This is a genomic window from Burkholderia sp. AU44665 (genome assembly GCF_030504405.1).
Taxonomy (GTDB): domain Bacteria; phylum Pseudomonadota; class Gammaproteobacteria; order Burkholderiales; family Burkholderiaceae; genus Burkholderia; species Burkholderia semiarida.
Genome location: NZ_JAUJRI010000014.1, coordinates 1 through 57,671 on the forward strand (window position 1 = coordinate 1; position 57,671 = coordinate 57,671).

The 57,671-nt window shown below is 61.4% G+C and carries 44 protein-coding genes and 1 pseudogene (1 of these 45 running past the window's edge); 26 read left to right on the plus strand and 19 right to left on the minus strand.

Going from position 1 to position 57,671, the window contains the following annotated elements; translation table 11 throughout:
- Positions 1-129: 129 nt before the first annotated feature.
- A pseudogene (locus QZM15_RS24070) lies at positions 130-998 on the minus strand (IS3 family transposase); the annotation flags it as partial.
- Positions 999-1,648: 650 nt separating this feature from the next.
- Here QZM15_RS24070 and QZM15_RS24075 point away from each other — a divergent pair.
- From QZM15_RS24075 to QZM15_RS24090, 4 genes are all read left to right on the plus strand, one after another.
- Positions 1,649-1,942 carry a hypothetical protein gene (locus QZM15_RS24075; RefSeq protein WP_302107383.1) on the plus strand — a complete coding sequence of 98 codons (294 nt, stop codon included), beginning with the start codon at positions 1,649-1,651 and terminating at the stop codon, positions 1,940-1,942.
- A 407-nt stretch (positions 1,943-2,349) separates the two neighbouring features.
- Positions 2,350-3,261, plus strand: coding sequence for a hypothetical protein (locus QZM15_RS24080; protein ID WP_302107384.1), 912 nt, complete (start codon positions 2,350-2,352; stop codon positions 3,259-3,261).
- A gap of 84 nt (positions 3,262-3,345) precedes the next feature.
- Positions 3,346-4,338, plus strand: a complete 993-nt coding sequence (locus QZM15_RS24085; protein WP_302107385.1) for a DUF6602 domain-containing protein — start codon at positions 3,346-3,348, stop codon at positions 4,336-4,338.
- A gap of 553 nt (positions 4,339-4,891) precedes the next feature.
- A protein-coding gene (locus tag QZM15_RS24090) for an IS3 family transposase (protein ID WP_155720390.1) occupies positions 4,892-6,033 on the plus strand; the annotation gives its coding sequence in 2 pieces (ribosomal slippage) (positions 4,892-5,144 and positions 5,144-6,033; 1,143 coding nt in all).
- 358 nt (positions 6,034-6,391) lie between these two features.
- On the opposite strand, the gene QZM15_RS24095 is transcribed toward QZM15_RS24090, so the two are convergent.
- The 3 genes from QZM15_RS24095 to QZM15_RS24105 form a co-directional block, all read right to left on the minus strand.
- Positions 6,392-7,633: an amidohydrolase family protein gene (locus QZM15_RS24095; protein ID WP_226288517.1), complete on the minus strand. Its 1,242-nt coding sequence runs from the start codon at positions 7,631-7,633 to the stop codon at positions 6,392-6,394.
- Positions 7,634-7,645: 12 nt separating this feature from the next.
- Complete coding sequence (locus QZM15_RS24100; protein WP_059575287.1) at positions 7,646-8,962, minus strand: MFS transporter; 1,317 nt, start codon at positions 8,960-8,962, stop codon at positions 7,646-7,648.
- Between the two features lie 140 nt (positions 8,963-9,102).
- On the minus strand, positions 9,103-10,014 hold the full coding sequence (locus QZM15_RS24105; protein ID WP_302107386.1) for a LysR substrate-binding domain-containing protein: 912 nt from the start codon (positions 10,012-10,014) through the stop codon (positions 9,103-9,105).
- Positions 10,015-10,203: 189 nt separating this feature from the next.
- Between QZM15_RS24105 and QZM15_RS24110 the strand changes: the two genes are divergently transcribed.
- The 6 genes from QZM15_RS24110 to QZM15_RS24135 all read left to right on the plus strand — a co-directional run bounded on the left by QZM15_RS24110 (position 10,204) and on the right by QZM15_RS24135 (position 17,430).
- A complete protein-coding gene (locus QZM15_RS24110) occupies positions 10,204-10,614 on the plus strand; it encodes a TIGR02594 family protein (RefSeq protein ID WP_302107436.1) in 411 nt (136 codons plus the stop codon).
- 258 nt (positions 10,615-10,872) lie between these two features.
- Entirely contained in the window at positions 10,873-13,395 is a 2,523-nt protein-coding gene (locus QZM15_RS24115) for a type VI secretion system Vgr family protein (RefSeq protein WP_302107387.1), read from the plus strand.
- A 15-nt stretch (positions 13,396-13,410) separates the two neighbouring features.
- Positions 13,411-14,037 carry a DUF3304 domain-containing protein gene (locus QZM15_RS24120; RefSeq protein ID WP_302107388.1) on the plus strand — a complete coding sequence of 209 codons (627 nt, stop codon included), beginning with the start codon at positions 13,411-13,413 and terminating at the stop codon, positions 14,035-14,037.
- Positions 14,034-16,214, plus strand: coding sequence for a DUF2235 domain-containing protein (locus QZM15_RS24125; protein ID WP_302107389.1), 2,181 nt, complete (start codon positions 14,034-14,036; stop codon positions 16,212-16,214). Before QZM15_RS24120 ends, QZM15_RS24125 begins: the two co-directional genes overlap by 4 nt.
- Before the next feature lie 36 nt (positions 16,215-16,250).
- Positions 16,251-17,138, plus strand: coding sequence for a DUF4123 domain-containing protein (locus QZM15_RS24130; protein WP_302107390.1), 888 nt, complete (start codon positions 16,251-16,253; stop codon positions 17,136-17,138).
- 10 nt (positions 17,139-17,148) lie between these two features.
- Positions 17,149-17,430: a PAAR domain-containing protein gene (locus QZM15_RS24135; RefSeq protein ID WP_081103904.1), complete on the plus strand. Its 282-nt coding sequence runs from the start codon at positions 17,149-17,151 to the stop codon at positions 17,428-17,430.
- 500 nt (positions 17,431-17,930) lie between these two features.
- Here QZM15_RS24135 and QZM15_RS24140 read toward each other — a convergent pair whose 3' ends face one another.
- From QZM15_RS24140 to QZM15_RS24165, 6 genes are all read right to left on the minus strand, one after another.
- The gene (locus QZM15_RS24140; RefSeq protein ID WP_302107391.1) at positions 17,931-19,190 is read right to left on the minus strand and encodes an IS256 family transposase; all 1,260 of its coding nucleotides are present in this window, start codon (positions 19,188-19,190) and stop codon (positions 17,931-17,933) included.
- Between the two features lie 173 nt (positions 19,191-19,363).
- The gene (locus QZM15_RS24145; RefSeq protein ID WP_302107437.1) at positions 19,364-20,806 is read right to left on the minus strand and encodes an efflux transporter outer membrane subunit; all 1,443 of its coding nucleotides are present in this window, start codon (positions 20,804-20,806) and stop codon (positions 19,364-19,366) included.
- A gap of 17 nt (positions 20,807-20,823) precedes the next feature.
- Positions 20,824-22,398: a DHA2 family efflux MFS transporter permease subunit gene (locus tag QZM15_RS24150; protein WP_059575295.1), complete on the minus strand. Its 1,575-nt coding sequence runs from the start codon at positions 22,396-22,398 to the stop codon at positions 20,824-20,826.
- A gap of 13 nt (positions 22,399-22,411) precedes the next feature.
- Positions 22,412-23,506: an HlyD family secretion protein gene (locus QZM15_RS24155; RefSeq protein ID WP_302107392.1), complete on the minus strand. Its 1,095-nt coding sequence runs from the start codon at positions 23,504-23,506 to the stop codon at positions 22,412-22,414.
- A 64-nt stretch (positions 23,507-23,570) separates the two neighbouring features.
- Positions 23,571-24,002 (minus strand): MarR family winged helix-turn-helix transcriptional regulator, encoded by a 432-nt coding sequence (locus QZM15_RS24160; RefSeq protein ID WP_059575300.1) that lies wholly within the window; start codon positions 24,000-24,002, stop codon positions 23,571-23,573.
- 107 nt (positions 24,003-24,109) lie between these two features.
- A complete protein-coding gene (locus QZM15_RS24165) occupies positions 24,110-25,030 on the minus strand; it encodes a LysR family transcriptional regulator (RefSeq protein WP_059575302.1) in 921 nt (306 codons plus the stop codon).
- A gap of 92 nt (positions 25,031-25,122) precedes the next feature.
- On the opposite strand from QZM15_RS24165, the gene QZM15_RS24170 reads away from it, so the two are divergent.
- From QZM15_RS24170 to QZM15_RS24180, 3 genes are all read left to right on the plus strand, one after another.
- Positions 25,123-25,551: a MarR family winged helix-turn-helix transcriptional regulator gene (locus QZM15_RS24170; RefSeq protein ID WP_060967826.1), complete on the plus strand. Its 429-nt coding sequence runs from the start codon at positions 25,123-25,125 to the stop codon at positions 25,549-25,551.
- 177 nt (positions 25,552-25,728) lie between these two features.
- Positions 25,729-26,976, plus strand: coding sequence for an aconitase X (locus QZM15_RS24175; protein ID WP_302107393.1), 1,248 nt, complete (start codon positions 25,729-25,731; stop codon positions 26,974-26,976).
- Entirely contained in the window at positions 26,969-27,418 is a 450-nt protein-coding gene (locus QZM15_RS24180) for a DUF126 domain-containing protein (RefSeq protein ID WP_302107394.1), read from the plus strand. The genes QZM15_RS24175 and QZM15_RS24180 overlap by 8 nt, the downstream gene beginning before the upstream one ends.
- A 112-nt stretch (positions 27,419-27,530) precedes the next feature.
- Here the strand turns inward: QZM15_RS24180 and QZM15_RS24185 are convergent, their stop codons facing one another.
- A complete protein-coding gene (locus tag QZM15_RS24185; RefSeq protein WP_302107395.1) occupies positions 27,531-28,607 on the minus strand; it encodes an AraC family transcriptional regulator in 1,077 nt (358 codons plus the stop codon).
- A gap of 75 nt (positions 28,608-28,682) precedes the next feature.
- On the opposite strand from QZM15_RS24185, the gene QZM15_RS24190 reads away from it, so the two are divergent.
- Positions 28,683-30,716 (plus strand): NADPH-dependent 2,4-dienoyl-CoA reductase, encoded by a 2,034-nt coding sequence (locus QZM15_RS24190; protein WP_302107396.1) that lies wholly within the window; start codon positions 28,683-28,685, stop codon positions 30,714-30,716.
- Positions 30,717-30,896: 180 nt separating this feature from the next.
- Here the strand turns inward: QZM15_RS24190 and QZM15_RS24195 are convergent, their stop codons facing one another.
- Both QZM15_RS24195 and QZM15_RS24200 read right to left on the minus strand, forming a co-directional pair.
- Positions 30,897-31,301, minus strand: a complete 405-nt coding sequence (locus tag QZM15_RS24195) for a DUF2471 family protein (RefSeq protein ID WP_059575323.1) — start codon at positions 31,299-31,301, stop codon at positions 30,897-30,899.
- A gap of 137 nt (positions 31,302-31,438) precedes the next feature.
- Positions 31,439-32,332 (minus strand): LysR family transcriptional regulator, encoded by an 894-nt coding sequence (locus QZM15_RS24200; protein ID WP_302107397.1) that lies wholly within the window; start codon positions 32,330-32,332, stop codon positions 31,439-31,441.
- Between the two features lie 86 nt (positions 32,333-32,418).
- On the opposite strand from QZM15_RS24200, the gene QZM15_RS24205 reads away from it, so the two are divergent.
- Complete coding sequence (locus QZM15_RS24205) at positions 32,419-33,204, plus strand: NAD(P)H-dependent oxidoreductase (protein ID WP_124860777.1); 786 nt, start codon at positions 32,419-32,421, stop codon at positions 33,202-33,204.
- A 10-nt stretch (positions 33,205-33,214) separates the two neighbouring features.
- On the opposite strand, the gene tssE is transcribed toward QZM15_RS24205, so the two are convergent.
- The 6 genes from tssE to tssK form a co-directional block, all read right to left on the minus strand.
- Positions 33,215-33,637 (minus strand): type VI secretion system baseplate subunit TssE, encoded by a 423-nt coding sequence (gene tssE, locus QZM15_RS24210; RefSeq protein ID WP_059575349.1) that lies wholly within the window; start codon positions 33,635-33,637, stop codon positions 33,215-33,217.
- On the minus strand, positions 33,634-36,360 hold the full coding sequence (gene tssH / locus QZM15_RS24215; protein WP_302107398.1) for a type VI secretion system ATPase TssH: 2,727 nt from the start codon (positions 36,358-36,360) through the stop codon (positions 33,634-33,636). Before tssH ends, tssE begins: the two co-directional genes overlap by 4 nt.
- Positions 36,361-36,467: 107 nt before the next feature.
- A complete protein-coding gene (locus QZM15_RS24220) occupies positions 36,468-36,953 on the minus strand; it encodes an Hcp family type VI secretion system effector (RefSeq protein ID WP_059575329.1) in 486 nt (161 codons plus the stop codon).
- A 96-nt stretch (positions 36,954-37,049) separates the two neighbouring features.
- Complete coding sequence (locus QZM15_RS24225; protein ID WP_302107399.1) at positions 37,050-38,801, minus strand: OmpA family protein; 1,752 nt, start codon at positions 38,799-38,801, stop codon at positions 37,050-37,052.
- 23 nt (positions 38,802-38,824) lie between these two features.
- Entirely contained in the window at positions 38,825-39,580 is a 756-nt protein-coding gene (locus tag QZM15_RS24230; protein ID WP_302107400.1) for a DotU family type IV/VI secretion system protein, read from the minus strand.
- Positions 39,580-40,929: a type VI secretion system baseplate subunit TssK gene (tssK, locus tag QZM15_RS24235; RefSeq protein ID WP_302107401.1), complete on the minus strand. Its 1,350-nt coding sequence runs from the start codon at positions 40,927-40,929 to the stop codon at positions 39,580-39,582. The genes QZM15_RS24230 and tssK overlap by 1 nt, the downstream gene beginning before the upstream one ends.
- A gap of 562 nt (positions 40,930-41,491) precedes the next feature.
- Here tssK and tssB point away from each other — a divergent pair.
- The 11 genes from tssB to tssA all read left to right on the plus strand — a co-directional run.
- On the plus strand, positions 41,492-42,004 hold the full coding sequence (tssB, locus tag QZM15_RS24240) for a type VI secretion system contractile sheath small subunit (protein WP_302107402.1): 513 nt from the start codon (positions 41,492-41,494) through the stop codon (positions 42,002-42,004).
- Positions 42,005-42,077: 73 nt separating this feature from the next.
- The gene (tssC, locus tag QZM15_RS24245) at positions 42,078-43,628 is read left to right on the plus strand and encodes a type VI secretion system contractile sheath large subunit (RefSeq protein WP_099317182.1); all 1,551 of its coding nucleotides are present in this window, start codon (positions 42,078-42,080) and stop codon (positions 43,626-43,628) included.
- A 79-nt stretch (positions 43,629-43,707) separates the two neighbouring features.
- Positions 43,708-46,047 carry a type VI secretion system Vgr family protein gene (locus tag QZM15_RS24250; protein ID WP_302107403.1) on the plus strand — a complete coding sequence of 780 codons (2,340 nt, stop codon included), beginning with the start codon at positions 43,708-43,710 and terminating at the stop codon, positions 46,045-46,047.
- A gap of 8 nt (positions 46,048-46,055) precedes the next feature.
- Positions 46,056-48,692 carry a glycoside hydrolase family 19 protein gene (locus tag QZM15_RS24255; protein WP_302107404.1) on the plus strand — a complete coding sequence of 879 codons (2,637 nt, stop codon included), beginning with the start codon at positions 46,056-46,058 and terminating at the stop codon, positions 48,690-48,692.
- A complete protein-coding gene (locus QZM15_RS24260; protein WP_302107405.1) occupies positions 48,689-49,186 on the plus strand; it encodes a hypothetical protein in 498 nt (165 codons plus the stop codon). Before QZM15_RS24255 ends, QZM15_RS24260 begins: the two co-directional genes overlap by 4 nt.
- 112 nt (positions 49,187-49,298) lie before the next feature.
- Positions 49,299-49,826, plus strand: a complete 528-nt coding sequence (locus QZM15_RS24265; protein ID WP_302107406.1) for a hypothetical protein — start codon at positions 49,299-49,301, stop codon at positions 49,824-49,826.
- 626 nt (positions 49,827-50,452) lie between these two features.
- Complete coding sequence (locus QZM15_RS24270) at positions 50,453-50,953, plus strand: hypothetical protein (RefSeq protein WP_302107407.1); 501 nt, start codon at positions 50,453-50,455, stop codon at positions 50,951-50,953.
- 825 nt (positions 50,954-51,778) lie between these two features.
- Positions 51,779-52,036, plus strand: coding sequence for a PAAR domain-containing protein (locus QZM15_RS24275; RefSeq protein WP_081059113.1), 258 nt, complete (start codon positions 51,779-51,781; stop codon positions 52,034-52,036).
- Positions 52,037-52,039: 3 nt separating this feature from the next.
- Positions 52,040-53,278 carry a hypothetical protein gene (locus tag QZM15_RS24280; RefSeq protein WP_302107408.1) on the plus strand — a complete coding sequence of 413 codons (1,239 nt, stop codon included), beginning with the start codon at positions 52,040-52,042 and terminating at the stop codon, positions 53,276-53,278.
- Positions 53,275-57,087 (plus strand): ImcF-related family protein, encoded by a 3,813-nt coding sequence (locus tag QZM15_RS24285; RefSeq protein ID WP_302107409.1) that lies wholly within the window; start codon positions 53,275-53,277, stop codon positions 57,085-57,087. The genes QZM15_RS24280 and QZM15_RS24285 overlap by 4 nt, the downstream gene beginning before the upstream one ends.
- A gap of 8 nt (positions 57,088-57,095) precedes the next feature.
- Positions 57,096-57,671, plus strand: partial view of a type VI secretion system protein TssA gene (gene tssA / locus QZM15_RS24290; protein ID WP_302107438.1) — the 5' portion only. The gene runs 1,008 nt beyond the window's last position; only the first 576 of its 1,584 coding nucleotides appear in the window; its start codon is at positions 57,096-57,098; its stop codon lies beyond the right edge, outside the window.

Below are 57,671 nucleotides of genomic sequence, written 5' to 3' on the forward strand. Positions count from 1 at the left end.
ATCAACTCCGGGTCCAGATTCAAGCCCTTGCCCGGTTCAATCGTCACTTCTTCCTTGCGTTTGCGTGGCATAAAGTGGCTCCTTGGTCGCCAGTTTATGCCTCACACACAAAGATTCGGATAGGCTCAAGCGCTGTTCGACGGCGGCCAGCATCACGTCGCGCACCATATCACCGCTATGCCCGCCGGTCGTCGCTGCCCAGCTAATCGCCTCGCGGTCGCAGCAGTCCAGCGCAAACGTCACGCGCAGCGGCGTACCATCGTCGCACCGGAACTCGAAGCCATCGGAGCACCAGCGGGTGTTGCTGCGGTCCACGGCAACGCGACCGTCATGTCGCCGCTTGTCTCGCCGCACGCCAGGGCGGCGCAGCAGCAACTGATGCTCCCGCATGACCCGATACACGCGCTTGGCGTTGATGCACGGCGCACCGGTCTGCTCCCGACTGCGGCGCAGCAGCGCCCAGACACGCCGGTAGCCGTAGGTCGGCAGATGCGCCACCTGGGCCTGAATCTCCTCGACCAGCCCGGCATCATCGGTCATGCGGGCACGGCGACCATCGCGCCAGTCAGACGAGCGAGTTCGCTTCACCGCCACGGCAGAGCGCGCCACGCCGAGAACTTCGCAGACCGTCTTCATCGGTCGTCCCCCGGCAGCAAGGGCGAGCGCGCAATCAGGTTTTTTGAACGGCCCCATTCCACGGCTTCTTTCAGGATTTCGACCTCCAGCGTCTTCTTCCCGAGTAGCCGTTGCAGTTCCTTGATTTCCTTGATGGCGGCGGCCAGCTCAGATGCCGGCACAACGGTTTCGCCTGCCTTCACCGCCGCCAGACTGCCTTCCTGGTATTGCTTGCGCCAGCCGAACACCTGGTTGGCATTGACGCCGTGCCGACGTGCAACGGCCGACACCGACGCTCCCGGCTCCAATGTTTCCTGCACGATGGCGATTTTTTCTTGCGCCGTGCGCCGACGACGGCGCTCCGGCTCGGTCAGAATTTCGATGCTTTCCACGTAATGACTAGGCTTACTGATAGGCACAAGACTATCCCTTATTTTAAGAGAGTCCTCGTGTCCTCAGATACGTGGGGCCGCTCCAGGGATCACGGTGGCCGTTTTTGTTTATAGGCCCCGAATGTGACAGCGTTTGTAGAAAGGAAACGTATTTCCACATTTGAGGTTTGGAGGGTTGCAGCGGGAGCGAAGAAGGCTGGTGTGGGGATCAAGTCCGCGGATGATGTTGCCGTTATCCTAGAGAACGAGACCGTTATACAGATGTGTTCGATGATGATGTGGTGGCCTATCGACTTGCTCAACTGCTAGTGAAGCAGGAACCGGCTGATATGGTGGTGAAGGCAGTGCTGCTCGGTGAAAGTTGGGATCGGATGGTGAAGACACTGAATGCGTGTACGGTGGCGGTTAGACAACGAGGGCAGTTTATATCGTCTGGAGGGGCATGGGCGTTCCGGATATCGCGGTTTGCGGCGCCGGGGCGTTGGTCGAGGAGAAGCGTCAGTATTGTTCCGTGAAGTATTTGCCCACGCAGCAGAGCTATCCGTACCCTGGCGCCGGAGGTGCAAGCGATTGTAGAAGAGGTTGTCCGCTAGCGTGCCTTCGACGTCAAGAGATTCGTCGATTGATAAGGAGGGGAATGTATGGAAATGCTGATATTGGAAGCGATAAAAAATAAGAAAATGATAGAGTTTGTTTATCAAAATCTCGTGAGAATCGGCGAACCTCATGTTTATGGCGTTACAAATGGAGTTAAGCAACTTCTCGTCTATCAGACGGGGGGGCGTAGTAGTAACGGAGGACTCCCGGACTGGCGGCGCTTCGATCTTGCACAGATGTCACGACTTGTCGCTCTCGCTCAAACATTTCCGGGGCGACGCTATGTCCCTTCTGGAAGGCACAGCTCTTGGGACTTGCGGATAGCTATCGTTGACTAAGCTCGGCGCGGTTATTAATGGTCGATGCACATTGGAACCTGCCGGTAAGGTCGTATCGAACCCCCAGACAACAGCGGGCGTGCGTTGCAGGGCGTGGTCGGCCGGCGTTCTGCCAGAAGCCGTCGTTCACACGCGGCAACGCTCGGACGCGCAATAGTCGTTTACTCCGCGATCACCGACCCCCCCGATCGTGGAGGACGGGCGTTCAGTCGTCGGCGAACCACGGTCTTACCGCTTTGATCTCATTAAACAAATGACCGAGCCGCGTCGGTATATTCTTGTTGGCCCGCGTCGGAAGAAGCCCAGTCGGGATTCGATGCGTTCGCGTTGACGGTGTTTATTCTCAATTTTTCTCCAGTTGCCTCAGCAATATAGACTGTAGGCCGCTATACATTGACACACTGCTGATGGACATCATGGTAAGTACCACAACCTGTTTTCTTTGTCGCGAGCGGCCTGCCATTGAAAACAGCCACATCTTGCCGAAGTTGATTGTGCGCGCCATCTGCGAGGATTTGGGAGTCCGTGGACTCCGAGAAATGTCCGCACCGCGGTTGCGCGTGGAGCGGACAACAGTGGTGCCGTTGCCCTGCAGCAAATGTGAGGCGCAATTCCAGTGTTACGAAAACGATTTTGCTCGCTCGCATCTGCGTCCTTACTTCATGGACGACCGGATCGTGATCAAACACGATGCACGGCTGCTGGCGTTTGCGATATCCGTCCTCTGGCGAGTACTGGTCCACACTCTGAATCGAGGGGTGCCGCCGGAGTGGATGCCTTGTCTAGCCCGGACGGCGCGAGCGTGGCGCGCTCACCTGCGCGGCGACGCACTCGAACTTGGAGAGCACAAGTGCTATCTGTTTCTCGATCGTGAGTTCAGCGAGGAGCAGATCAAATTATCACGCTACTTGAATCACGTGGACCTACGCTTTACGATCGAACAGGGAGTGACATCTGTCACCAACTTCATTGGCGTTCCTTATCGAAATGTCGTATATGCGAAGCTTGGCCCCTTCATTTTCGTGGGCACAGTGCAGGATGTTTTTCACGGAAAGATCGACCATCTGATTGCATCATGGCACGAAATTTCCTCGCATGTTCACGACAGCCATGTGGTGAACGACGGCGTTCAACTCCCGGATGAAATCGCTGCTATGATAGACAAATCAGCGTCGCGCTGGCAATTTTCCGAGGATGACATGCAGCCGAAGCGACGCGCGCAATTGTTGACGGGATTTTCGGCGCTGGCACCCAATTCTCCGTTAAAACGGCTCCTTGAAAAGGACAAAGTCTTGTTTCTTGGGTCGAATGGTGTGTAGGAATATGATAAACAGTTGTCATTGATCTTATTTTCGATCTTTCGCTAAATCAATACCTTCAAACAGACATCAGACAGCGTGCCCATGGACGCCCAAAGCCTGCAGAATTTCCTGAATGGCGGGGACGATATGCTCACGACAGCAGTAGACCTTTTTCGTGGCCTAGTGCCAGCCCCGGATAGGGACGCGTCCGTGCATTCGGGTGAAGAAGGACGCTTCATCGAAATGGTGCTGGCAGAATATTTGCGCGAGAAACTGCCGACTGGCATAGGCATCGGTGGCGGCTTTGTTGTTGATGTACATGGCAAGTGGGTTTCGAAGCAGATCGACATCATTCTGTATGATAGTGTTAAGTTTGCGCCTTTGTTGCGCTATGGGGATGCGGTAATCGTGCCGCTTGAGTCGGTAATTGGGGTTATTTCCGTAAAGCGCAAGTTGTACGATGCTCAGCTTCCGGGTGAACTGGACTCCCTGTCGGCGATCGGTGCGCGGGCCAGCGGCATGAGTTTCCCTAAGCCCATGCTGGCGCTTGTCGCTTTCGATTGCGAAAAGAGTGATCCGAAGTCTGCAGCCGAGGCGGCGTTTGCTGCAATCAAGTCGAGCTTTGCGCCGAAAACTGATATTCGCGGCGATACACATCTTCATTCTTGGAACGAACTGATCGACTACGTCATCGTATTCGACAAGTTTATCCTGCGCACGCAAGGGAGGTCGCGCCGTGATAATCCCGAGCGCAAGAAGAAAGATGAGGCTGAGAGAAAACCGTTGCAGTGCAGTTACATCTGGGGTGGCAACAACATGACGACCAAGAACGCTTACATCCAGCATCTGTTGAGTGGTATACATCGCGCCTGGTATGACGAGGACCGCGGCAATCGCGTGACCCGCGATCTATTGGCGTTTCCGACGTCGGGCATGAACAAGCTTGGCGCGATTCACGTTTGTGCGTTTTGCCGGCCATATGCATGGGCGAACTTCAAGCCCGCAGTGGTCGCTTCAGCGCCGGCTGCGACGATTCCTGCCTCACCCAGAAAAACGCGGCAAGCGAAGGCAGATGATAATGGCATCGAGCGCTGAGTTACCGATAGATGCTGCAGCCATTCATAAAAAAGCAAGCACAAAAAAGCTGCGCGGTCCCATATCGGGGTCCCAGGCCGATTGACTTCGAAATCCCTCTTGTTTCGTTGCGAAACTTCTTGTTGCGCCGTAGCACCATGTATGTTGCACCGAAGGATTGATTCCGAACCATCGGCCCCCTCAACTATAGAGCGCACCATAGCAGAGGCTTTGTCAAGTTGATGGGGCGAGGCCAGCACAATAGCGCGAGAGCTCACACCCCAAAAATCGCGTGACGATCAAGTAGGGATTGAACTTCCTGGGTACGTTGAATTATTCTCACTCCATATCAACGGGGCGTGCAATTTATTTAAAATTAGATGGATATAAATCACGTAAAACGAAATTGACCTACCCTAGAATTTTCGGACCAGTTGAAACTTGAGAGAATGGCTTCCAACGGAGAAAGGGAAGTCATGAAGAAGAGTCGGTTTGACCCTGACCCAAGAAATAGTCCGGTTCAAAAGTAGAGAAATTCGGCATGATGTGTCCAAGCGGACACGAAGGCTATGCCATGAAGACAAGCAAGTTTACGGAAGAGCAGATCGCATTTGCACTGAAGCAAGCCGAGTTGGGGACGAAGGTCGAAGAGATCTGCCGCAAGCTCGGAATAAGCGAGGCGACTTTCTACAACTGGAAGAAGAAATTCGGAGGTCTGGGACCTTCTGAGTTGCGCCGCTTGCGCCAGCTCGAAGAGGAAAACGCGAAGTTGAAGCGGCTCGTAGCAGACCTGAGCCTGGACAAGGCCATGCTGCAGGACGTACTCGCAAAAAAGCTCTGAAGCCTTCCCGTCGGCGCATGTTGATCGATGAGTTGCGTGATCGCTATCGAACCAGCTTGACGAAGACATGCGCGTTGTTTGGCATGTCTCGTTCGCTGTATCGGTATCAGTCGGTTGCGCGCGATTCGTCGGCGCTGCTCATGCGTATCAAGGAAATCACCGCCACGCGCGTGCACTACGGGTATCGACGCGTTCATGTGGTCCTGCGACGGGAAGGCTGGCGAGATAATTGCAAGCGCGTCTACAGGCTGTATCGTGCGGAGGGCCTGTCACTGCGGCATAAGCGACCACGACGTAACAAATCGGCTCGGCTGCGACAGCCCAAGCACATCGTGACCGCGATCAACGAAATCTGGAGCATGGATTTCGTTGCAGATGCCCTGTTCGATGGGCGACGCCTTCGGACTCTGACCGTCGTCGACAACTACACACGGGAATGTTTGGCCATCGAGGTCGGACAAAGTCTGAAGGGAGAGCATGTGGTCAAAGCGCTGATGCGTATTACTGCAACACGTGGGCACCCCGCCACGATCAAGGTCGACAATGGCAGCGAGTTCATCTCGAAGGCAATGGATCGCTGGGCCTACGAACATGGCGTTGAATTGGATTTCAGTCGGCCGGGCACGCCCACTGACAATGCCAAGGTCGAAAGCTTCAACGGGCGTTTCCGGCAGGAATGTCTGAACGCACATTGGTTCTTGTCATTGGCCGACGCGCAGAGCAAAATCGACGACTGGCGCACGTACTATAACGAGGTGCGCCCCCACTCTGCATTGCAGTGGATGACGCCCGCCGAATTCGCCCGTCAGGCAAGGGAATCCGCCTCGCCTGACAACTCAACCAAGCCGGAAATCTCCACTTCCGACCGGGACTAATTCTGGTTCAGGGTCACTTCGGATTCAAGCCTGGCGACCGCGTATACCTGGACACCAACTACGTGACCCGGCAGATCACGATCACGCCGGACTACAGCCAGTTGGCGTTGCGAGAGCAGTCGTACCACGATCCTGACCGGGGACCGTCGCCGCTATAACGTCTGCAAGGGCCGCTTGATGCGGCTCTAGCGACTGGGACGCAAGCGTTTCCCGAATGCGCTTGACCGCCGGGGCGACACCGCCCCGGCCATTGTCGCGAACGCCGCGACTCACACCGATAGCCATCGTCAACAACTGTCACGACCACAAGGCCAGTGAGGCCACACCGCGCCTGCCGAAATAGCCAAATGGCCTCAAATCAACGCCCGCCAACCCGCCGCTTCACAACCGCCCCCCGCTGCAACACATACTCGACCCGCGCGCCTTCATCGGCCACGACTCCGATATCCTCGAGCGGATTCCCATCCAGCACGACGAGATCGGCGATCGCCCCCACGGCAACCACCCCAAGCTGCCCGGTCATATTCACAATCTCCGCCGCCACCGTCGTCGCCGACCTGAGCGCTTCCAGATTCCCAAGCACCTCCGCCCGAATCCGGAACTCGCCGGACTGAAACGCGTGCATCTCGCCGAGCAGGTCCGACCCGAACCCCATCTTCACGCCGGCCTTTGCATAGATCTCGAGCGATTCGCGTCCTTTCTGCTGCACGGAAGCCACCTTCGCGATGGAGTCCGCCGGCATCCCGAACTCCGCTCCATGTTTCGCAAGCGCGTCATAAGTCACAAGCGTCGGCACTACAAACGCCCCACGCTCATGCATGAGCGTCGCAGCCGCTTCATCCACGAGATTCCCATGCTCGATCGTCCGCACGCCGCATCGCACGGCCCGCGCAATTGCCCGCCCCGTATACGCATGCGCCATCACATACGTATTCGCGGCCTCGGCCTCGTCGACGATCGCCCGAATCTCGTCCTCCGAATACTGCGTGTTCGCGATCGGATCGGTCGGCGAAGCCACGCCGCCTGACGCCATGATCTTGATCTGCGTCGCGCCTTTCTGAATCTCCTCGCGCACGGCGAGCCGCACGCCTTCAACACCATCGACGACCCGCGCAATCGCCCCCGTCCTGAAACAGCAGGAGCAGGGCTCCAGCACATCGCCGCGCGGCCGGAAATCCCCATGCCCGCCGGTCTGCGACAACGCCTTCCCCGACGGAAAAATCCGCGGCCCCGGAATCAGCCCCGTCTCGACTGCCTGCATCAGGCTCCAATCCGCGCCTCCCGCATCCCGCACACTGGTGAACCCACGCGACAACATCGCATCGAGAATCGGCAGCGACCGAATCGCCGCGAGAATATTCGGCTGCGTCGCATTCGCGCCCAGGTTCGCATTCGACGCCAGCACATGCACATGGCAATCGATGAACCCGGGCATCACGGTCTTGCCGCGCACGTCGATCACCTGCGCATTCGGCAAATCCACCGGCCGATCGGTGACTTCGACGATCCGCTCGCCTTCGATCACGACATGATGATGTTCGAGCAACACGCCTCGTTCGAGGTCGAGCACGTTGCCGCCTTGAAGTACGGTAATGGTCATGGGAAAAAATCCTTATCGAGTCGCGGAAGCCGCACGCTTCGCATCCTTCACGAAGCGCGTGCCGACGAAGCTGACGGCCGCCGCGAGCATCACGTAGAACGCCGGCGCCATGTTGCTGCCGGTGCGGGCGATGAGCCACGTGATCAGGAACGGCGCGAACCCGCCGAAGATCGTCACCGCGAAGTTGTACGCAACGGACAACCCGGTCGACAGCACCTTGGTCGGAAACAGCTCCGCGAACGCCGCGAGGATCGGCCCCGTATAGGTCGCGATCAGCACGCCGAACACGGCCTGGAACACGATCAGCGACGCGAACCCGGGCGCATGGTTGATCCACGAGAACATCGGCCACGCGAGCACGAGGATCGCGAGCGCCGAGCCGGACAGGAACACGCGCCGTCCCCACGCGTCGGCGAGTCGCCCGACGATCGGCGAGCAGCACATGATCATCAGCCCGCCGACCATGCCGGCCGTGAAGCCGGTCGATTGCGGCAGATGCAGCGTGCGCACGGAATAGGTCGGCATGTAGAACAGCAGCACGTAGGTGCAGACGGTCCACAGGATGACCATCGAGAAACTCGCGAACGTCTCGCGCGGATACGTGTGCAGCACTTCCTTCAGTGGCGAGCTTTCCTTCGCCTGCGATTCGACAGCGCTGAACGCGGGCGTCTCGTCGATATGGCTGCGAATGAAGTAGCCGACCGGCCCGACGATGATCCCGAGCAGGAACGGCAGCCGCCAGCCCCAGCTATGCAGCGCCTGCGTGTCGAGCGACGTCGTGACGAACGTGCCGGTCGCCGCACCGAGCAGCACCGCGAAGCCGATGCTCGACTGGATCCAGCTCGAGTAATACGCGCGCTTCTCCGGCGGCGCATATTCGGTGAGGAACGCGGTGGCGCCGCCCATCTCGCCGCCGGCCGAGAAGCCTTGCAGCAGCCGCGCGACGACGATCATCAGCGGCGCGGCGATGCCGGCCTGTTCGTAAGTCGGCGCGATCCCGATCAACGCGGTGCCGGCCGCCATCAGCAGGATCGTGAGCGACAGCGCGGCCTTGCGTCCGACCTTGTCGGCATAGACGCCGAGCACGATGCCGCCCACCGGCCGCATGAAGAAGCCCACGCCGAACGTCGCGACGGTGAGCAGTACGGATGTCAGTTCGTTGCCGGTCGGGAAGAACAGCTTCGCGATGATCACCGCGAAGAAGCTGTAGACGGTGAAGTCGAACCATTCGAGGCCGTTGCCGATGACGGTCGCGACGATGGCGCGGCGGCGCTGTTGCACCGCCGCATCGACGGAAGGCGCGGCGCGCGGGGAAAGCGTTCCTTGCATGGTCTCTTCCTTGGTCAGAAGACGGGACGGCTGCCCCGCGTGAATCCCATACTAAGGAGAGCGGGATTTTTTTCTGAAACGAAAGATTCGCATGCACGCATGCGCTATACGCATGCGTCGTGCTCGGGCGTTCGGGGCATTCAGGCCCCGGTCTGCTTCTCCGCCTGTTCGAACAGCCAGCGCGTGAACAGGCGGGCGGCCTGGTTCTGAGCGCGGTCGTTCGGCGAGATCACGTAATAGCCGCCGCCGTGGCTTGCGGACGCCGCCGTCACGCGCACGAGCAGCCCGGCTTCGATGCATGCGTCGATCATGTAGCGCCAGCCGAGCGACACGCCCTGGCCGAGAATCGTCATCTGCACGATCTGCGGATAGGAGTTGATCGTGATGTCCTGCGGCTGCGCCTTCTGCCGGTCGACGTCGTTCATGTCGAACCATTCGGACCACGACATCCATTGCCGCTGGCCGTCTTCGAGGCGCAGCAGCGTTTCGTTCGCGAGGTCGGCCGGGTCGAGCGTGCGGCCGGCCAGATAGCCGGGCGCGCAGACGGGGAACACTTCTTCGTCGAACAGCCGGCGTGCGGTGTATTCGGCCGGCGCCTGCTGGCGCACGTAGTAGACACCGACGTCGAATTCCGCGGGCGACATCGATGCAAGACTATCGCGCACGATCAGGCGCAGCTTGATGTTGGGATACGTGGCGCGAAAGTTCGGTAGCCGCGGCGTGAGCCACAGCAGCGCGACGCCGGATGAGCACGCGATCGTCAGTTCGAGATCGCCGTACGGCTTCATCACGTCGTGCGTGGCTTGCGCACATTGCGTGAGCAGATGGTGGACTTGGGCCGCGTATTGTTCGCCGGCGATCGTCAGCCGCAGCGAACGGTGTTCGCGAACGAACAGCGAGCGGCCGAGGAATTCCTCGAGCTGCTGGATCTGGCGGCTGATCGCGCTTTGGGTCAGGTGCAGTTCGGCGGCGGCTTTCGTGAAACTCGCGTGCCGCACGGCGGCTTCGAACGCGACGAGGCACTGAAGAGGCGGCAGGGGCGTGATGCGCATGGCGGGCAGGGAGTCGAGGGCCTGCCTCCATGATACGGGTGGAGGCGACGGAAATCGTAATCTGTGAAGAGCGTCGTGGATTCGCTTTATTCGTGCGAAGATTGAGCGAAACAACACCGACACGTTCCCGAGAACGACGTGACCCTATCAAACCCTGAGAGCAAAGTGAAAGCCGCCCACCCACCCTGGATGCTCGTCGCGTTGGCCGAACGCGGCATTCGCCGACATCCGCCGGGCAGCATCAACGCACGCATCGTCGAATACAACAACCAGACGAACCTGGTCGGCTACGACGACAAGATTTCCTGGTGCTCGTCGTTCGTGAACTGGTGCATGGCGCACGCCGGATTCCGCGGCACCGGCTCCGCGCTCGCACGCTCGTGGCTGGAATGGGGAAAACCGCTGGAGCGTCCGGTGTACGGCTGCATCGCGATCCTGACGCGTGACGACCCGACGAGCTGGAAAGGGCACGTCGGTTTCTACCTGCGTCACGACGATAAGCACGTCCACTTGTTCGGCGGCAACCAGCTGGAAGAAGTTCGCGAACTCGCGTACCCGCTGAACGAAGTGATCGGCTACCGCTGGCCGGCCACCGAATGACTCGCAGCGGCAAACACACGAGAAATCCAAAATGCGGCCGTTCCCGCCATTGCTAATCAGTCGGACACACTGCACTGACCCACCTCGAGCTCCGTCGGCGAGTGCCCTCACGATGTAAGGCACTCACGCATGTACGCAGCTCAAATCCATGCGCTGGAGTTCACCGTGCTGGCGATGCATTTGACTGTAGAATCGCGCCAGAGAGCTTGTGTCATACTACTGACAATAAAGTAAGCAAAAAGTAATAAAAGGATGGAAATGGATGCGCAAGACATCGTGAGGGCGATGCAGGGCGGATTGCTTCAGCAAGATCGGCTGCTGAAACTCGACACTCCCTTTGGGGAAAATGTATTGCTACCCCAGCGCACTGTGGGCTGGTCTCGGATCGGCCGGCATTTCGACTTTGCGGTCGACGTCCTGTCGACACGAAGCGATCTCAAGCTGAAAGACCTGATCGGTCAATCCGTTACCCTCTGGATTCAGCAGACAGATCGGTCCTATCAGCCGCGAAACGGTTACGTCTATGCCGCCCGAAGACTGGGATCAGAGGGCGGACTGACCGGTTACCAGATCAGCTTTGCGTCATGGATGCATTTTCTGAAATTTCGCCGCGATCAGCGTATCTGGCAGGACAAGCCTGTTGATGAGATCCTCCGGGATGTATTCAACGCACATCCGCAGGCGAAAGGCCGATTTGAATTTGCGTTGTCCAGGCCGCTTCCGTCGAGGTCGTACTGTACTCAATACGAAGATGATTGGAATTTCGTCCATCGGTTGATGGAAGAGGAAGGACTGTTCAGCATCTGGAAGCAGGCCGATGATGGTAACTCCCATACCCTGACTATCACGGATCACCTAGATACGTGTGAGCCCCTCGCCGCGCGGTCGGTTCAGTTCTCTCGATACGGTAGTAATAGCGAGGTTGACGCGCTGGTTCACTGGTCCTGCTTGCGAAGCCTCCATAGCGCGGCCCTGACCACTCGCACATTCGACTATAAGTATCCGTCGCCGCTTGCGAATCCGAAGGGCACCAATATCCCGACCGTGTCACATCAGTTGCCGGAGCAGTTGGAGGTGTATGAGTATACGGGCCCCTATACGTATCTTGACCAAGAGCGCGGCGATCATCTCACCAAGGTACGCATGGAGGAGTGGGAGTCACGCGAAAAGCGGTTCTACGGCACGGGGGCGCTGCGCGGTATCGACGCTGGGCGGTGGTTCGAGCTCGTTGGCCATCCGGAGCATGATCGGGAGTCGAGCGAGCGCAGCCAATTCGCAGTCGTCGAAGTGATATGGCTGATCGAGAACAACCTGCCGGGATCGAATCATCACGGAGCCCTTCCTCACAGCTTGAATGGGCGCTTGGCTAAAGCGAAAGCTACCTTCGACGGGCAACCGACCTCTGGGGTCACTCATTTCGATGGGTCTGAAGGTTTCTTTTTGGTTGAAATCGAGGCACAACGTAAATCGGTGCCCTTCCGTAGCCCGTACGAACACCATAAACCCGTCATGCAGATGCAGACGGCGACAGTTGTCGGTCCGCAAGGTCGTCGTATTTATACGGATGAGTTGGGCCGAGTAAAAGTTCAGTTCCATTGGGATCGGATCGGTCGGCGTGATGAGCGCAGTTCCTGTTGGGTCCGCGTGAGTCATCCTTGGGCAGGCGAGGGGTTTGGGATGATCCATGTTCCTCGAATCGGCGACGAAGTCGTAGTGTCGTTTTTGGACGGGGCACCGGACCGCCCGCTCATTACAGGTCGGGTGTCGAACGGAAATAACTTCGTGCAGTGGAAACTGCCAGATAACCAGGCGTTATCGGGGCTGCGTTCCAGAGATCTCGAGGGAACGCAGGCGAATCAAGTTGTAGCCGACGACACACCAGGAAAACTGCAGGTTCAAGTGTCAAGCGACTACGAGCAGTCACGCCTCGTAGTTGGCTACAACACACGCATTGACGGCAATGCGGGGCGAAACGGAGCTCGCGGCACTGGCTGGGAGTTGGCAACGGATTCCTGGGGTGTGTTGCGCGCGAACCGTGGCATGCTAGTGACGACCGAGACGCGGGCGGGCGCAACGGCCGCCGCGAAAGATATGAGCGAGACCGTTGACCGTCTTGGAAAGGCTCAGCAACTACATGATGCGCTGACGAAGATCGCGCAGCAGAGCGAAGCGCAGGATGCGGATGGCCATCAGGCTGACATCGTCAATACCATTGCGGCACAGAACGAGCAGATTCGTGGCACGGGTGCCGGCAGCAACAACGAGTTTCCGGAGTTGTCGGAGCCGCATCTGGTGATTGACGGCAAGGCGGGTATCGAAATCACCACGCCAGCGACCGTGCATGTGGCGTCTCAGCAGGCCGCGATCACAACAGAAGGTCATATTGGTATTGCGAGTGGCCGCAGCCTTTTCGCGACGGTGCGAGACACGCTTCGTTTGTTTGCGCAGACTGGCCCAATGCATCTTGTCTCGGCTGCGGGCGACATCGTATTGAACGCGCTGACGAAGTCAATCGTGGCGCGAGCACAGAAGCAGATTCTGCTGGAAAGCGAGGAGATTCTGCTGCGTGCCCACAAATTCCGGGTCGAGGTAAACGGCAGCTTCCTGAATATGGATGCGAGCGGCGTGGTGAGCGGTACGACAGGCAAATTTACCGCGTACGCAGCTTCTCATGATTTGCCAGGCCCGAAGGATCAGATGGTCGATTTATCTCCGAAGAAGATCTGTGTGGAATGCATGCTTAAGGCAGCCCGGGGCGGAGCGGCCTTGGTGCCCCGTTAATCCGTAGACTTATCCATGATGACAGACCGACTTTCCCATTTCGGGCGACGTGCGATCCAGGCCGTCGCCTTTGCTGCCGTTTTTGGCCTCGGGGCATGCGATAAGCATCCCGGCGCTATGGCACAGCCGCTTGATCTGTCGAGCCTGCCGAAGCACTACGATACGCTGGGTGTTGGCGCCTCGACTCTGAACTACTCCCCTTGGTACATCCATAAGTGGGGATTTGAAGGGCCGAAGGGATCGGGGGTAAGCGGTGGTGGCCCCAACGTATTACCTGCTGAAGCAGACAATAAGCCGTACGGTGGTGGCGGTGATATGTGCTGCAGCGACATCCCCTCTGTATGGCAGCCGGACCTGAAGCTGACGGTGCGCTGGCTGGTTGACAAGAAGCAGGACGGAAAGACGCCAGGGTACTGGTACAAGGCGGAAAACGTTCGGATCCCGAAATATGGGAAGGTTATGGGTGGGCTTTGGGCGGTCTTCTTGCCGGGTGATCGGGTTCGTATCATGGTTGCTGACGGCCAGAAAGGTGACTTGAACGACCCGGGCATACGTCCTCCAGACACCGATCCGTACATCGCGCATGGGATTTTGGATGAAGAGTGGAATCGGATGTACCGGGATGGAGGGAGTGCGCAATGAGCCTCAAATGGGCGGATCCGATGCCTCAGGGTGGGCGTATAGCGGGCAGTATCACGGCGTTGAGAAAGGGGCGTGCGCTGGTGTGCGATGCTCTAATGTCTTGCCCTCAGACACTTCATATCACACTGTTCTTTGATGGTACGAACAATAACGACGAACAGACAAATCCTTTCCGGGATTCACTTGTTCGCACACATTCCAATGTTGCGCGGCTGTACAACGCGGCACTGGACCGATCAGAAGAGGGGATATTTCGCTTCTATATTGCAGGTGTGGGTACACCATTCAAGAGTATTGGTGAGCAGACGTACTCGACTTCCGGCAAGTCAATGGCATCCGGTTTTGGCAGTCGCTGCGTGTGGGGCTACACGAGAGTACTGAATGCTATATATCGGGCTATTGCTACGGACAAGACCCGAAATCTGATTCCGGATAGCGACGTCCAAAGAGTTTGCACGGAAGTGGCCGATGGTCACAAACTCCCGCTGGTTGGCTACACCGATCGATTGGGTCTCGCTCACAAGCAGGCGATCGACGAGGGGCGATATCCGCAGACGGTCAAGCAGATCTGGATCAACGTAATTGGTTTTTCGCGGGGGGCGGCATGCGCACGCGTATTCGTCAACAAGCTGATCAATGAATGGGCACGGGACGGGCGGATTGGATACCAGACTGGAAAATATGCGCTGAATTACAAGGTCAACTTCGTTGGTCTTTTCGATACAGTTGCCTCCGTAGGCCCCCCCGATTCGACTCGTGCGACCGTGGACTTTGGCACATTTGATGGGCACTTCGCGTTCGCTAACGACGGTCGGCTTGATATTCCTAAGGATGTCCGATTCTGTTACCACGCGTTTTCGGTGCACGAGCAGCGTATGAGTTTTCCGCTTGATTCAATCCGCAACGGGGGCAGCTACGGCAGCGGGATTCGTGACGAGGTGGCCTATCCGGGGGTCCATTCGGACGTGGGGGGCGGCTATGCGCCATGCGAACAGGGTAAAGGAGGGGTTGCAGCGAAAGCTGGGGACGACAGCTACAAACTTAGCCAGATTCCGCTGCACGATATGTATCTGAAGGCCGCCTCGTATGGTGTGCCGCTGATGGATAGCGATACGATAACTAAACGTGCCGATCTGGTTGCCGACTTTGCTCTCGACCAGTCGGTGATCGATGCATTTAACGCGTGGCGCAAGACCGTCGAGAATGTCAACAGTGTGGAAGATGCGCTGAAGGTCGGATTGGGCCAGATGTTGGCGTGGCGGACGCTGCGCGCAGACATTGGTAATCCGCAGCGCTATGTTACGGGACAGTCGTTCTTCAAGCGCGCGCACGAAGACAAGATGACGCCGCATAAGGTGCAGCAGGGGGTTTCAAAGGCGTCGGAAAATGATCCGACTATGAGTAAGCTGAGGTCGCAATCTCAGTTGCTCCAGGCGAACGCCTTGTCAATGGGAGCGGGATATGCGTCATACATGAGCACGCAAAAGGGGCAGGTGACGGCGCTGAACGAAGCCATGGACCGGCGCAACGAGCAGCTATGCGGTGCAATTGCTCATCCTGGTGTCGCTAACCCGAAACCTGCCCGTCCTGGAGAGGGGCCACTCGATGTTGTGACCAACGATCAGACCGACCTTCGGCAGGGCGCGGAGGAAATGCGGCTGCTTCTCGGGTACCTGTATCCGGACCAGTGCGAGCGGTGGAAAGTAAAGCGCACGGATCATCGTCCAATAGTGACTCGCGGGGGCGACGTGATCAAGGTGCCACCGACATTTGTCGTCGAACATGATCAGCCCGGGAGTGATTCCCCGTGCGTTACGCTGGCGTATAGCGGAATACTGCTCAACACGGTCTGGTCGACGCTTGTGCAAAATTACCGCGTAGAGGACGACGTTATGGCTGCGCCATTACCTGGCGTGGAGTCGTTCCTACGCCAGCATACGTCTCCCGACGCCGTGAACAAGTTGCCTGCAGGAGCCATCACTCTATTTGATGACTACGTGCACGATAGCCGCTGCTGGTTCCGGGTGCCGTATTTTCACGAGTACGCGCCAGGTGGGTATGGTTTCCCGCGAGTCGTGTTTGTTGGCGGAGATAAGCGCAAGGCATATCTCGGCCTTGCGTCAAACGCTTCGCAGCTCGACTTGGGTAATGGCAGGACCCAAGCCGGGTGGGCCTGAGGCGAGTGGGAAGCAAGCCGATAAACAGGATTCCAGATGGAACTACAAGCTACATCCTCGCAAACTCGCCTGATGGGGTTGGTCGACGCGGCGGTATGTCCGCCGAAAGTGGTGCCTTTGCTGCAGCATGCTGGCGTACCGTTTCTCTCTGTTTTCGCTGGTCTGCCTGAAGAGGAACTCGGACCAGCTTCACTATTTTTGGTGTCGATCGATGACACCGAGGCGGACTGGTTTGTAGAGCTCGATCAGCTCGATCGCCAGAGTCCATGCCTGTCCTTGATCTCTAGCAGGGTGGAGATGGATGCACTGGTCACGCATCTGCAAGCATTCTTGTTTGCGGATATTGGCGACAACATGACCGCGATGGTGCGGTTCTTTGATCCGCGTAACACAACGGCGGTGTTGAACACGTGGGGTGAGCAGATTCGCGCCATGTTCATGAGCCCTATCGAGCAATGGATGTACCGGGGGCGTCACAGGGAGTGGCAGCACATTCGGAACGAATCGATGGCGAGCGCGAGGATCTGCCGTTCCGTCATGGTTCAGCTCGAGCCGTCGGACGTCAATGCCCTCATGGCGCACACGGAGCCCGACGAGATTCTGGCTGCACTGATCGATTCCGGCGATGTCGACGGAGAGCGTACCTACCTTGACCGCTTCGAGGATTTCATTCCTCGCTACCTCCGTGCGGTGCAGTGGGGGATCCGCGAGCCGGGGGACCGCCTTTCTTTCTGCCAGCACACCTATATGTATGGACAGGATTTCGATCGGAATCGGTTCGTTCATGATTTACTGATTCAGCGTCAGCAGTCTGATGAGTCGTTTAGTGTCGCTATCACTCGCGTCCCGGCAAATGTATGGGCCGAGATTGAGCGGATGGGCACGCATGACGCAGGGAGCGCTTCGCAGTCGGTTACGTTATAGGGAGCATGTTATGGCATTGCAGATGATCGTGGTCGGCGATGCGACCTCACATGGTGGGCGAGTGATCACCGGATCGGAAACACATCGCATCGATGGCAAAAATATTGCGCGGTTGCACGATCTGGTGGACTGTCCGGAAAAATATCCGGACGGACGACCACATGGAGTTAACAAGATAATCGAGGCGCATCCGACGGTAACGATCGATGGTCAACGCGTTGCGTTGCACGGCCATCATACCGAGTGTGGGTGCACGTTAATTGGCAGTTTGACTGCTCGTGTGGGCGACTAGAGGTGTCCGCGCAAAATCGGACAGCGGAATAAGTGGAGCGGTCGGGCCTTGAGCCAACGATAATTCTGGCAAAGGAACGGCAAAAGGACGAAGAGAACCCGGCGGACGTGGTCGGCGGCGTTCAATGCGAAGATTGCTGGCAGCGGGCAAAGGCGAGCGGACACTTGCCGAATTGGCACAGCAGTTCGATGTGCATCCGAGCCAGATCACGGAATGGAAGCGGTAGTTACAGGAACGCGCGGCCGCCGTGTTCGGTACGACCGGGGCGCCCTCGAGCGAGCCCCGTGGGCCCGGGCATCCAGTGCACGCGGACGTGCTCGCGGAGGCCGTGCTGGGCCGGAACATCCGGCTGTCGCCATGCCCGGCCGCTCCATCGGCGAGTATGTCAAGCTGTACAACCGGAAACGGCCTCATTCGAGCTTGGCGGATCAGAGGCCAGATGAGGCTACTTCGCGACGCTGGGAGGTATCCGGAATTTAGTGTGTGAGGCGGGTTGAGATTCAGACTCCAATGTTGAATCGTTCTGGGTAAAGCAGTGCGAACTGAGTCATGGCGCTCTTCCAATCGTGCCGGGAACCCGTCCACTTGGCTACGACGTTGCGCAGCGCCAGCCAGATCAGCTTGAGCGCGGCCTCGTCCGACGGGAAGTGGCCGCGCGCCTTAATGATCTTCCGAAGCTGCATGTGCAGCGACTCGATCGCGTTGGTCGTATATACAATTTTCCGGATGTCGGGCGCGAAGGCGTAAAACGGAATCACCTGATCCCAGGCCCGGCGCCAGAGCGCGGCAATCGGTGGGTATTTCGTCCCCCACGGGCTCGTATCGAACGCATCCAGCGCCACGGCGGCCGCTTCGGCCGACGGTGCCCGATAGACCTCCTTGAGCGCCGCTGCGACGGATTTCCGGTCTTTCCAGCTGGCGAAGTCCAGCGAGTTCCGGATCAGATGCACGATGCAGGTCTGGACCGTCGTTTCCGGGAACACCGTGTTGATCGCTTCCGGGAAGCCCTTCAGTCCGTCGACCACGGCAATCAGGATATCCTGCACGCCACGCAGCTTCAGGTCGTTCACCACCCGCAGCCAGAACTTGGCCCCCTCGGTCTGCTCGATCCAGAGGCCCAGCACGTCACGTGTGCCGTCGCGGCGAACACCCAGCGCCAGGTAGATCGCCTTGTTGCGGACCACGCCTTCGTCCCGGATCTTGACGCGCAAGGCGTCGAAGAACACCACCGGGTACATCGGCTCGAGCGGCCGCTGTTGCCACTCGCGCACTTCGTCGATCACCGCGTCAGTGACGGTACTGATGAAGTCCGGCGATACCTCGATGCCGTACATCTCCTGCAGGAAGCCCTGAATCTCCTGCACGCTCATGCCGCGTGCGTACATCGCGATGATCTTGTCGTCGAAGCCGGTGAAACGTCGCTCGCCCTTGGCGATCAGCACCGGATCGAAGGTGCCTTCGCGATCGCGCGGAATCTCGACGTCGAGCAGGTCGTCGTCGGTCGCGATGCGCTTGCGGCTGGTGCCGTTGCGATGGTTCGTGCGGCCGGCCGGCTTGGCTTCGCCCTTCTCGTAGCCGAGGTGGTGGGTCAACTCGCCACCCAGCGCACGCTCGAAGATCGCCTTCTTGAGCGCAGCGAGCTGCTCGTTGATCGTCGCCCGATCCAGCGTTCCGGGCACCAGTTGCTTGATCAGTTCCGGGTCCAGGTTCAAGCCCTTGCCCGGTTCTACGGTCGCTTCTTCCTTACGTTTGCGTGGCATAACGTGGCTCCTTGGCCATCAGTTTATGCCTCACACACAAAGGTTCGGATAGGCTCCGACGCTGCCTGCGATCAAATTGGCAGTATGGCTGCTTCCGACGTTCCACTTAAAAATCTAAGCGTACTGTCCGAACAAGCGAGGCCGCCTCCATCCGCCCGATATCCCATTGATCGTCAGTTCTTCGCCACAGCCTCCGTTTCCGTCTGCGTCCCACCCGCCGCATCATTCCGGCTCCACCCACCCCCCAGCGACCGATACAACGCAACCGCTGCAAGCGCGTGCTCGCGCTTGACCTGATTGAGCGAATCCGAATCGCGCAGATACACCTCCTGCGCCGACAGCACATCCAGAAAATCCGTCGCACCGCCCTTATAAAGCTGATTCGCCAGCCCAAGCGCTTTATCGGAAGCCGCCAATGCACTATCGAGTCGCCGCGTCGCCTCATCGGAACTGACGAGATTGGCGCGCGCATCCTCGACTTCCCGCAACGCTTGCAGCATCGTTTGTCGTAACCCGAGTTCCGACTCGCGCATCCGGCTTTCGCTCTGCGAGATATCGGCGGTAATTCGTCCCGCGTTGAAGATCGGACTCGTCGCACTCAACGCCGCGCTGAACAGGTTATCGGTCAACGTCGGCAACCCGAGATACGAAGCCGCGAGAATCCCGTCCGTCAGGTTCAACGAAAACTTCGGATACCGTTCGGCCTTCGCCACGCCGACTTGTGCCGCACGCCGCTCGACTTGAGCATAGGCAGTCAGCACATCCGGCCGCCGCAACAACGCTTGCGAAGGCAACGTCCCCGGCGCGCCAGCCGGCGGCGCGGGAATCTCGCCAGCCTGCGCCAGCACGAGCCGATCGACCGATTCCGGCGTGCGCCCGGAATACACGGCAATCAGATTGAGTTGATGCGAAATCTGCGCCTGCGTCGGCGGAATCCGGGCTTCGAGTGCATCGAGCTGGTTCTGCGCCCGCGTCACGTCGAGTTCCGTCGACAGCCCGAACGCCTGCCGCTTGCGCGTGAGTTCGAGCGCATGCTGGCGGATTTTCGCGTTGTCCTGCAGGATCTTCAATTCTTGCTGCGCCCAGCGCAGATCGACATACGCGGATGCCGCATCGGCCGCGAGCGCGAGCCGCATCGCATCTTCCGCATGCTTTTGGCCGACCAACTCCGCTTGAGCAGCAAGCAGATCGAGCCGCTCTCCGCCGAACACATCGGGCGACCAGCTCAGCGCGAGCCCGGCGCCGGCCTGCCGCACGTAACCGAGCGGCGGCGGCGTGTTTTGCCGCGCGTCGGCCGCATGCGCGGTCGCGTCGAGTTCGGGCAGCAGCACCGCGCGTTTCTGAACGGTCAGCGCCTGCGCCTGCTTCACGCGTTCGGCCGCGGCTTGCAGATCGAGATTGCCGTCGAGCACCGCGGCGATCAGCTTGTCCAGCACGGGATCGTGGAATTGCGCCCACCAAGCGGCGGCGTCGATATCCGCGCGCGGCACATTGGTATCCCAACCATCAGGCGCGAGCGTTCGCACCGAATCCTGAAGCGCCGGATGCTGCGCGGGCTGCACCGCACACCCGGCGGCGAATGCGCTGACGGCCAGCGCGACGAGTAACTTCTTCATGATGATGATCCTTGGCCTCAGTGCGCGTCCGGCGGCGGCGCGTTCAACGTAATGGGTTTGGAAAACACGACGGCAAGCAGCGCGACGACGAAGCACAGCGACAGCGCGTAGTACGCATCCGCATAAGTCAGCGTCAGCGCTTCTCGGTAGATCAGCCGATGCAGGTTCGCGAGTCCGGCCTGCGCGGTATTCAGCGTATTGCCGGCCACCGATCCCCAGTACGCGGCCTGGCGGTCGAGCAGTGACGCGATCTGCGGTTCGCCGGCGCTCACGTGCTCGTTCAGCCGCAGATAGTGAAAATTCAGCCGGTCGTTCAGCATCGTCGCGCTCACCGCGATACCGATCGCGCCGCCGAGGTTACGCATCAGGTTGAACAGGCCGCTCGCCGATTTCAGCCGCGACTGCGGCAGCGAGCCGAGCGCCATCGTCACGATCGGCGGCACGCTGAATTGCTGGCCGATGCCGCGCAGCGCCTGCGGCAGCAGCAGTTCCCGCCAGCCCCAGTCGTGCGTGATCGGCGTATACAGGTAGCAGCCGAGGCCGAAACAGATCAACCCGAACACGAGCAGCGCACGCATGCTGAAGTAGCGCGCGGCGAACGCATACGCGCACAACGCGATCAACTGGAACGCGCCGACCGACAGCAGCGCGATGCCGATCTGCAACGAGCTGAACGCACGCACCTGCGCGAGAAACAGCGGCGTCAGGAACACGGTCACGAAAATCCCGATGCCGGTCACGAACGACAGCAGGCTGCCGATCCCGAAGTTGCGCACGGCGAGCGCGCGCAGGTCGACGATCGGATCTTTCGCGGTCAGCGCATGCACGATGAACAGGAAGCCGCATATGCCGGCGATCCACGCGCAGATCACGATCGCGTCGTCGCCGAACCAGTTCTTGCGCGGGCCTTCCTCGAGCACGTATTCGAGGCAGCCGAGGAAGCCGGACATCAACGCGATGCCGAGATAGTCGCCGCGCTTGATCAGGCTGAGATCGGGCGCGTCGATATGCACGTAGCGCGGCACGAGCACGGCTACCGCGATGCCCGGCACGAGGTTCAGGTAGAACAGCCAGTGCCACGACCATTGGTCGGTGATCCAGCCGCCGATCACGGGGCCGATCGCCGGCGCGAGCGACGCGAGCGCGCCGATGGTCGTCGACGCGATCAGCCGCTGCTTGCCGGGGAACAGCACGAACGCGGTGGTAAACACGGTCGGGATCATCGCGGCGCCGAGCGCGCCCTGCATGCCGCGAAACAGGATCATCGAGTTGATGTCCCACGCGAGCCCGCACAGCATGCTGGTGATCGTGAAGCCGACGGCCGACGCGGCGAACAGCCAGCGCGTCGACATCACCTTCGACAGCCAGCCCGACATCGGGATCACGATGATCTCGGCGATCAGGTAGGCCGTCTGCACCCACGACAATTCGTCCTGGCTCGCGGACAGCCCGCCGCCGATGTCGCGCAGCGACGACGCGACGATCTGGATGTCGAGCGTCGCCATGAAGAAGCCGACGCACATCAGCGCGAATGCGAACACGCGCTGCCTGGTCGGTTGTGACGCGGGGTCGCCGGAAAACGCGGTGGTCATCGTCGGCTCCCGCTCAGTTCTTGTGGTCGGTATGCACGGTCACGACCGCGGACAGCCCGGGGCGCAGCACCTGCTCGATGCCCGGCTGCGGATCGAGATGCACGCGCACGGGCACGCGCTGGACGATCTTCGTGAAGTTGCCGGTCGCGTTCTCGGGCGGCAGCACGCTGAAGGTCGCGCCGGTCGCGGGCGCGAGGCTGTCGACGCGGCCGTGCAGGCGCGTGCTCGACGCATCGAGCGCGACGTCGACGCGATCGCCCGCGCGCATCTTGCGTAGCTGGTCTTCCTTGAAGTTCGCATCGATCCACAGGCCGGAGGCCGGTACGACCGTCAGCAGCGGCACGCCGACGTTCGCGAGCATCCCGACGCGGCCGGTGCGGTTGCCGACGTAGCCGTCGACCGGCGAGCGGATCGTCGTGTATTCGACGTTGAGCGCCGCGACGCGCTGCGCGGCGAGCGCGGTCTTCACGCGGGCCCGCGCATCGGCGAGTTGCGCGCCGAGCACGTCGAGTTGGCGCTTCGATGCGAGCAGCGCGGCGTCGCTGCGTTCGACGGCCGCGCCGGCCTTCGAGTAATCGGCGTCCGCGCGCTCGACGATCTGGTTCGATACGGCGTCCGACTTCACGAGTTCGCGATAGCGCACGCGATCGGATGCCGCGCGCGTCAACTCGGCCGACGACGCATTCTTGTCTGCCGCGTGCTGACCGATCACCGCGAATTGCAGCTGCTGCTTCGCTTCGAGTTCGGTCACGGCGGAGCGCGCGCTGTCGACTTCTGCGCTGGCCTGAGCGAGCTTCGCGTCGTAGTCGCGCGCATCGAGCTGCACGAGCACGTCGCCGGCCTTCACACGCTGATTGTCGGTCACGAGGATCTTGTCGACGAAACCGCTGACCTTCGGTGCGAGCACCGTCACGTCGCCGCCGACGTACGCATCGTCGGTGCTTTCCTGGAAGCGCAGCACGAACAGCCAGTCGAGCGCGGCGGCCGCGACCACGACGACGGCGGCGCCCACCGCGATGCGCATCCACGGCACGCGGCGTCGTTGCTTCGCGGGCCGCTCGGTTGTGGCTGCTTCGCGTGACGAGGCAGCGTCTTGAGTCGTATCCATCGATTCACCTATGTATATGCACTGATCAAAACGATCGACGTCGTCGTGTCGATCGGGGAAGGGGTTAGCGTTCCGGCAGGTTGTGCGTGATCCGGAACAATTCGTCTCTCAGTCGGGCCGCCTGCGCCGACCCGAAGTACCGCTCGAACGCTTCCTGCGCGGCGAGCCAGTGCACGTGCGCATCGGCCACCTTGGTTTCGCCGTGCGCGGTCAGCGCGAACGTCTGGCCGCGGCATGGCGGCTCGATCCGCCCCGTCACCAGCGCCGCGCCGACGAGAGGCCTGAGCGCGCGCAGCAACGCGGTGCGTTCGATCACCAGCACGTTCGACAGTGTCGCCATCGTCAGGCCGGGCCGCTCGCGCAGCAGCGCGAGGATGCTGTACTGCGACGGCGTGACGCCCGCCCGCGACAGATAGCGCTCGTAGAACTGCGAGATTCGCCGGGCGGCTTGCCGGACCGCGAAGCAATCGTCATCGGTGAGCGTGGTCTTGTGCATGTGCACATGTTAGGGGGCGGGGCGGCGCGAAGCGAGGGGCGGGACAGGATCAGATTGGTGTCGTGGCTGTACCAATCGGCGTCGCAAAGGCGCGTTCCCGCGCCCGGTCACGCCGCGGCCGGAACGCTCCAGCCTTCGCGGTCGCAATACGCGGCCGTGTAGTCGATGAACGCCTTCACCTTCGCGGGCAGCAGCGAGCGGTTCGCGTACGCGAGCTTGATTTCGACGAACGCATCGACGAGATCGGCGCCTTCCAGCAACTGCACGAGCGCGCCCGACGCGAGTTGCGCCTCGACGAGCGTTTTCGGGACGACGCCGATGCCGAAGTCGTGCATCACCATTTCGCGGTTGAACACGGGGCTGTTCGACGAGATGTCGAAACGGAACGGCACGGTGACCGTGTCGCCGTCGACGCGGAAGGACAGCGCCGGGCGGCGCAGCGACGGCGAGATCGGCACGAACGGATGATCGGCGAGGTCGGCCGGGCTTTCGGGGCGCGCATGCGCGTGCAGATACGCAGGCGTGGCGACGATCACGACCGGAATGCGCTCGATCAGCCGCACGACGGTCGATTCGCTCGTCAGCATGTACGGCACGACGATGCCAATGTCGTAGCCTTCGCCGACCAGATCGACAGGGCGCTCGGTCAGCGTGACGTCGAGGCGCACGTTCGGGTGCGCGGCCTTGAAGCCGGCGATCAGCGGCACGAGCCGGTTCAGCGCGGCCGTCGTATGCGCGACGAGGCGCAGCAGGCCCTCGGGCTCGCGCGTGTGTGCCTGCGCTTGAACTTCCAGCGCGTCGAGCTCGTCGAGCACGGCCGCGCAACGCTCGTAGATTCGCTCGGCCGTCTCGGTCAGCGACACCTGGCGCGTGGTCCGGTGCAGCAGACGGCTGCCGAAACGCGCCTCCAGATCGGCCACCGCGCGCGAGACGACCGGCCGCGCGAGGCCGTGCATGTCGGCGGCGCGCGTGAAGCTGCGCATCTCCACCACCGACCGGAAGATCCGCAGCTTGTCGATGTAGTCCATGTCCGTCTCCTTGACGCGATGGCCGGCCGCCGGCCGTTGTTACCGCGGAGTGTACATTGACTTTATGCATATGCACATATAGATTCCGGAACATGAACGACATTCCGATTTCCGAGGCGTGCAACTGTCTCGCGCTGCGCCAGGCGGCGCGCTTCGTCACGCAACTGTACGAACGCCATCTGGCCCCGGTTGGCGTCACGCCCGCCCAGTTCTCGATCATGGTGAACCTCAAACGCCGGCCCGGCCTGCTGATGAGCGAACTCGCCGACACGCTCGTGATGGATCGCACGACCTTGCTGCGCGCGCTGAAGCCGTTGCAGCGCGATGGCTTCGTCGCGACGGCTGCATCCGAGCACGATGCGCGTGCGCATGCGCTCCATCTCACGAAGCTCGGCGAGCGCACGTTCGCGCAGGCGAAAGTTGCGTGGCAGGCCGCGCAAGACGAATTCGACGCGCAGTTCGGCCGCGATCGCGCAAAGGCGCTGCGTGACGAGTTGTTCAGCCTGACTGCGGAGCGTTAGGGCGAACTGGATTGGAATGCGAGCCATTATGTGATTTAGTTGCCGAATTTCGCTGAAAGTGGTTTTGTGTGGGTCCGGATTCGTGAAAATCTGGACAGTTTTTATTTCCAGTTGTAGAGTCCTCTGACGGATTTCACGCAGCCGGCGCCGCCGGCACGCGTCACGAGGAGCAACCGGATGCTGCAGTTGAGTGACCGCGACGACGCGATGTTGCGCGGGGATTTCGGCGACGGCGTCGCCCGTGCGATGCGAATCGTCGCGCGCACCGCGCAAGTGATGTCCGCGCCTCACCTGATCGACATTACGTCCGCGCATATCGACGGCTGCCTGTACCACGGCCAGACCAGCCTCGACTTCGTCGACTATTTCGTCGAAACGGGCGCGAAGGTCGCGGTGCCGACCACGTTGAACGTCGGCTCGCTCGACTTGATCCATCCCGAGCTGTACCACGGCGATCGCACGATCCAACGCGATGCGCGGCGCCTGATGGACGCGCATTTGTTGCTCGGCTGCGAATCGAGCTTCACGTGCGCGCCGTATCAGCTGAAGCATCGCCCCGCGCTGGGCGAGCAGATCGCGTGGGCCGAATCCAATGCGATCGTGTTCGCGAACTCGGTGCTGGGCGCACGCACGAGCCGCTACGGCGATTTCCTCGACCTGGCTGCCGCGATCACGGGGCGCGCGCCGTATGCGGGGCTGCATGTCGACGCGAACCGCGCCGCGCGGATCGTGTTCAATGCGCCGGACTTCAGCAGCCTGCCGTCGCGCGACATCTATTTCGCCGCGCTCGGGCTGGCGGTCGGCAAGATCGCGGGCGCGGTCGTGCCGGCGATCGTCGGGCTGCCGGCGGACACCACCGAGGACGAACTCAAGGCGCTCGGCGCGGCCGCCGCATCGAGCGGGGCCGTCGCGCTGTTCCATGCGGTCGGCGTGACGCCCGAGGCGCCGACGCTCGACGCCGCGTTGCACGGGCGCGCCGCGCAACGCACGGTCGATATCACGATGGCCGATCTCGACGAGATTCGCCGCACGCTGAATCACGGCGCGGCCGGCGACGCGCTCGTCGCGGTCGCGCTCGGCACGCCGCATTTTTCGCTGGCCGAATTCCGCACGCTCGACACGTTGCTCGACGCCTTCGACGGCAAGCCGGCCTGCGATTTCTACGTGAACACGAGCCGCTTCATTTTGTGGGAGCTGGAAGAAGCCGGCCTCGCGGAGAAATTCGCCGCGCGCGGCATCCAGATCGTCGTCGATACCTGCACGTACATCACGCCGGTGATGAAGCAGTTGTCGGGGCTGGTGATGACCAACTCGGGGAAATGGGCGTCGTATGCGCCCGCGAACATCGGCGTGACGGTCGCGTACGGCAGCATGCGCGAATGCGTGCGGTCCGCGTACGAAGGCAAGGTGCGATTCGATGACTGAAGCGACGGGCAAATTCTTGACGGGCGACACGCTCGTGCCGGGCAGCGCGTGTGCGTGTCCGTTCGTGCTCGACAAGCCGCTGAGCTTCTGGGGCGGCTACGACTCGGGCGCGGGCAGGATCGTCGATTGCGGGCATCCGCAAGCCGGCGCGAGCCTTGCCGGCAAGGTGATGGTGATGCCGCACGCGAAGGGCTCGAGTTCGAGCAGCAGTGTGCTCGCGGAAGCGGTGCGCAACGGCACGGGGCCAGTCGGGATCGTGCTGAAGGAGCGCGACCTGATCGTCTCGATCGGCGCGATCGTGGCCGCCGAGCTGTATGCGATCGCGGTGCCGGTGGTGTGCGTGACGGACGACGTGTACGACGCGATTGCCGCCGCGACGGGCGACGTGCGCATCGAGGCTGGTGAGGGGGACGGCGGGGCGCGGATTGATATCGGCTGCTGATGCGTCGCGCGCTCGTCGCGGCATGCACGTCGGGCCACACGATCAAGCTGAACGCGACGCGCAGTACCGGTGAAATCGCGGGCCGGTGTCTCGTGTCGCCAGTGGTTGCGTATCAGTCGCGCGCCGCACCCGCTTCCCGGTATGCGCTCGGCGTTTGTCCGGCCCAGCGCCGGAACGCGCGCGTGAAATTCGCCGGGTCGGTGAATTGCAGCCGCTCGGCGATCGTTTTCAGGTCGAGATCCGATGCGGCGAGCAACTGCTTTGCGTCGCGAAACCGCGCTTCGTCGAGCAATTGCCGATAGCTCGATCCCGCTTCCTCCAGCCGGCGCCGCAGCGTGCGCGTCGACACGAGCAGCGCATCGGCGAGCGTGTCCGGCCCCGGATAATCGCCGGCTGCGCGCGCCAGTTCCGCCCGCACGCGCTCGACCAGATCGCCTTCCTCCTGCCGCACCTGTGCATATTCGCGTTCCACCTGCACGAGCGCCTGCCGGTGCGCGACTTCATCGGCGAGCGGCAGCGGCCAGTCGAGCACGTCGTGCGCGACCCACAGCGCATTGGCCGCGCAGCCGAATTCGACCGGCGGCAACGTATCGCGGTAGCGCGCGAAATACGCGGGCTCCGGCCACGCGAATTGCAGCCTGATCGGCGGCGACGGGCGACCGGCCCATTGCGCGATGTTCTGCGCGAGCCCCGTCAGCACGAATTCGAACATCACGTGATGCTGCAGCACGGGATTCGCCTGCACGCCGTGCAGTTCGAGCGTCGCGCCGCGTTCGTCTTCCGCATAGGTCAGCCGGTACTGGCGATTGCGCATCCGGAAGTAGCGCTGCGTGACCGACAATGCTTCGCGGATGTCCCGCGCGGTCAGCGTCGCATAGCCGAGAAAGCCGTGCACGGTCGGCTTCAGCAGCAGCCCGAACGCGAGCCCGATGCCCGGATCGCCGCCGATCTCGATCGCGTTGAGCACGAGCCGCCCCCATTGCGACGGCGCGACGCGCGCATCCGGTTCGGCCAGCACCGCGTCGCGCAGGCCCGTGCCGGCACGCACGGCGGCCAGATCGACGCCGCGTGCGGCCAGCGCCTGCAGCAGCAGGCGCGTATAGGCGACCGGAATCGTCGGCCGGCGCAGCCCGAGGCGGTCCTTGCGAGACGGGGAGGTCATGTCGTTTTGGCCGGAAATGACAAGCATTATGGCTGTTTGCCCCCTCACGTTCAAGGCGCCGCCCGCCTACGATGGCAGGCATCGCTTACTGGCCGAATCATCATGACGACCCCCTTTCCCCACCTGCTCGCTCCGCTCGATCTCGGCTTCACGACGCTGAAGAACCGCGTGCTGATGGGCTCGATGCATACCGGCCTCGAGGACAGCCGCAAGACGCTGCCGCGCCTCGCCGAATATTTCGCCGAGCGCGCGCGCGGCGGCGTCGGCCTGATCGTGACGGGCGGCTTCGCGCCGAACGTGGCCGGCTGGACCAAGCCGTTCGGCGGCACGCTGATGACGTCGGCCGCCGCGCGCCGGCATCGCGAGATCACGGATGCGGTGCATGCGGAGGACGGCAAGATCGCGCTGCAGATCCTGCATACGGGCCGCTACGGTTATCACCCGTTCGCGGTCGCGCCGTCGAAGATCAAGTCGCCGATCTCGCCGTTCGCGCCGCACGAACTGAGTGCGCGCGGCGTCGAGCGGCAGATCCGCGCGTTCGTGCGTTGCGCGACGCTGGCGCGCGAAGCCGGTTATGACGGCGTCGAGATCATGGGCTCCGAGGGCTACCTGATCAACCAGTTCATCTCGATGCATACGAACAAGCGCATCGACCAGTGGGGCGGGTCGTACGAGAACCGCATCCGCTTGCCGATCGAGATCGTCGAGCGCACGCGCGAAGCGGTCGGCCGCGACTTCATCCTGATCTACCGGCTGTCGATGCTCGACCTGATTCCAGATGGCAGCGACTGGAACGAAACCGTGCAGCTCGCGAAGGCGGTCGAGCGCGCGGGTGCGACCATCATCAACACGGGGATCGGCTGGCATGAAGCGCGCGTGCCGACGATCGCGACGTCGGTGCCGCGCGGCGCGTTTGTGTGGGTGACGAAGAAGATGAAGGGCGAGGTCGGCATCCCGCTCGTGACGACCAACCGGATCAACCGGCCCGAAGTGGCCGAGCAGATTCTCGCGGACGGCTGCGCGGACATGGTGTCGATGGCGCGCCCGTTGCTCGCGGATCCCGAGTTCGTCGTCAAGGCGGCGCAGGGCCGGGCCGACGAAATCAACACGTGCATCGGCTGCAACCAGGCGTGCCTCGATCATGCGTTCAAGAACCGAATCGCGTCGTGCCTGCTGAATCCGCGTGCGTGCCACGAGACGGAGCTGAAATACACGCCCGCGCCGCAGTCGAAGCGCATCGCGGTGGTGGGCGCGGGGCCGGCCGGGCTCGCGTGCTCGACGGTGCTCGCGCAGCGCGGCCATCAGGTCGACCTGTTCGACGCGGCGCCGGAGATCGGCGGCCAGTTCAACATGGCGAAGCGGATCCCGGGCAAGGAGGAGTTTCACGAAGCGTTGCGCTACTTCGGCCGGCAGGTCGAGTTGACCGGCGTGAAGCTGCACCTGAACCGCCGCGTCGACGCGAGCGACCTGATCGCGGGCGGCTACGACGAAATCGTGCTCGCGACCGGCGTCGCGCCGCGCGACCCGAAGATTCCGGGGCAGGACGGGCCGAACGTGCTCAGCTATATCGACGTGCTCGCGGGCAGGCAGCCGGTCGGCCGGCGGGTCGCGGTGGTGGGCGCGGGCGGGATCGGCTTCGATGTCGCCGAATATCTGGTACAGGACGGCGAGTCGCCGGCGCTCGATCTGGACGCGTGGAAGGCCGAGTGGGGCGTGACCGACCCGGCCGCGACGCGCGGCGGTGTGACGCGTGCGCGGGTGTCGGCGCCCGCACGGGAGGTGACGTTGCTGCAGCGCAAGGCCGCACCGCTCGGCAAGGGCCTCGGCAAGACGACCGGCTGGATTCACCGTGCGACGCTGAAGATGAAGCAGGTGAAGATGATCGGCGGCGTGAATTACGAACTGATCGATGCACGCGGATTGCACGTGTCGTATGGCGAGCAGCGCACCGATCACGAATTGATCGAAGCCGACACGGTCGTGCTCTGCACGGGGCAGGAGCCGCAGCGCACGTTGCTCGCGCCGCTGCAGGCGGCCGGGCGCACGGTGCACCTGATCGGCGGCGCGGAACTGGCCGCCGAACTCGATGCGAAGCGTGCGATCGATCAGGGGGCGCGGCTGGCGGCGCGGCTGTAACGGGCGTTGCTGCGCCGTTCGCGCGGCGGCAGTCCCCCGGCGGTGATCCGCGGCGGGCGGGGCTTGTCGCGCGCTGCGCCGATGCGTCGAACCGCGGAAGCCGAACCGCGATGAGCGGCCGCGTCGATCGCGCTGCCACCCGACGTGCGGCAGAACGCAGCCGCGCAAGGCCCGCGCGGCTCAGGCCGCTTCGGCCCGTTCTTCCTCTTCCGCTTCGAGCATCGCCTTGACGATCAGATAGACGGCCGGCAGGTCGTCGTCGTCGCGGCGCCAGTCGACCGGCTCCTCGACGTCCGCGGCGACCAGCCGACTGTCGCGCAGCCGGATGAATGCATCGACGACGGCCGGCTCGTTGCGGCTCAGGAAACCGGCATTCGAGAATGCCAGCTCCTCGACGTTCAACAGCGCCTGCCAGCTCATCGTGCGGACGGCGGCCGGGTGGGTGCGGCGCCGCAGGCCGAGCGCCCGCTGGGCAGGGCCGCTGACGACACGCTGCAGATCGACGACCGCCCGCTGCGCGGCGCGCTCGAAATGGACGGGATTGAAGCCGGGTTGCTCGGGATCGAATGCGGATGACTGGAACATGGTCGCCTCACTAAAGACCGTCTCGGGATGATGTAATTCGGGTCAAATGACGCAGAAACACTGTAAATATATACAGTGATCGACCGACTTTCAAGCCCCCGGTGACAGCAGATGTCAGCCGCGCCATGACCGGCGTGTCAGACCGCCGCCGCGATCGTCTCCCGCAGCCATCGATGCGCCGGATCGCGATGCATGCGCTCGTGCCACAGCATCGACATTTCATAGCCGGGCACCTCGACCGGGGCGTCCACCACGCGCAGCGCTGGCACGTCGCGCACCAGCCGTTCAGGCACCATCGCGACGAGATCGGTACTCGCGACGGCCGACATCACGAACAGAAAGTGCGGCACCGACAGCACGACGCGCCGGGCGGCGCCGACCTTGGCGAGCGCTTCGTCCGTCACGCCGAAGAAGCCGCCGCCGTCGGGCGACACGATCACGTGTTCGAGCGAGCCGAACTGCGCGAGCGTGGGGCGCCGCTTCAGCTTCGGATGGCCGGCACGGCCGATCAGGACGTAACGCTCGACGAACAGCGGCAGGCGCCGCATGCCGGGCGGCGAGCCTTCGGTCGTGTGAAAAGCCAGGTCGATGCCGTTTCGTTCGGCCTCCTGCTCGATGCGCGGCGGCACGAGCTCGACGACGGCGAGCCGCGTGGCGGGCGCGGTCGAGCGCAGCGTGTGCAGCGCGGGCAGCACGATCGTCGATTCGCCGTAGTCGGTCGCGGCCACGCGCCACGTGTTCGTCGCGGTTGCAGGGTCGAACGGCGTGGCCGGAACCACGGCCCGCTCGACGGCCTCGAGCGCCTCCCGCAACGGCTCGCGCAGCGCTTCCGCGCGCGCGGTCGGCCGCATCCCGCGGGGCCCCGGCAGCAGCAGCGGATCGCCGAACACGTCGCGCAGTTTTTGCAGCTGGACGCTGACCGACGGTTGCGACATGTTCAGTTTCTCGGCCGCCCGCGTGACGTTGTGCTCGGCGAGCAGCACGTCGAGCGTGACGAGCAGGTTCAGATCGAGCCTTCTGAGATTATTCATCGCTATACCTGGGATATCAGGAATTCATTTCAAATATACCGTTGAAGGCGGCATCCTGCAGTCATTCAATCCACGGAGTGACGAACATGAATGTGCTGATCGTGTATGCCCATCCCGAGCCGCGCTCGCTGAACGGCGCGCTGCGCGACTTCGCCGTCGCGCACCTCGAAGCGGCCGGCCGCACGGTGCAAGTGACCGACCTGTACGCGATGAACTGGAAGGCGACCCTCGATGCGCACGACATGACCGGCCGTGCACCCGACGATCGCTTCGATCCGGCGCTCGATTCGAAGCGTGCGTTCGAGACGGGCACGCAGCGCGACGACATCGCGCGCGAGCAGGACAAGCTGAAGTGGGCGGACGCGGTGATTCTGCAGTTCCCGCTGTGGTGGTTCTCGATGCCGGCGATCATGAAGGGCTGGTTCGAGCGCGTGTACGCGTACGGGTTTGCTTATGGTGTCGGCGAGCATTCCGACACGCATTGGGGCGATCGCTACGGCGAAGGGTCGCTCGCCGGCAAGCGGGCGATGGTGATCGTCACGACGGGCGGGTGGGAACCGCACTACAGCCCGCGCGGTATCAACGGGCCGATCGACGACCTGCTGTTCCCGATCCAGCACGGCATGCTGTATTACCCGGGGTTCGACGTGCTGCCGCCGTTCGTGATCTATCGGACGGGCAAGATGAACGCGGCGCGCTTCGACGAAACGCGCGCGGCGCTCGGCCGGCGTCTCGACGATCTGTGGACCACGCAGCCGATTCCGTTTCGCCGGCAGAACGCGGGCGATTACGAGATTCCGGCACTGACGCTGAAGGACGGGATCGCGCCGGGGAAGGTTGGATTTAGTGCGCATCTGGCGCACGAGGGTTGATCGTGCGCGATCACGATGGGTCGATGCGCCGGACGACGTGCAGGCGGCCCGGCGGCTCGAAGTAGGTGCCGAAGCGTACGAGCCCGGCGTTCTTCAGATGGCAGGTCATCTCGAAGCTGACGAGGATGCCGGGATCGCGGTTGTCGACGATCGCGACGTCGATCGCGCGAATGCGCGGTTCGTATTTCAACAGCGTCGCCTCCATCTGCTGCTTGAGTAGATGCGCGGACGCGGGCAATGCCTTGTAGATGTTCGTCAGGTCGGGCAGCCCGTAGTCGGGTAGATGCTTGAGCGCGCCGGCTCGCGTATTGAGAATACGGCGGACGTTCTGCTGGACGCTCAGGCATTCAAGCGTGCGATCGTCGTAGGCGCCGATCGGTTCGCCGCCGATCTGGCCGAGCAGCATGTCGTACAGCGACGGGCCGGCGGTCATTGTCGGCTCCATCGTTCGGTGCCGTCGTCGGCGGCCGTCGGCGCATCGACGAAATCGATCGTCAACGTGCCTTCGGCAGTCGCGGACAACGAGATCTGCCGTGGCGCGATGCCCGATGCCATCCGCGCAAGCAATTCGCGGGACACGACGGGCAGCACGCGCTGGTTCAGGAATGCATCGACGCTGCGTGCGCCCGATTCCCGCGATACGCAGTGCCGCGCGATCGAGTCGATCAGATCGTCCGCACACGTCAGTGTCACGCCGTGTTGCCGGAGCAGGCGCGCTGCGATCGTGTCCAGTTTGATGCGCACGATCGACGCGAGCGCCACGGCATCGAGCGGCCGATAGACGAGCGTCTGGAACCGCGCGAGCAGTGCCGGCTGGAAATGCGCGACCAGTTGCGCGTGAATGACTTCCCGCAATGCCGCCTGCGTGATCGATGCGTCCTCAGCCGTCGCATCGTCGATTTGCGCACTGCCGAGATTGGACGTCATCACGATCACGCAGTGGCGGAAATCGATCTCGCGCCCTTCGCCGTCGCGCATCGTGCCCCGGTCGAATACCTGATAGAAGATGTCGAGCACATCGCGATGCGCTTTTTCGACCTCGTCCAGCAGCACCACGCTGTACGGCCGCTGACGCACGGCTTCGGTCAGCACGCCGCCGCGCCCGTAGCCGACGTAGCCGGGCGGCGAGCCCTTGAGTTGCGACACGGTATGCGCTTCCTGGTACTCCGACAGGTTGATGGTCGTCAGCGCGGCGTCGCCGCCGAACAACAGGTCGGCCAGCGCTCGCGCGGTTTCGGTTTTGCCGACGCCGGACGGCCCGGCCAGAAGGAACACGCCGAGCGGCGCGTGTTCGCTCTTCAGGCCGGCCTTGGCGGTGCGCAGGCTCTCGGCCAATGCCGCGATCGCATCGTCTTGTGCGACCACGCGCGTCGCCAGCGTCGCTTCGAGGGCGAGCAGGTTGCGCAGTTCGTCCTCGACGAGGTTGCCGACCGGTACGCCGGTCCATTCGGCGACGACGCGCGCGATGGACGGCGCGTCGACGTCGGCGGCAATCATCGGCGACTTGCGTTGAACGGCCGACAACGCATCGAGCGCATCCGACACGGCTGCCGGATCGACCATCTGATTCGTTACGTCGCGAAGGGCATGCACGACGCCGACGAGTTCGCGTTCCCGCGTGTACTGATCCAGCAGCCTGTCGGCCGCGCCGCGGGCGGTATCGTATTCCGTGTCGATCGACGCACGCCGTTCGGCGACAGCGGCGATCCCGGCGTGGCGGTCCGCGTCCAGCGCGGCGCGCTCCAGTTCGAGCGCCGCCAGCGTCGCACGCGCCTGCTGCAGTTCCGCGGGCGGCACGTCGAGTGACATGCGCACGCGTGCGGCGGCCGTGTCGATCAGGTCGACGGCCTTGTCCGGCAACTGTCGCGCGGGAACATAGCGGCGCGACAACCGCACGGCCGCGACGATCGCTTCGTCGCGGATATGCACGCCGTGATGCTTCGCGTAGCGGCTCGCGAGCCCGCGCAGCATCAGGCAGGCGGTGTCGTCGTCCGGTTCGTCGACCTTGATGACCTGGAAGCGCCGTTCGAGTGCGGCGTCGCGCTCGAAATACTGCTTGTACTCGGCCCACGTGGTGGCCGCGATCGTGCGCAATTCCCCGCGCGCGAGTGCCGGCTTGAGCAGGTTGGCCGCATCGGCGCCGCCCGCCGCGTTGCCTGCGCCGATCAACGCATGGGCTTCGTCGATGAACAGCAGGATCGGTGTTTCGGACGCGCGCACTTCGTCGATCACGTTCTTCAGCCGTTGCTCGAATTCGCCCTTGACGCCCGCACCGGCCTGCAACAAGCCGAGATCGAGTGTCAGGATGCGCGTGTCGCGGATCGTTTCCGGCACGCTGCCTTCCACCACACGCAGCGCGAGCCCTTCGACGAGCGCGGTCTTGCCGACGCCTGGTTCGCCGACCAGGATCGGATTGTTCTTGCGGCGGCGCGCGAGTACGTCGATCATCTGCCGGATCTCGTGGTCGCGGCCGAATACCGGGTCGATCTCGCCTTCGCGCGCCTTTTCGGTCAGGTCGAGCGCGAAACGGGCGAGCGCATCGCCGTCGATCGCGCGCGCCGGCACGTGCGGCGCATGCGGGGCCGCGTTGCCGGTGGGGGTCGATGCCGCCGTCCCGGCGCCGCGCTGACTGCCGGCCGGGTTGGTCTCCCGCATCGATACCGTTTCGTCGCGCGCGTTTTCACACGAGCGCCGCCCGAGCCGGGGCAGCACACGCCTGATCTGCGTACTCGAAACCGACAGCAGCGGCCATGCCCGCTGGGTGCGCAGCACATGCGGTGCGTCGACGATCGCCTGTAGCAGATGCCCGGAGCGAATGGCGCCGTCGCGGTCGTCGGATACCGCCTGCGCCCATGCGTCCTCGATCACCGTGGCGAGCTGCCGTGACAACGCCGGCACGCCGCGCAGCGTACGCGGCATGCGGTCGATCACGTCGATCATCGCATCCCAGACGGCATCGATGTCGAGATCGTAGTGACGCAGGATCGCCGGAATATCGCCGTCGTCCGCCTCGATCAGCTTCAGCACCCAGTGCTCGACCGCGATTTCGTCGGCGAGCCGGGTCTGACAAAGGCTTGCAGCGGCTTCGAGCGCACGCGTGCAATTAGGATTGAGACGGCGAATGAGATGGGAAGCATCCCGGAGCGGCGGCGTCATGTCGGTAGCGGATCAGGAGAGGGAGAGGGCGCGCATCCGTCGATGCGCATGCGAACCGGCGGAATCCGGTGCGCGCACGCACCGGATTCCCCCGGCCGGTCAACACGTCAGGAACGTTCGTTCCACGTGTCCTTGTGGATGATGTTGCCGTCCTTGTACGACCACGTGATCGTCTCGTAGCGCAGTTCCACGTCTTCGAGATGGTTGTGCTTCTCGTAGTCGGGGTTCTTGATGTCGAGCATCTTCGGCTTCACCGCGACGATCTTCACGTTGTCGAGCTTCGTGTTGAAGTATTCCTTCTCCTTGCCCGCGTCGTCGATCCGATACCATTTGATCTCGACCGACTTCAGCGTCTGGCCGCTCGTCACGGCCTTGTACAGGTACGGCGTCGACGCGTCCGTTTCCTTCGTCAGCATGATCGGCTTGTGCACGCGCGTGCCGGTGAGCTTGCCCGTATTGCCGTCGGTCGGGATGTGCACGCCGTGGTCGAACGCGACCAGTTCGACGCTGCCCTCGCGATCCTGGACGGTTACCGAGCCCTTGATGTCCGCGCCACCGTCGTCCTTGAGCCACATGTAGGCCGGAATTGCCATTTGTTCACTCCTTCTTTTCGTACTGCGAATCGCCGGAACCTAGTTCCGGCGCTGACAAGCCCGAGGCGTCGCCCCGGGACCCAAAAATGTTGCGTATTACCGCGCGGTGCTCGTCGGGACGGCCGGCACCGGCGCATCGGGAACGAGCGTGATTTCGACCCGGCGATTCTTCGCTCGCCCCTGCGGTGTCGCGTTGTCCGCGACCGGCCGTGTATCGCCGTAGCCCTGGATCGCGAACTGCGTCGGCGGGATGCCCGACGCATCGACGAGCCAGTCGCGCACGGCCGACGCGCGATCGATCGACAGCTTGAGGTTCCGATCGGGCCGACCCCGATCGTCCGTGTAACCGGCGACGAGCACGCGCTTGTCCGGATGAGCCTTGATGAGGTCGAGCGCATCGACCATCGCGCGCGTGGTGCCGGCCTTGAGCCGCGCGTTGCCGCTGTCGAACAGCGACATGCTGTCCAGCGTGACGACGGCGGGCGGCGGCGGGGGCGGTTCGTAAGAGGCGATCGCGTCGTCGAGAAGCGGCAGTAGCTGCGCACCGCGATAGGTGCCGAACGACAGCCGCAGCGGAACGCCGACGCGGGCGTATCGGTCGAGTTGATCGCGGTCCGCTGCAAGAGACAGCAGCGCGTCGCGCTTCGCGGCGTCCTGCGTGACGGGGATGCGGTTGTAGCGCTCCAGATGCGCGCCGACGCGGGCCATCAGCGCTTCATTGTTCCGGGCGGCTGCGCAAATGGCGACGACCGCCGCGCACGCGACGATCGCAATCGCATGCGCGACTGCGGCGACGCGCGGCGATCGCCACGCGCGGCGCGGCATCGTATCGATCAGCGGTTGCGGAAAGGGCCACGGGAGCGGCGACGCGGGCAATGTGGCCGGCGTGATACCCGTCAGCGCGCGCACTTCGCGTTCCCATGGTTTGCCTGGGCCGGACGCCGGGCCGTGATCGATCCAGCCGGCGCCGAGCAGCGGCCACGGCGACGCGGGCTGACGTCGGTCCGTCAGCGTGTCGAACACGAGACGGCGGGTCCATCCGACGATCGACGCGATTCCGGCGGCGCGGGCCGAGACGGCCGGATTTGCGTCTGCATGGAGTGCGTCCGACTCGGCCGCCTCGATTGCGGTGTCGAAGCCGTGCAGATTCGCGATGGCCGAGCCGGTCGACATACCGTACCACTGCGCCGCCGATGCGCCGGCGGCGGCCTTCGTCGCCACGCTCGCATCCGACAGTCGCTGATAGACGGCGACATAGCCCGGCAGCGACGCGCCCAGCATGCGACACGCATCGGCGACGGCCTGCCGGATCACGCGCAGGTTCTGCGACAACGTATCGTCGCTCGCATGGAGGCCGGGCGCGACCGAGAGCACGACGCAATCGGGTGCATGGCCGTCTCGCCACTGACGGACGGCGACGGCAAGCCGGGCGAGATCCTGCGGGCGATCGGCGCGCAGCCAGATTGCGCCGTCGCCCACGTGAACGAAACGTGCGCGCGCCGTATCGCGATCGAACAAGGCGGACAGGCCGTCGCCGGTGACGAGCGCGAGCGGCATTTTCGTGCGCAGTGCGACGGGCAGGTCGGCGGTGGCCGCGCCCAGTTGCGCAAGCGCGTGCACGTTCCGTTCGCGGGCACGCGTCAGCCGGCGCGAATGCAGCCAGACGACGAGCGCGGAAAGCACAGCGACGCTCGCCGTCAATCCCCACATGACGCCGCGATCGACGGCCAAAACCCATCCGATGATAGCCAGCGCGAGCGTCGCGGATAGCGTGACGATCGTGCGCAGCGGATAGCCGAGACCCGACAGCGCCGCGTTTGCGGCATCGGATTCGACGTGGGTCGCCACCCGTGGGAGAGGGGTATCCGACGTCACGGCCGCTTCACTTTCTGGACGAGTTGCGCCAGTTCCGCGTCGAGAATGCGATCCCACGCGAACCATGCGAGTATCGCGATCACGCAGGCCGTTCCGGCGATCGCCCATGGCGACAGATGTGTGAGCCGGTCGATCAGTCGCGTGTTCGAACGATCGGTGACGAACCCCGGCCGCACAGCCGGCCGTAATTGATCGATTTGCGCGACCAGCGCAGCCAGCAATGCCAGACGCGTTGCCTCGCCTTCGTGGGCGTCCGCCGACGAGCCCGCGCGAGCGGCGTAGCGGCCGCGGAATCCCAGACCGAAAATGGCCGCATAGCATTCGAGCAGATCGACGTTCGGCGCGGGTTCGCGCATCCGGTACTCGAGCCGCTCGTAAATGCGCGTGCCTGCGTCGTGCGTGCCGAACCGGTCGACCTGCAGCGGCCTGGACTCCCAGTTCGCCTTGTCGGCGGCGGGCAGATGCCGCAGCGCGGTTTCATCGATCAGCGCGCATTGCGCGACGAGCAAATCGTCCCGTATGTCGGCGGCAACCCCCTGTGCATCGAGTGCCGTCGCCAACTGCGCGACGAGCCGGGCGCACTGCTGACGCAGCCCTTCCGGGTTGTCGACCTCGCCGCCGCTCGACAGCTGCGCGACGAGCAGTGCCGTATCGCGCAGCAGCGCACGCATCGAAGGCCCGGCCGCGTGGCTGGACGATGGCTCCCGCGCCAGCAACGCGGAATCGTGACGTGTGGAGACGATGGCGTTCATCAGCGCAGCACCGCGTAGAGTTCGATCGATGCGTCGGGAACCGACGCCGGCAGATAGATCTGGCAAGCGCGCGCGGCCAGCATTCGCGCATGGGCGGCGTCGTGCGCATCCAGCGCGAAATAATGGTTGTCCAGCCGCACCGGAATGGCGCCCGGCACGCGCTGCACGGCCTTGAGCGGAATTCCCGCCACCGCGGAATTGACGATGTGCTCGACGTCGTCCGGCGCACCGATCTTGCACAGGCGCGGGAACTGTTCGACGAGCTCGAACGCCGGTAGCGCCGCATTGACGGACAGGTACCAGTCCGCCGCGCCCTCGACGATCCGCTCGTCAAGGAACTGGCCGGCCCAGGTGGTCGGCGTTGTGTGCGAGAGCCCGATCGACACGACCCGCGACGGGATGATCGCGTCGAGCAGATCGCGGATCAACGCCTCGAGCGTCGCGAACACCTCGTGTGCGCCGGCATGATCGTAAGGCGGGATGTCGGTCAGCGACACGTGTGTCGAGAAAGTGATCAACGAGCCTGCCAATTGCGCGAGCACCTGGTACAGACGATCCGTGGGCTGCGCGGGATGCGACGCGAGGAAGCGCAGTTGCGGCCACGCCTGATGAATGCAGTGCAGGAGCCAGAAGAGCTGGACGTCGGCGACACCGTATTCGGCAACCTGTTCGATCCGTTCGCTGCGGCGCGCGCCGAGGAGCGCGCTCTTGGCGGCGAGGATATCCGCGAGCCGCCGGATGCGTTCGATATGCAGCGGATGACCCGACAGCGACAGACAGGGCGGTACATATTCGCGATCGATCTGGAACTGGCCGCTCGTCGTGCGCGTCAGGCGAGCGATTGCGCATGCGGTGTCGTCTGCATGCGATTCGTGGCCGAACAGCAAGCGGACGGCGTGGCGCTCGGCTGCGATTTCGGCTTCGCCCGCGCCGTTCAGGTCCACCACCTTCACGAACTCCCGATACGCGCGACGCGGACGGGCCAACGCCGTCTCGTCGAAACGGCAGTTGCCGCCGTTCGCATCGGGCAGCGCGAGTGCGGCGAGCACGTCGACGGTCTGGGTATCGGCGGGAATTTCGCGGCCGAGGTCACGCGCGGGCGGCAGTGCGTCGGCGATGGTCGTGTCGATCGGCGTGCCGTCCGGAAAGCGTAGCCGAAGCCGCGTGAGCTTCAGACGGCCGGACGCCAGTGCTTCTTCGTCGACATCGACGTTCAGCGTTCCCCACGGCGACGCGGCGACCGCCGACGCCAGTTGTTGCAGCGCGAACCCGTTCCAGCGGTCCTGCTGCTGGAAATGCTGCTGCGTGAGAATCAGCCCTTCATGCCAGAGCGGCTTTTCGATCCGCATGGTGTAGTCAATATCGATCAGAAGTTATGAGGCGCCGATTCTAACCATCATTTGCCGATTTCGTCACTCCGTCATCGGGTAATTTGTTGACGAATGTGTCATTTATATCGAGATAAGAGTGGGGTTGATTTTGAGATTGTGGTGTGAATTGTTTTTGTGATCTACGGGAATTTGTGTGCGCTGATTTATCGAGATTTTTGCGAGTGTCGTTTGCTGAATTTCGTTATAAATATCAATGAGTTGTGGTGAGCATTCAGTTATTTGAGATTGATTTTGGTGTAGTTCATGTCTGCCTCGGGCGAGGGGGTGATATAGGACGAGTATTAATTGATCCGTTTCTCGTTAGGTCGGATGTGATTTTTGATTTCTGTCTGTTTACTTTTCATGAAATTGCATGATATTTTCTGCCGTCTGAATCGGCACGTCATGCCGCGAATATCCGATTCGGTCGTGCGTCAATACGGGTTGCGATTTTCTACAAAAGTGACGTGAACGACGGTGCACTCGTGGTCCGGGGTGCATATCGCGGAATCTTCAAGCTTTCTGAGATAAGGAGAACGAATTGGATAGCTTTCAGCGAGAGATCCCGAAGAGCCGGGTGTCGATCACTCTCGACTTGCATACGGGCGGCGCGCAGAAGAAGGTCGAGCTGCCCCTGAAGCTGTTGGTGGCGGGCGACTTCAGCGCCGGCCGCGAGCAGGCGCCGCTTGCCGAGCGCAAGAAGGTGAACATCGACAAGAACAATTTCGATGCCGTGCTGGCCGACTACGCGCCGGATCTCAAGATTGCCGCGAGCAACACGCTGGCCGGCGACGGTTCCGAGTTGCCCGTCAACCTGGCGTTCCGGTCGATCAAGGATTTCGAACCCGAGCAAGTGGCGCGCCAGATTCCCGAGCTTCAGGCGCTCCTCGCGATGCGCAACCTGCTGCGCGACCTGAAATCGAATTTGCTCGACAACGGGACGTTCCGTCGCGAGTTCGAGAAGGTGCTGAAGGACGACCGCCTGTCCGCGAAGCTGCGCGGCGAGCTCGCGCAGATCGCGACCGCCGCGACGCAGCCTGAAGGGCATGCGTGAGCGACGCCGGGCAAAACGCGCGTTCAGCGCATTCCGCAACTTCGTAGCCATTCGACCGCAGACAGGATCCGAGATGAAACCCACTGAAACGCAGCAGGCCGGCGCGACCGAGACCGTCGTGCTGGACGCCCCGCATGGGGATATCGACAGCGTCTATGCGTCGCTGTGCAGCAAGATCAACTTGAAGCCCATTAGCGAGGCGCGCCCGCTCGAGGCGTTCCGCGACAACGACATGCTGTCCGAGGCGTCGGCCGACGAGCGCATCGCGCGCGGGATGAGCGCGTTCCTCGAACTCGTCGCGAACGCGCGCCAGCCGGTGGACCGGCTCGACAAATCGCTGCTCGACTTCCACATTGGCCAGATCGACCGGCAAATCAGCCGCCAGCTCGACGCCGTGATGCACACGCCGGAATTCCAGGCGCTCGAAGCACGCTGGCGGGGCCTGAAGATGCTCGTGAGCCGTACCGATTTCCGCAAGAACGCGCGCATCGAGGTGCTCGACGTATCGAAGGACGCGCTGCAGCGCGACTTCGAGGACACGCCGGAACTGATCCAGAGCGGCCTGTATCGCCTCACCTACATCGAGGAATACGACACGCCGGGCGGCCAGCCGATCAGCGCGATGATCAGCGACTTCGAGTTCGCGAATTCACCGATGGACGTTGCGCTGCTGCGCAATATTTCGAAGGTCGCGGCTGCCGCGCACATGCCGTTCATCGGCTCGGTCGGGCCGGCGTTCTTCGGCAAGCGGTCGATGGAGGAAGTGGCGGCGATCCAGGACATCGGCAACTACTTCGATCGCGCCGAATACATCAAGTGGAAGAGCTTCCGCGATACCGACGATGCGCGTTACGTCGGCCTGACGATGCCGCGCGTGCTCGGCCGTTTGCCGTACGGCAAGGACACGGCGCCGGTGCGGGCGTTCAACTATGAGGAGGCCGTCAAGGGCCCCGATCACGACAAGTACCTGTGGATGAACGCGTCGTTCGCGTTCGCGGCGAACATGGTGCGCAGCTTCGTGAGCAATGGATGGTGCGTGCAGATCCGCGGGCCGCAGGCGGGCGGCAAGGTCGAGGATCTGCCGGTTCACCTGTACGACCTCGGCACCGGCTACCAGCCGAAGATCCCGACCGAAGTGCTAATCCCGGAGACGCGCGAATTCGAATTCGCGAATCTCGGCTTCATCCCGCTGTCGTTCTACAAGAACCACGACTTCGCATGCTTCTTCTCCGCGAACTCGGCGCAGAAGCCGGCGCTGTACGAAACCAAGGAAGCGACCGCGAACAGCCGCATCAACGCGCGGCTGCCGTACATCTTCCTGTTGTCTCGCATCGCGCACTACCTGAAGCTGATCCAGCGCGAAAACATCGGCACGACCAAGGATCGCCGTCTGCTTGAGCTCGAACTGAACAACTGGATCAAGGGGCTCGTCACCGAGATGAAGGATCCGGGCGACGAGTTGCAGGCGTCGCATCCGCTGCGCGAGGCGAAGGTCACGGTCGAGGATATCGAGGACAACCCGGGCTTCTTCCGGATCAAGCTGTTCATCGTCCCGCACTTCCAGGTCGAGGGGATGGACATCGGGCTGTCGCTCGTGTCGCAGATGCCGAAGGCCAAGAACTGATCCGACGTGTGATGGCGAACCGCCGGGGTGACGATGATTGCCCCGGCGGCACCGCCTGTTTGCGCAACCGAGAGAGTCGATGTCGATGATTTTGCCTACGCAGGCTTATGAATTGAAGCTGGCGCCGCATCCGGCGCCGTTCTCGATCCTGAAGTTCACGGGGCTGGACCGCGTGAGCCAGCTTTATCGGTACGAGATCGAATTCACAAGCCCCGTGGCCGGGATCCCGATGGACCAGGTGCTGGGCCGGCCGGCGAAGTTCGTTGCGGATCCGGTCGACCCGGACATGGATTACCTGCGAAAGATGTTCGGGGAGAACGCGGCTCGGTTCAGTACGAAGCCGGCGGCGTATACGGTTCATGGTGTGATCACGCAATTCGACGAGCTTGAGACTTCGGCGGACGAAACGCGTTACCGCGTCGTGCTGGAACCGACGCTCGCGGATCTCGATCGCGGCGTGACCAGCCGCTTGTTTCAGAAGCAGTCGGTCGAGGAGATCGTGACCGACACGCTTCGGCACTACGGTTATCGCGCGGGGGTGGATTTTCAGTTCCAGTTGCGCGGGCAGTACAAGCGCCGTGAATACGTGACGCAGTATCACGAGACTACGTTCGCGTTCATCCGGCGCATGTGTGCGGAAGAGGGGATCTGGTTTCGCTGGGAGCAGAAGAAGGATCGCGCGGTGGTGGTGTTCGGCGACGATCTCGATGCGTATGCGCGCAAGCAGCGCACGGTGCCGTATCGGCGTGATTCGGGGCTGGAGAGTGTCGGTGCGGATGCGATCAAGACGCTCGGGCGCGAGATGAAGCGCGTGCCGGAGGCGGTGCGGTTGCATGACTACAACCATCGACAGGCCGGGGTGTCGCTGCTGGTTGAGGAAAACACGGCGCGCGACGACAAGACGACGAACGCCGTCGATTATCGCTGGGGCGAGCATTACGAGACGCCCGAAGAGGGCAAGCGGGTGGCGCGGTTGCGGCACGAGGCCTATCTGGCCGGGCAGATCACGTTCAGGGGAACGGGTAATCCGTTCTGGCTCGAAGCCGGCGAGGTCATGCGCGTCGAGCCGAAGCCAGCCGATGCGAAACATGGGGTCTTCGTGACGTCGGTCGAGTCGCACGGCGGGCGTAACGAGTCGTACTGGGTGGCGTTCGAAGGGATTCCGTCGGATCGCGTGTGGCGCACGTCGATGGCCTCGATTTCGCGGCCGGTGGTCGACGGGATTCTGCCAGCGCGGATTACGTCGCCAGGCAACTACAAGTATGCGTACCTGACCGAGCAGGGCTGGTACGTCATCAAGCTGCCATTCGATCTCGATGAATGGAGCCCGGGTGGGACGAGCCGGCCGGTGCGGTTGGCGAAGCCGTATAGCGGTGGCGATTATGGGCATCACTTTCCGTTGATCGACGGGGCGGAGGTGGCGATCGTCCATACGGACGGCGATCCAAACCGGCCGGTGATCATCGGGGCGATGCATGACAGCGTGCATCCGGATCTGGTCAACAACCTGAACCATACGCGGAACCTGATTCGGACGGCTGCGCGCAATGAGTTGCGGATGGAGGATAGGGAGGGCAACGAGCATGTCCATCTAATCACGCCGTTCCGGGCAAGTCAGCTGAATCTGGGCTTCATGGTGGACATCGATCGCAACGCGCGCGGAACGGGGGCTGAACTCGCCACCGACGGTCATGCGTCGATCCGGGCGGCAGACGGCGTGCTCGTATCGGCCGAGGCGCAACCGGGCGCGGCCGGCGAGCAGCTTGCCATGCACAACGCGGACGCAACATTCGCGCAGGCCGAAGAAATTCTGCGTTCGCTCAATGATGCCGCGAACGCCGCAAAGGCACTACAGGCCGAGGCCAATCAGCAACGCGTGCTGATTGAGCAGAAGTTGAGCCGCCTCCAGAAACCCGTCATCGTCGCAAGTGCGCCGGAAGGTGTCGGCATCGCGAGCGGGCAGCACGTTCAGGTTGCTGCACGCAAGCAGATGTTCATCACGGCCGGCGAAGGATTGGACATCGGCGTCATGAAGCGTATCACCGCGGCGGCCGGTGAAGCGATTTCGTTCTTCGCGGCGAGGCTGGGAATTCGACTCTTCGCGGCAAAGGGCAAGGTGCAGATTCAGGCGCAAGGCGACGGCATGGAACTGATGGCGATGCAGGACGTGCACGTGTGTTCTTCGGATGGCGGAATCACGATAACCGGTCGTAAAAGCGTCACGATCGGTGATGGCTCGGGTGCCTATATCAAGCTGTCAGGCGGAAAGATCGTGCTCGGGAGTCCTGCGGGGGAAATCGAGCTGAAAGGCGACCTGACCGTCAATGACGCCGACGGCGGGAGTTTCAAGTTTCCGACGTGGTCCTCGGTGCCGCCAAAGGACGTGAAAAACACACTGAATTTCGGTTTTTCGGAGTAAGCCCGACCATGGCGACCAAACGCACATCGAAAAATGCGCCGAAGCGAGCGACGCCGCCCAAGTCAACGCCGACGCCTGCCAAGCCTGCTCTGAAGAAACTGTCGTTCGCATTTCCGTTCTTGCGTAAAGGCAATGGCGTGTCCGATGCGTCAACCCGATTCACCGATGAGCACGATATCTATCGGCTGTTGGCCGAGCGTGAACCGTCCGGCACCTATCTTTCGAGCAGCAACGGCATGTGGCACGGCGGCATCCATATCACGGAGGCCGGTGCGGGCCAGTCGCTGGACCTCGACGGGGGATTGCGCTGTATCGCCGACGGTATGCTGATTGCGTTTCGCGCCAACAAGACCTATCCGGTCAGCGAAATGGCGGCTGCCGATAGTGGGGCGCCGTATGAAGCGCCGTATAGCACGGGCTTCGCGCTGGTGCGGCATACGATGGAGTTCCCGCGGGATACCAAGCTGACGTTCTACAGCTTGTATATGCACCTGATGTCCTGGGAGGACTACGCAAATTTCCCGAAACGGGAGAAGCCGTCGTATTGGCCGCGGCAATGGCGGGTGACGCAGTATGCGCAGGATAAACCGGTGTCGGGAAAAAACGGACAGGCTCCCGATCCGGCGCAGCAGGGGTTGCGAGTCCGCAAGGCTCCGAACGGTGCGCCTATTGGCATCGTGCCTCAGGGGACCAGCGTCGGCATCGGGAAGATTGAGACGAAGCACGGGAAGGTGTGGGGGCAACTGACGGATCTACACGGGGCATCGCTGTATCCGCAACACGCGGGCGGTTATGTCGAGCCCTCGAGCGCGATCGGTGGGTGGGTTTTCCTCGGCCAGGAAAATGGCGGGCCGGTTGCCGAGGAGGCTGTCGAGGACGCGATGTTCGATCGGGTTGTCGTGGTAACGGATCAAGCCAAGCCTGGGGACACCCCCGGTATTCCAATCAAGGCGGGGGATCTGATCGGACACCTGGGGCGATACGACTCGTTGAATCAACGTAGCTCGGGCGTTCGAATGGCGCACGTCGAGGTTTTCTGTGATGACAGCATCCGGCCGTTCCTCGAGCAAGGGCGTGCATGGGTTAGCCAACATGGTTCGCGCAAGGAGGACTGGGCCGAGCTCGGGCTTCCGTCGGAACCGACCATTCTGCGAATCGAGCCGGGTACGGTGCTGTATCAGCGTACGCCGAACAACGAATTTGTACAGGGCGCGGATCCGCAATCGCGAAAAACAGACCGTGTGCAGGTGTACTCGCTCGCCGAACTGGCGCGTGATTCGAGACGGCGTGTTCCGGTGCCCGGACCGAATCCCGATCCAGGTTATCCGGTGAGCTGGTGGCATGTCGACGGCGTGAACGCCCACGGGCACGCGATTGAAGGCTGGGTGTGCGATTTCAACTTTGCTGGCGGGCGAGTGACCCGTGAGTTCGCACAGAAGTGGATCGATTTCGAGTGTTTGGCAGATACCCACGATCCGGCACATACGATTTTTGCGACGACGCAATCATGGATTGATTACGCGAGCGGTGCGAATGCGTCTGATCTCGCATCGTGTTCGAAGCTCAGTCCGTTGATGCTCAAGGTATACGACGCACTGTACAAGAGGGGTGATGGTAGCCGCGCGGCTGACGAGCTTTGCACGTTGTCGACAGGCGAACGGGATGGATATCCGTGGTTGATGCAAGCGGCGTCGCGACTGATCGTCAAGCACGAGAGCGAGTGGGCGAATCCGTCGAAGTGGAAGCAGTTGATCGCCGAGTTGGAGAAGCAGACGGGGCCTAAGCCGCAGCATGAGGAAGAGCGGAAGCGGATTGAGAAGTTGGCGTGGTGGGATGAGGTGGGGGCTGGGGTGTCGGGCTTCCCCGGGGCGGAGGTTTTTCACGTCAATGCCATCGGGATGATAGGTAATTTCTTCGGGGGGAAGTTTCAATTCACTATGCAAATGATGAGGCGAATATTCCCGGGTGCACAGGTAGATGCTCTCCAAGCCGTGATCGACGAGTTCAATGCACATATTGATTTTTATAAATTGAACTCACCGCTTCGTAGGGCACATTTCTTTGCTCAAGTAATGCAAGAAACGGGGCCTTCTCTAAATATTGAAGAAGGCTTTGTCTGGAAGGCTGATACGCTGATAATAAAATTCTCCTATTTTAAGAAAAATCCAAAAATTGCCAAGAATCATGGCTATGATAAAAAGAGGGGAGTCAAAGCGGACGGAACTCCCATGAGCGGAGAGGATTTCGAAATCATTGCGAATGGCGCATATGGCGGGCGGGCTGAATTAGGTAATGGGGACTACGATAGCGGGGATGGATGGAGATACCGGGGCCGAGGTATGAAGCAGCTCACGGGGCGCGCAAATTATAGGGATTTTACAAGTTGGAATAAGCGTAATCAGGCTCAATGGCCTGACGACATTCCGAATTTCGAAGAAAATCCTGATCTCTTGATGCAGGCCAAGTATGCTGCCCGGTCAGCTGCATATTTTTGGGTAAGCCGCCAGCTGCCTGCTATCGCCGATAGAGGGGCGACGGCAAATCAAGTTGATGCAATTACTGCAGTTATAAATAAAAAAACAGACAGCTACGCCAAGCGAGTGGAAAATTTCGAAAAAATTAACGCGCGAGGAGATTTAAATTGAAACGTCATTTGCTGGCTGCTTTGTTTTTCCTGGTTGGTGCGGTTCTAGCTGTCAATCTAGTCGGGATGGCACATGCGGTTGAGGCTACATTGTGTCAACCACACGAAGAAATTTACTTCAGTTGTTCAGTCGGGGAAAAAGTGGTCTCATTATGTGCATCGGGTAACATTTCTCCAGATAACGGATATGTTCAGTACAGGTATGGTAAGCCAGGTCATGTCGATCTACAGTTTCCGAATAAGCCGTATCCGCCGAGGAGGTATTTCGGTATCAGTGATATTTCCATCGGAAGCTTGAGTTTTGTGCATGTGAAATTCAGAATTGGGAAATATGATTACGTGATATATCAAGGATCTCCGAGCGGGGTCTACGTCAAAAAAAACGGCGATCTTGTTTCGAATCGCGTGTGTGACCATGGAGATTATCCGTTATTGAGCCGGCGAGTATTTCGCGGAATAGTGACGGTCCCGATTGTTGATGGTGTGGATAATTAATGGTTGCGCCATCCGTGGTTCGATCGTTTGGCGTCTCTGTCGAATTGGAAATTTATAAAATGCTTGATCGCTGGTTTTGATGTGAATTGGTAAATGCTTGAGGATGCCTTGTGTGAAAACGATCTCAAAGGTGGGTGTCTTGGTGTTGTTAACTATTTGTAATAGCGTGGCCTCTGCTGCGAGCGAAGATTATCTATATGCGGGGAGTCTCTGTCATTGTGGTGAAGTCGAGTACTTTAATTGCAAATTACAGGACTCAAAAAAGATTGCATCGGTTTGTGCGTCTAACAACTCGTCACCCGATCATGGATATGTGCAATATCGCTTTGGGACACAGAGTAATATTGAATACAAGTACCCTGGCGAACTCTTGCACCCGCGCGGAAAAATTTCGATCATTGATGTCTCAAGGCTATCTGAAGGCTTAGGTAGTCATCTAAAGTTTACAAGCGGGCCCTACACCTACGTAGTCTCAAATGCGCTCGTGCCTGGGGAAATTTATGTTTCGAAAAATGGGAAACTGGTATTCGGTCAGATTTGCGAAGGCAATGCATATATCCCGTTCGATAAAGCTGTTCGAAGTGGTGTGGAATATGGGGTCATGGATAACGCCGATAAGCTTGATCAGCATGGAAAGTAGAGGTGAAGAATCTATGTTTTGATTATTTTAAATCGATCTTAGAGGTCGCGAGGTGTTGGGGTTCGTGGCTTTCGTGTTTGTTTTAGGAGTTATAGTATTTTTGAGTTTGTTGACTATTTGGATTCTCGAAATACTAGCGGTATCAATGGCCTTAAATTTTATATTTCTAAAAATGGAAGGGTGTATGACGCTATTCCTCTTCCTGAAAAGATCATTTCAGACTTTCCGGGTCGGGCGGTTGCGAAGCTCAATTTGGCCGACGCGTATTGTGATAGTGAGTACAAGGAGCAAGCTGCGGTATTTTATAGGGCATATTGCGAAAAAATGTCGTCCATCGATCTCAAGGGAAAAATTCGGGAAAATTATTCGATCATATTGATATGGATAAGTGAATTCGTACTGCGAAAAAACACGCAACTAGTCAGCTGCTAGATACTGGGGTCATAGTAAATTGTATAAAATTTCTGATCGTGATGATGCGAGCGTAGATGTAGGTGGCATAACAGAATTGCAAATTTTGGACTTCTAGGTCGCTGCCCTCGCCGGCCAATTTCTGATGAAAATATGTCGGATATTGTTGATCGGAGAAATAATTTCATGCCTATTCGTGGCTGACAGGGGTTGAGATGACAAATAGGAAATTTGCTTTTGTAATTCTCTTGTGCGTGGCGAAAATTAGTGTGGCCGGCGCTGGAGTCGGTGCGGTGAGGGACGAAGAAACTCTGTGTCGAGTAGATGAAGATATTTATTTTAGTTGTCCGCTCGCAAATGAGAAAGTGATTTCAATTTGCGCGAAGAATAACTATGAGCCCGGAGAGGGATATATAAAATATCGATATGGAAGAAATGATGGTTTCTTGGAGATTTTGGAGGGGCATATTGGTTCGGGTAATTTGTTTTCAATATCCGATGTGTCGGAAGGTAGTATCCGTGGCCTTCATTTAAAAATAACAAATGGAGCTTACGTGTATGTTGTATCTTCCGTTTGGCCGGGAGGGGTGTACGTTTCGAGAAATGGAAGGGTGATTATGGATCAAGAATGTCGATCATCGAAGTACAAAAACTTCTCGGATAATGTGTCGGATGGGGTGAAATGGGTATTGCCTTCTGAAGTTGATGTGCATTAGTAAGCGCTAACTGTCTGGGGGCTGACACTAATGGAAGAAGGAGGTCGATTGATTTGTGGCTCGCGCAGTACTTTGGTTGGTCGATTTGGGGCGATTTTTGCATTTGGTGTTGGAGGCTGCGCATATACAGATGAAGTTACGTTGTGTCAGCCGCACGAGGAAATTTACTTCAGCTGTTCATTGGGTGAAAAGATGGTCTCATTGTGTGCATCGGGTAACGTTTCTCCAGACAATGGATATGTTCAGTACAGGTATGGTAGGCCAGACCATATCGATCTACAGTTTCCGAATAAACCGTACCCTCCGGGAAGGTATTTCGGTATGAGCGATATTTCCATCGGACGCTTGAATTTTGTGCACGTGAAATTCAGGGTTTGAACATATGATTACGTGATATATCGGGGTTCTCCGAGTGGGGTGTACGTCAAAAAATGGCCATCTTGTTTCTAATTACGCGTGTGAGCAAGGAGATTATCCGTTGCTGAGTCGGCGGGCATTCCGCGGAATAATGACCGTTCCGGTTGTTGATGATGTGGATAATTAAATGGTCGCGCCATTTGTGGTTAGGGAATTTGATAATTCTGTCAGATCTGAAATTTTTTAAACTGCTTGATCGCCGCCGCCTCTCGCGGGTCGGCAGGATGGGCTAATGTTCTAGATCATGGGTGTGTTCCACTCAAAAGGATCTCTATGTTTATGCCGATTTCAAGCCGTAAAAATGGCATTGTGGTGTTTAAGGATGATCTTTCGTGCCACGGAAACGTGTGGACATGTCCGAAGCCGGGTTGGTCGATGGTTGTTGAATATTCACGAGGGAAAGCTTAAATGAAAAATCTCGCATACGAAGGTGACGCAACGACCCACGGCGGCCGAGTCCTGACTGGCTCCGATCGCATCAAGGTGAAAGGACGCCGCGCAGCCCGCATTGGCGACAAAGTCTCATGCCCGATCCACGGCGACAATGAAATCGTCGAAGGCAGCAGCAGGATGAAGGACGGTACGACACAGCTATCGCGCGACGGTGACCACACACGGTGCGGAGCCGTTCTGATCGCTTCGTCCAGCGGGGCGCGGGTCCGGTAAACGATGCCCATCGACTTCAATCGTGTGCCGCCGCGCGTGAAGGTGTCGGCTGCGCCCCGGGTCTCGGCGCTCGTCTGGACGATTTTGCTGGTACTCGTAATGGGAGCAGGAGCCGGACTGACGATCGCGCTCTGGCCGACGGACCGCTCTGCGAACACGCCATGGTTCTGGTTTTGCGTCGCGGGTTACCCATTTCTGGCATGGGCATTCCTGCTGTTCGCGTGGCTCGGATACGGCTATGCCTGTCGCAATCAGGCGATTGCGACCAATCGCGTGAGCGATGACGCAGAGCAGGCGTGCCATGCAATGGCAGCCAGACCTTTGACGATCGCAGGCCATGCCTGGTGCGTCTCCACTGACGATTCGGAAAACTCACTACAACAGATACTGACGGGCGTCGAAGGAACGAAATCGCGACCAAGCGATGCAGTGGCGGATAGAGAAGTCAATGCACGCTGGCTCAACCTTCCCGATATTCGTTTCTATCCGGGTAACGAAATCTCGGAATATGTTCGCCATCGTTCCGTTTGTACATGGCTGCTCGAGCGCCTGATAGACGGCCTGCTGCCGCAGCTCCGCGCACTGCCGCGGGGAACGAGACTCTACGTCGAACTGAGTCACCACTCGTGGCTGGAGCACGAGGTCGTCGAGACTCAGATACTGAATCTACTCGCTGAACAAGCCCCTGCATTGAACGTGGAGATGGGAGCCAGCGAACCCGCGCTCACGGTATTCAGAGCGGATGCCTGGCACGACGATCGAGACGCCGGGAGCGCCTACCTTCTGGTCGCCGTCGAGCTTCGCAATGCAATCAGCTCGGTACTGTCCGACGGCGTTGCGGAGGCGGGCGTCGCGCTGCTGGTTAGGCGTTTGCGCCCCGAGTCGTCGCCGATGTCCGGCGGACTTCTTTTGCATCGGCCTGCCAAAGGCTCGCTCGATTCTCCTGCCGCAACACTCGAGCTTGCTGCACGGTGGGGACAAACTCCGTCCGACCGTCTGCGTACGGTATGGACGCATGGCCTGGTCGGCGACGGTATCGGTAGCGTTCGCCAAGCGGCGCCGTTGCCGGACGACGCATGCTGGATCGCGCTCGAGACAGCGGTGGGCGACTGTTCGGGCGCAGGGCCCTGGTTGGCCGTGGCCCTCGCTGCAGAAGCGGCCCGGACGACGGGCGATCCGCAATTGGTGCTTTGTGGCGACGATGAGGAACTTTTCGCACTCGTATGCAGAAAACGGACATGAACGACAAAAGCGAGAACAAAACACGATCGGCCGGTTTCTTCATTGGCGTCGCGGCCGTCATCGTATTCCTGGCACTCAGTATCGCAGTGTGGGTGGAGGGGCCTCGTCGCGGGTGGTCGCGCGAAATCCTGATCATCGGCCAGCTTGCGTTGGCATGTGCGTTGCTGCTGGCGATCCTGGCGGTCAAGTTCTTCGAGTGGGTATTGCTGAAGATTGCGGTGTTGAGGGCGTCCAGATGGTTCGCTCGTTTCGATGCCGAAAAGCGCGCCGAATCCGGCGAGCGCAACGATCCGAACCTGTCACCAGGACAGATCAATCGCGCTGCTGCGCTTCGCGAGGTTCTGCGTAACCGCTACGGCTGGCGTTGGGGTTATCGTGACCGCTGGCTGCTTGTCGCCGGAGACACGCCTCTCGTCAGGCGTCTCGCTCCCGAACTGGCCGACATCGGGTACATCGTTCTCGGTAACACGGTCGTGTTGCATGCAAACCAGACCCGTGACCAACTCGACACCGAATGGCTGGATCAAATCCGCCGACTGCGGCGGCGCCGTCCGATCGATGCGATCGTAGCGGTTACCCGCAACCGTAGCGCCGCGAATACTGCGTTCGACACTGATGAGCTCGCTACGCGTCTAGCGCGCCATGCGCGCGCGCTACGCTGGGCCGCGCCCGCTTACCTTCTGAATGTCACGGATTTCGGTAGCGAGTGGCTGGATCCGGACGAAGCCATCGGCTTGACGTGGGCCAACACGTCGATGAGCGGAGAAGCGATCGATGTATCGCTGCGGAACCTCGCCGGCAACCTCGCGGATGCGGGTGTCGCGCGCCTCGCCGCGGATGCCCGCGATCGTTATCCCGCGGAATTGTCCCAGCATGTTTCAAGGCTGCACGAGGCGCTGTCGAACTTGGTGCGGCAAGCGTCTGAATCCAGTATCTGGAGGCATGCGGTTCACGGTCTGATGTTTACGCCGCTGTTCAAGGAGCGTGACGTGATGTCGCCGGATTCCAGTATCGAGAATGACGACGATACGCTCGACAATCCCCACCACCGCACCATCTGGCAAACCGTCGCCGCCCACAGCCGCAACGTACACGGCCGCCGCATCGGCTTTTCGCTATCGACCACGGCGGCGTGGATGGCGACCGTGCTGATCGGCTGCTGGCTCGTCGGCACGATGCTGTCCGGGTTCGGCAACCGTGCAACGATCTCGAGTACAACGGATACGGTTGCGAAGCTCACTGGCGCCTTGAACCCGGCACAGTCACTGCAAACGCTCACCGACCTCGATCGCCAGATCGACACGCTCGAAATCCGTCAGCGCACCGGTGCGCCGTTGATTGCCCGTTTCGGCCTGAATCGCGACGAAGCGTTGCTCGACGCCCTTTGGCCGCACTACGCCGATGCCGCGAACCGTATCCTCATCGGTCCGATCCGCCGGAAGCTCGAGGCAAGACTGCATCAACTCGCGTCGCTGTCCGACGCGGAAATCGCGAGCGGCGGCGAAGCCCAGGTGCAGGCCGCTTACGACACGCTCAAGACGTACCTGATGCTTGCCAGGCCCGAGCAGGCCGTGGCCGCGTTCCTGGCGCCGCAACTCGTCGCGACGTCCGCGCCCGAACGCCCGGCCGGTTCGCAACTGTCGCGCGGCAAATGGGAAGATATGCGTCAGCACGCGATCACGTTCCTTGCCAATCACATCGGGCACGGAGCCGGAGCGGACCGCACCGCGCCGGCGATCGTCCCGGACGGCGCGCTGATCGCGTCCACCCGCCAGACGATTGTCGGCGTGCGCGGCATTCAGAACTCGGGGGATGCGATCTACGAGCAGATCGTCGACGAAGCGACACCGAAATACCCGCCGCTATCACTCGCGACATTGCTCGGCGACGCGGCGTCGCAATCCTCTGCCGGTGGTGCAACGAGCCGAGGCCTGTTCGGCACGACCGCCACGGTACCCGGCGTATTCACGCGTGCAGCATGGGAAGAACGCATCTCGAAGGCAATCGACGAAGCCGGCGAACAACGCGATGTGGCGAGCGACTGGGTACTCTCCGACACCAAGGTTGCCAATGCATCTCCGTCGACATTGAAGGCCGAACTGCGTCAGCGCTATTTCGACGATTACGCGCGGGCATGGGGGCTATTCCTCAACAGTCTGCGTTGGCAACCCGCACCTACGCTATCAGCCACGGCCGATCAACTCACGCTGCTGGGCGACCCGCAGCGCTCGCCGCTCGTCGCGCTGATGAATGCGGTCGTCTATCAGGCGGGAACGGGCGCCAACGCACAGTCGCTGTCCGACACGCTGATCAGCAAGGCGCAGCAACTGGTCGGCGCCGACGAGAAAGATCCGTCGAAGCAGGCGAAGCCACCACTTGCGCCGCTCGCGGCCGCGTTCGGTCCGATCTTGCGTCTGACCGGCAGCGATCTCGTTTCGGCGGCGCGATCCGGCGGCAAGGGCGTCAGCCCGCCCGCGGCAACCGGCGACCTGAGCCTGGCGCGCTACCTGGAGCGAATCACCGCGATGCGCCTGAAAACGGCTCAGATCGTCTCCAGTCCGTATCCGGATTCGATTGCGCGCGTGGCCGCGCAGTCCGTGCTGCAGGGCAAGACGTCCGATATCGCCGACAGTCGCGATTACGCGAGCCGCGTCGCTGCAAGCCTCGGCGAACAATGGTCCGGATTCGGTGCATTGTTCCGTGCGCCGTTCGATCAGTCTTGGCAAGTCATCGTGCAGCCGGCCGCTGCAAGCCTGAACGAAATCTGGCGTACCGCGATTCTTGCCGACTGGAACAGGACATTCGGCGGCCGTTATCCGTTCGCGGATTCCGACAACGATGCGTCGCTGCCCGAGATGGCGCGCTTCATGCGTCCGGACAGCGGCGTGATCGCGCAGTTCGTGACGTCGCAACTGGCCGGTGTCGTCGAACGGCATGGCGATCGATGGGTGGCCTCGCAGGGCGCGGACTCCGGCGCATTGACGATCGATCCGGCTTTCCTCAACGGCTTGAACAAGCTCGCGCGCACGGCGACGGTGCTGTTCCCGTCCGGCGATGCGCGGGTGCGCTACGAGCTGAGAGCGGAGCCGACGCCGGGCGTCACCGACATGCGATTCGTGCTGTCCGGCCGCAAACTGCATTACTTCAACCAGAAGCAGGAGTGGACGCCGTTCGAGTGGCCGGGGCAGTCGCTCGAGAACCTGTCGCACATCGAATGGCAGACGGAGCAGGGCGGCTTGCGCACCGCGCTCGATTCGCAGGGGCGCTTCGGTTTCATCCGGCTGCTGGAGCGCGCGAAGGTCGAGCAACAGGACAACGCGCGCTATCTGCTGACCTGGACGCCGGATACGAGCCAGGGTGTTCCGCTCAGGGTGCAATTGCGCAGCGAAGCCGGCGCCGGCCCGCTCGACGTGCTCCAGTTGCGCCATTTCGCGTTGCCGGCACGCGTGTTCGTGACGGCGGCGGCGAACGCAGGGGCGCGGGTTTCGGCGAGCGGTCCGCCGCCGTTGCCGCCGTCGGCGATCGAGGCCGCGAAGCATGCGGCCGTGCCGCTGCCGCCGGGGCTTCCGGGCAGAAACCCGTTGCCGGATGAAGCGAGGTGGGCGGCGTCGGAGAAGGCATCCGGCCGGAATGCCGATCTCAAGCCGGCTCCAGTGCGTACGCAAACGACCACCTCTGTCCCGACGACACGAACGACGCCGCAGAAGCCTGCGATCTCGCCCGTGGTGACGACGTCGACGCTTTCGGATTCGCCCGCCAGCCCGTTCCGGCATGCCCTCACGCTGCTGGGCGACGCATTCGTTTTTTGAGACCAGCGATGACGCTAGCCAATTTTGTGAAGACCCTTGTCGGCGGCACGCGTGCCGATTCGCTCCATCGGGGACGCACGGACACCTGGGCCGCATGGATCGCGCCGATACCGGGCGAGCATGCGTGCGGGCGCGATCCCGGCTACGAAGAAGCGTTCTTCGAAATGAAGGACGAAGCCGGCAAGCTGTCGGGAATCGACGACGGGTTGATCGCCCGCGCATGCGAACACCTGCTGAAGGAAACCGGCAAGGATTTGCGCGTGGCCGGCTACTACGCGTTCGCGCGCCTGCGGCAGGACGGCCCGGCCGGTTTCGCCGACGGGCTCGAACTGGCCGCGGCGCTTGTCGACCGGTTCGGCGAGGCGCTGTTGCCCGCCCGCCACGAAGCGAAGAAAGCCGCGCTGGAAATGCTCGCCACCGCGCGCGTGATCGACGCGCTGGATCGCCACGGCGATTTCGCGCCGGCCGATCTCGAGCGTGCGCTTGCAGCACTCGGCGTGCTCGTGACGTGCACGCAGGCGTGGCCCGACGCCGCCCGTCCGAATTTGCAGCCGCTCGTGTCGCGCTTCGATAAAAAGGAAGCA

Excerpts from the sequence above, each read along its gene's own strand:
- QZM15_RS24075 (WP_302107383.1), top strand. The coding sequence starts at position 1,649 with ATGGAAATGCTGATATTGGAAGCGATAAAAAATAAGAAAATGATAGAG.
- QZM15_RS24080 (WP_302107384.1), top strand. The coding sequence starts at position 2,350 with ATGGACATCATGGTAAGTACCACAACCTGTTTTCTTTGTCGCGAGCGG.
- QZM15_RS24085 (WP_302107385.1), top strand. The coding sequence starts at position 3,346 with ATGGACGCCCAAAGCCTGCAGAATTTCCTGAATGGCGGGGACGATATG.
- QZM15_RS24095 (WP_226288517.1), bottom strand. The coding sequence starts at position 7,633 with ATGACCATTACCGTACTTCAAGGCGGCAACGTGCTCGACCTCGAACGA.
- QZM15_RS24100 (WP_059575287.1), bottom strand. The coding sequence starts at position 8,962 with ATGCAAGGAACGCTTTCCCCGCGCGCCGCGCCTTCCGTCGATGCGGCG.
- QZM15_RS24105 (WP_302107386.1), bottom strand. The coding sequence starts at position 10,014 with ATGCGCATCACGCCCCTGCCGCCTCTTCAGTGCCTCGTCGCGTTCGAA.
- QZM15_RS24110 (WP_302107436.1), top strand. The coding sequence starts at position 10,204 with ATGCTCGTCGCGTTGGCCGAACGCGGCATTCGCCGACATCCGCCGGGC.
- QZM15_RS24115 (WP_302107387.1), top strand. The coding sequence starts at position 10,873 with ATGGATGCGCAAGACATCGTGAGGGCGATGCAGGGCGGATTGCTTCAG.
- QZM15_RS24120 (WP_302107388.1), top strand. The coding sequence starts at position 13,411 with ATGATGACAGACCGACTTTCCCATTTCGGGCGACGTGCGATCCAGGCC.
- QZM15_RS24125 (WP_302107389.1), top strand. The coding sequence starts at position 14,034 with ATGAGCCTCAAATGGGCGGATCCGATGCCTCAGGGTGGGCGTATAGCG.
- QZM15_RS24130 (WP_302107390.1), top strand. The coding sequence starts at position 16,251 with ATGGAACTACAAGCTACATCCTCGCAAACTCGCCTGATGGGGTTGGTC.
- QZM15_RS24135 (WP_081103904.1), top strand. The coding sequence starts at position 17,149 with ATGGCATTGCAGATGATCGTGGTCGGCGATGCGACCTCACATGGTGGG.
- QZM15_RS24140 (WP_302107391.1), bottom strand. The coding sequence starts at position 19,190 with ATGCCACGCAAACGTAAGGAAGAAGCGACCGTAGAACCGGGCAAGGGC.
- QZM15_RS24145 (WP_302107437.1), bottom strand. The coding sequence starts at position 20,806 with ATGAAGAAGTTACTCGTCGCGCTGGCCGTCAGCGCATTCGCCGCCGGG.
- QZM15_RS24150 (WP_059575295.1), bottom strand. The coding sequence starts at position 22,398 with ATGACCACCGCGTTTTCCGGCGACCCCGCGTCACAACCGACCAGGCAG.
- QZM15_RS24155 (WP_302107392.1), bottom strand. The coding sequence starts at position 23,506 with ATGGATACGACTCAAGACGCTGCCTCGTCACGCGAAGCAGCCACAACC.
- QZM15_RS24160 (WP_059575300.1), bottom strand. The coding sequence starts at position 24,002 with ATGCACAAGACCACGCTCACCGATGACGATTGCTTCGCGGTCCGGCAA.
- QZM15_RS24165 (WP_059575302.1), bottom strand. The coding sequence starts at position 25,030 with ATGGACTACATCGACAAGCTGCGGATCTTCCGGTCGGTGGTGGAGATG.
- QZM15_RS24170 (WP_060967826.1), top strand. The coding sequence starts at position 25,123 with ATGAACGACATTCCGATTTCCGAGGCGTGCAACTGTCTCGCGCTGCGC.
- QZM15_RS24175 (WP_302107393.1), top strand. The coding sequence starts at position 25,729 with ATGCTGCAGTTGAGTGACCGCGACGACGCGATGTTGCGCGGGGATTTC.
- QZM15_RS24180 (WP_302107394.1), top strand. The coding sequence starts at position 26,969 with ATGACTGAAGCGACGGGCAAATTCTTGACGGGCGACACGCTCGTGCCG.
- QZM15_RS24185 (WP_302107395.1), bottom strand. The coding sequence starts at position 28,607 with ATGCTTGTCATTTCCGGCCAAAACGACATGACCTCCCCGTCTCGCAAG.
- QZM15_RS24190 (WP_302107396.1), top strand. The coding sequence starts at position 28,683 with ATGACGACCCCCTTTCCCCACCTGCTCGCTCCGCTCGATCTCGGCTTC.
- QZM15_RS24195 (WP_059575323.1), bottom strand. The coding sequence starts at position 31,301 with ATGTTCCAGTCATCCGCATTCGATCCCGAGCAACCCGGCTTCAATCCC.
- QZM15_RS24200 (WP_302107397.1), bottom strand. The coding sequence starts at position 32,332 with ATGAATAATCTCAGAAGGCTCGATCTGAACCTGCTCGTCACGCTCGAC.
- QZM15_RS24205 (WP_124860777.1), top strand. The coding sequence starts at position 32,419 with ATGAATGTGCTGATCGTGTATGCCCATCCCGAGCCGCGCTCGCTGAAC.
- tssE (WP_059575349.1), bottom strand. The coding sequence starts at position 33,637 with ATGACCGCCGGCCCGTCGCTGTACGACATGCTGCTCGGCCAGATCGGC.
- tssH (WP_302107398.1), bottom strand. The coding sequence starts at position 36,360 with ATGACGCCGCCGCTCCGGGATGCTTCCCATCTCATTCGCCGTCTCAAT.
- QZM15_RS24220 (WP_059575329.1), bottom strand. The coding sequence starts at position 36,953 with ATGGCAATTCCGGCCTACATGTGGCTCAAGGACGACGGTGGCGCGGAC.
- QZM15_RS24230 (WP_302107400.1), bottom strand. The coding sequence starts at position 39,580 with ATGAACGCCATCGTCTCCACACGTCACGATTCCGCGTTGCTGGCGCGG.
- tssK (WP_302107401.1), bottom strand. The coding sequence starts at position 40,929 with ATGCGGATCGAAAAGCCGCTCTGGCATGAAGGGCTGATTCTCACGCAG.
- tssC (WP_099317182.1), top strand. The coding sequence starts at position 42,078 with ATGAAACCCACTGAAACGCAGCAGGCCGGCGCGACCGAGACCGTCGTG.
- QZM15_RS24250 (WP_302107403.1), top strand. The coding sequence starts at position 43,708 with ATGTCGATGATTTTGCCTACGCAGGCTTATGAATTGAAGCTGGCGCCG.
- QZM15_RS24255 (WP_302107404.1), top strand. The coding sequence starts at position 46,056 with ATGGCGACCAAACGCACATCGAAAAATGCGCCGAAGCGAGCGACGCCG.
- QZM15_RS24270 (WP_302107407.1), top strand. The coding sequence starts at position 50,453 with ATGACAAATAGGAAATTTGCTTTTGTAATTCTCTTGTGCGTGGCGAAA.
- QZM15_RS24275 (WP_081059113.1), top strand. The coding sequence starts at position 51,779 with ATGAAAAATCTCGCATACGAAGGTGACGCAACGACCCACGGCGGCCGA.
- QZM15_RS24280 (WP_302107408.1), top strand. The coding sequence starts at position 52,040 with ATGCCCATCGACTTCAATCGTGTGCCGCCGCGCGTGAAGGTGTCGGCT.
- QZM15_RS24285 (WP_302107409.1), top strand. The coding sequence starts at position 53,275 with ATGAACGACAAAAGCGAGAACAAAACACGATCGGCCGGTTTCTTCATT.